40 protein-coding genes are annotated in these 46,224 nt (G+C 58.3%); 17 read left to right on the top strand and 23 right to left on the bottom strand.

Annotated features, from left to right (window positions below; translation table 11 throughout):
- The 8 genes from HZB23_16130 to HZB23_16165 form a co-directional block, all read right to left on the bottom strand.
- On the bottom strand, positions 1 to 350 hold a 350-nt coding region (locus HZB23_16130; GenBank protein ID MBI5846187.1), incomplete at its 3' end, for a tryptophan synthase subunit beta.
- Positions 351 to 361: 11 nt separating this feature from the next.
- On the bottom strand, positions 362 to 1,024 hold the full coding sequence (locus tag HZB23_16135) for a phosphoribosylanthranilate isomerase (GenBank protein ID MBI5846188.1): 663 nt from the start codon (positions 1,022 to 1,024) through the stop codon (positions 362 to 364).
- Entirely contained in the window at positions 1,021 to 1,821 is an 801-nt protein-coding gene (gene trpC / locus HZB23_16140; protein MBI5846189.1) for an indole-3-glycerol phosphate synthase TrpC, read from the bottom strand. Before trpC ends, HZB23_16135 begins: the two co-directional genes overlap by 4 nt.
- Positions 1,822 to 1,878: 57 nt before the next feature.
- A complete protein-coding gene (gene trpD / locus HZB23_16145; GenBank protein ID MBI5846190.1) occupies positions 1,879 to 2,889 on the bottom strand; it encodes an anthranilate phosphoribosyltransferase in 1,011 nt (336 codons plus the stop codon).
- A 61-nt stretch (positions 2,890 to 2,950) separates the two neighbouring features.
- On the bottom strand, positions 2,951 to 3,526 hold the full coding sequence (locus HZB23_16150) for an aminodeoxychorismate/anthranilate synthase component II (GenBank protein MBI5846191.1): 576 nt from the start codon (positions 3,524 to 3,526) through the stop codon (positions 2,951 to 2,953).
- A gap of 4 nt (positions 3,527 to 3,530) precedes the next feature.
- Positions 3,531 to 5,024, bottom strand: coding sequence for a chorismate-binding protein (locus HZB23_16155; GenBank protein MBI5846192.1), 1,494 nt, complete (start codon positions 5,022 to 5,024; stop codon positions 3,531 to 3,533).
- Complete coding sequence (gene aroF / locus HZB23_16160; GenBank protein ID MBI5846193.1) at positions 5,021 to 6,052, bottom strand: 3-deoxy-7-phosphoheptulonate synthase; 1,032 nt, start codon at positions 6,050 to 6,052, stop codon at positions 5,021 to 5,023. The genes HZB23_16155 and aroF overlap by 4 nt, the downstream gene beginning before the upstream one ends.
- Positions 6,053 to 6,409: 357 nt before the next feature.
- Positions 6,410 to 6,763 carry a helix-turn-helix transcriptional regulator gene (locus HZB23_16165; GenBank protein MBI5846194.1) on the bottom strand — a complete coding sequence of 118 codons (354 nt, stop codon included), beginning with the start codon at positions 6,761 to 6,763 and terminating at the stop codon, positions 6,410 to 6,412.
- A 514-nt stretch (positions 6,764 to 7,277) separates the two neighbouring features.
- Here HZB23_16165 and HZB23_16170 point away from each other — a divergent pair.
- The 9 genes from HZB23_16170 (at position 7,278) to HZB23_16210 (ending at position 16,214) form a co-directional block, all read left to right on the top strand.
- Positions 7,278 to 8,354, top strand: a complete 1,077-nt coding sequence (locus HZB23_16170; GenBank protein ID MBI5846195.1) for a 4Fe-4S binding protein — start codon at positions 7,278 to 7,280, stop codon at positions 8,352 to 8,354.
- A 168-nt stretch (positions 8,355 to 8,522) separates the two neighbouring features.
- Positions 8,523 to 9,626, top strand: a complete 1,104-nt coding sequence (locus tag HZB23_16175) for an NAD-dependent epimerase/dehydratase family protein (GenBank protein MBI5846196.1) — start codon at positions 8,523 to 8,525, stop codon at positions 9,624 to 9,626.
- Positions 9,616 to 10,647 carry an acyltransferase family protein gene (locus HZB23_16180; GenBank protein ID MBI5846197.1) on the top strand — a complete coding sequence of 344 codons (1,032 nt, stop codon included), beginning with the start codon at positions 9,616 to 9,618 and terminating at the stop codon, positions 10,645 to 10,647. The genes HZB23_16175 and HZB23_16180 overlap by 11 nt, the downstream gene beginning before the upstream one ends.
- Positions 10,648 to 10,901: 254 nt before the next feature.
- Positions 10,902 to 11,354, top strand: coding sequence for a hypothetical protein (locus HZB23_16185; protein MBI5846198.1), 453 nt, complete (start codon positions 10,902 to 10,904; stop codon positions 11,352 to 11,354).
- A gap of 38 nt (positions 11,355 to 11,392) precedes the next feature.
- Positions 11,393 to 12,106 (top strand): formate dehydrogenase accessory sulfurtransferase FdhD, encoded by a 714-nt coding sequence (locus HZB23_16190; GenBank protein ID MBI5846199.1) that lies wholly within the window; start codon positions 11,393 to 11,395, stop codon positions 12,104 to 12,106.
- 25 nt (positions 12,107 to 12,131) lie between these two features.
- A complete protein-coding gene (locus HZB23_16195) occupies positions 12,132 to 12,818 on the top strand; it encodes a ribulose-phosphate 3-epimerase (GenBank protein MBI5846200.1) in 687 nt (228 codons plus the stop codon).
- Positions 12,802 to 13,266 carry a type II 3-dehydroquinate dehydratase gene (gene aroQ / locus HZB23_16200; protein MBI5846201.1) on the top strand — a complete coding sequence of 155 codons (465 nt, stop codon included), beginning with the start codon at positions 12,802 to 12,804 and terminating at the stop codon, positions 13,264 to 13,266. The genes HZB23_16195 and aroQ overlap by 17 nt, the downstream gene beginning before the upstream one ends.
- A 186-nt stretch (positions 13,267 to 13,452) precedes the next feature.
- Positions 13,453 to 15,267 (top strand): acyl-CoA dehydrogenase, encoded by a 1,815-nt coding sequence (locus HZB23_16205; GenBank protein MBI5846202.1) that lies wholly within the window; start codon positions 13,453 to 13,455, stop codon positions 15,265 to 15,267.
- Positions 15,268 to 15,698: 431 nt separating this feature from the next.
- On the top strand, positions 15,699 to 16,214 hold the full coding sequence (locus HZB23_16210) for a hypothetical protein (GenBank protein MBI5846203.1): 516 nt from the start codon (positions 15,699 to 15,701) through the stop codon (positions 16,212 to 16,214).
- 77 nt (positions 16,215 to 16,291) lie between these two features.
- Here HZB23_16210 and HZB23_16215 read toward each other — a convergent pair whose 3' ends face one another.
- Both HZB23_16215 and HZB23_16220 read right to left on the bottom strand, forming a co-directional pair.
- Entirely contained in the window at positions 16,292 to 18,058 is a 1,767-nt protein-coding gene (locus HZB23_16215) for a protein kinase (GenBank protein ID MBI5846204.1), read from the bottom strand.
- On the bottom strand, positions 18,055 to 18,819 hold the full coding sequence (locus tag HZB23_16220) for a serine/threonine-protein phosphatase (protein ID MBI5846205.1): 765 nt from the start codon (positions 18,817 to 18,819) through the stop codon (positions 18,055 to 18,057). Before HZB23_16220 ends, HZB23_16215 begins: the two co-directional genes overlap by 4 nt.
- Before the next feature lie 205 nt (positions 18,820 to 19,024).
- On the opposite strand from HZB23_16220, the gene mtgA reads away from it, so the two are divergent.
- The gene (gene mtgA, locus HZB23_16225) at positions 19,025 to 19,723 is read left to right on the top strand and encodes a monofunctional biosynthetic peptidoglycan transglycosylase (GenBank protein MBI5846206.1); all 699 of its coding nucleotides are present in this window, start codon (positions 19,025 to 19,027) and stop codon (positions 19,721 to 19,723) included.
- A 33-nt stretch (positions 19,724 to 19,756) separates the two neighbouring features.
- On the opposite strand, the gene HZB23_16230 is transcribed toward mtgA, so the two are convergent.
- The 8 genes from HZB23_16230 to HZB23_16265 form a co-directional block, all read right to left on the bottom strand.
- The gene (locus tag HZB23_16230) at positions 19,757 to 20,992 is read right to left on the bottom strand and encodes a TraB/GumN family protein (GenBank protein ID MBI5846207.1); all 1,236 of its coding nucleotides are present in this window, start codon (positions 20,990 to 20,992) and stop codon (positions 19,757 to 19,759) included.
- 305 nt (positions 20,993 to 21,297) lie between these two features.
- A complete protein-coding gene (locus HZB23_16235; GenBank protein ID MBI5846208.1) occupies positions 21,298 to 22,704 on the bottom strand; it encodes an SGNH/GDSL hydrolase family protein in 1,407 nt (468 codons plus the stop codon).
- A 409-nt stretch (positions 22,705 to 23,113) separates the two neighbouring features.
- A complete protein-coding gene (locus tag HZB23_16240) occupies positions 23,114 to 23,683 on the bottom strand; it encodes a 2-oxoacid:acceptor oxidoreductase family protein (protein ID MBI5846209.1) in 570 nt (189 codons plus the stop codon).
- Positions 23,683 to 24,450 (bottom strand): 2-oxoglutarate oxidoreductase, encoded by a 768-nt coding sequence (locus tag HZB23_16245; GenBank protein ID MBI5846210.1) that lies wholly within the window; start codon positions 24,448 to 24,450, stop codon positions 23,683 to 23,685. Before HZB23_16245 ends, HZB23_16240 begins: the two co-directional genes overlap by 1 nt.
- Positions 24,447 to 25,508 (bottom strand): 3-methyl-2-oxobutanoate dehydrogenase subunit VorB, encoded by a 1,062-nt coding sequence (locus HZB23_16250; GenBank protein ID MBI5846211.1) that lies wholly within the window; start codon positions 25,506 to 25,508, stop codon positions 24,447 to 24,449. Before HZB23_16250 ends, HZB23_16245 begins: the two co-directional genes overlap by 4 nt.
- 71 nt (positions 25,509 to 25,579) lie before the next feature.
- Positions 25,580 to 25,783 (bottom strand): ferredoxin family protein, encoded by a 204-nt coding sequence (locus HZB23_16255; GenBank protein MBI5846212.1) that lies wholly within the window; start codon positions 25,781 to 25,783, stop codon positions 25,580 to 25,582.
- Positions 25,784 to 25,868: 85 nt separating this feature from the next.
- Positions 25,869 to 26,543: a hypothetical protein gene (locus HZB23_16260; protein ID MBI5846213.1), complete on the bottom strand. Its 675-nt coding sequence runs from the start codon at positions 26,541 to 26,543 to the stop codon at positions 25,869 to 25,871.
- A gap of 192 nt (positions 26,544 to 26,735) precedes the next feature.
- Positions 26,736 to 27,341 carry a hypothetical protein gene (locus tag HZB23_16265; protein MBI5846214.1) on the bottom strand — a complete coding sequence of 202 codons (606 nt, stop codon included), beginning with the start codon at positions 27,339 to 27,341 and terminating at the stop codon, positions 26,736 to 26,738.
- A 45-nt stretch (positions 27,342 to 27,386) separates the two neighbouring features.
- Between HZB23_16265 and HZB23_16270 the strand changes: the two genes are divergently transcribed.
- On the top strand, positions 27,387 to 28,073 hold the full coding sequence (locus HZB23_16270) for a hypothetical protein (protein ID MBI5846215.1): 687 nt from the start codon (positions 27,387 to 27,389) through the stop codon (positions 28,071 to 28,073).
- Here the strand turns inward: HZB23_16270 and HZB23_16275 are convergent.
- Positions 27,982 to 29,268 carry a rhodanese-like domain-containing protein gene (locus tag HZB23_16275; protein MBI5846216.1) on the bottom strand — a complete coding sequence of 429 codons (1,287 nt, stop codon included), beginning with the start codon at positions 29,266 to 29,268 and terminating at the stop codon, positions 27,982 to 27,984. The two genes, HZB23_16270 and HZB23_16275, sit on opposite strands and share 92 nt — an antisense overlap.
- A 175-nt stretch (positions 29,269 to 29,443) precedes the next feature.
- Here HZB23_16275 and HZB23_16280 point away from each other — a divergent pair, with 175 nt between their 5' ends.
- Positions 29,444 to 33,718, top strand: a complete 4,275-nt coding sequence (locus HZB23_16280; protein ID MBI5846217.1) for a hypothetical protein — start codon at positions 29,444 to 29,446, stop codon at positions 33,716 to 33,718.
- 32 nt (positions 33,719 to 33,750) lie between these two features.
- Here HZB23_16280 and HZB23_16285 read toward each other — a convergent pair whose 3' ends face one another.
- Positions 33,751 to 34,998, bottom strand: coding sequence for a CinA family nicotinamide mononucleotide deamidase-related protein (locus tag HZB23_16285; protein ID MBI5846218.1), 1,248 nt, complete (start codon positions 34,996 to 34,998; stop codon positions 33,751 to 33,753).
- 86 nt (positions 34,999 to 35,084) lie between these two features.
- Here HZB23_16285 and HZB23_16290 point away from each other — a divergent pair, with 86 nt between their 5' ends.
- From HZB23_16290 to HZB23_16305, 4 genes are all read left to right on the top strand, one after another.
- Positions 35,085 to 35,315: a zinc ribbon domain-containing protein gene (locus tag HZB23_16290; GenBank protein ID MBI5846219.1), complete on the top strand. Its 231-nt coding sequence runs from the start codon at positions 35,085 to 35,087 to the stop codon at positions 35,313 to 35,315.
- A complete protein-coding gene (hemC, locus tag HZB23_16295; GenBank protein ID MBI5846220.1) occupies positions 35,315 to 36,244 on the top strand; it encodes a hydroxymethylbilane synthase in 930 nt (309 codons plus the stop codon). The genes HZB23_16290 and hemC overlap by 1 nt, the downstream gene beginning before the upstream one ends.
- Before the next feature lie 69 nt (positions 36,245 to 36,313).
- The gene (cobA, locus tag HZB23_16300; protein ID MBI5846221.1) at positions 36,314 to 37,840 is read left to right on the top strand and encodes a uroporphyrinogen-III C-methyltransferase; all 1,527 of its coding nucleotides are present in this window, start codon (positions 36,314 to 36,316) and stop codon (positions 37,838 to 37,840) included.
- A gap of 70 nt (positions 37,841 to 37,910) precedes the next feature.
- Positions 37,911 to 38,885: a peptidylprolyl isomerase gene (locus tag HZB23_16305; GenBank protein MBI5846222.1), complete on the top strand. Its 975-nt coding sequence runs from the start codon at positions 37,911 to 37,913 to the stop codon at positions 38,883 to 38,885.
- A 16-nt stretch (positions 38,886 to 38,901) separates the two neighbouring features.
- On the opposite strand, the gene HZB23_16310 is transcribed toward HZB23_16305, so the two are convergent.
- The 3 genes from HZB23_16310 to HZB23_16320 all read right to left on the bottom strand — a co-directional run bounded on the left by HZB23_16310 (position 38,902) and on the right by HZB23_16320 (position 42,006).
- Positions 38,902 to 39,906 (bottom strand): hypothetical protein, encoded by a 1,005-nt coding sequence (locus HZB23_16310; protein MBI5846223.1) that lies wholly within the window; start codon positions 39,904 to 39,906, stop codon positions 38,902 to 38,904.
- A gap of 146 nt (positions 39,907 to 40,052) precedes the next feature.
- Complete coding sequence (locus tag HZB23_16315; GenBank protein ID MBI5846224.1) at positions 40,053 to 40,817, bottom strand: HIRAN domain-containing protein; 765 nt, start codon at positions 40,815 to 40,817, stop codon at positions 40,053 to 40,055.
- 238 nt (positions 40,818 to 41,055) lie between these two features.
- On the bottom strand, positions 41,056 to 42,006 hold the full coding sequence (locus tag HZB23_16320; GenBank protein ID MBI5846225.1) for an NAD-dependent epimerase/dehydratase family protein: 951 nt from the start codon (positions 42,004 to 42,006) through the stop codon (positions 41,056 to 41,058).
- A gap of 303 nt (positions 42,007 to 42,309) precedes the next feature.
- On the opposite strand from HZB23_16320, the gene HZB23_16325 reads away from it, so the two are divergent.
- Positions 42,310 to 46,224 (top strand): acyltransferase domain-containing protein (locus HZB23_16325; protein ID MBI5846226.1); only part of this gene is annotated, 3,915 nt, incomplete at its 3' end.

The following is a 46,224-nucleotide window of genomic DNA, read 5'->3' on the forward strand; positions in this document are numbered from 1 at the left end:
GCCCCGGTTTCCGCTATCACCTTTTTCTTGCCCATCCACCTGGCAAGAAGGGCCTGGCCCAGGGTGTTGTTGATCTTGTGTGCGCCGGTGTGGGCCAAATCCTCGCGCTTCAAGTAGATTTTGGCCCCGCCCAGTTTTTCCGTGAGCCTTTTGGCCAGAAACAGGGGCGTGGGCCGTCCGGTGTAACGGGTCAGGAGTTCAAGAAGCTCGGCGGTGAAACGGGGATCGTCCTTCACCCCGGCGTAGGCTTTTTGAAGCTCCAGAATGGCGGGTATGAGGGTTTCGGCAACGTACCGGCCCCCGAAGCGCCCGAAATAGCCGCGTTCATCGGGAATAGCGGAATTCTGCATTATTTGGCTCATCAAAAAATCCTCCTGGTATTTCGGGGCGGCAAGGCCCTTATGGCGTCCATGAAGGCCCGCACCCTTTTTTCATCCTTTTTTCCATAGGCGCTTTCAAGGGCCGAGCTTGCGTCAAGCGCGTCGGCCTTGGCGCCGGTTGCGGCAAAGGCCGCGTTTTCGGCGGATAAGCCCCCGGCAAGAATCATGGGGACCTCCCCTGTTACCCCCAAAGCTTCGGTCCAGTCCCATGTTTTTGCGTTTCCGCCCGGAAGCGCGCCCTCCGCACATTCCATCAGAAAGGCGTCGGGCCGGTAGAGGGCAGCGTCGATAAAATTAGGTGCGCGGTTGATAAAAAGCACCTTTATTACCCTTATTCCGCTTGCCCGAAGTTCATCCACAGTTTCCGGCGGCTCCTGGCCGTGGAGCTGGGCCCATTCTATGCCCGAAGTTCTGGCGTGGGCAAGCACGCTTTGGGCCGTTTCATTGACGAAAACCCCCACAGCCGCCACCGAAGGCGGCAGGGCGTCCGTCACGGCCCGCGCCTGCCCGTCGGTAACGAATCTTGGACTTTTGGGGTAAAAAACCAGGCCCACTGCGTCGGCCCCGAAACCCGCGCACATCAGGGCATCTTCCGGGGTGGTTATTCCGCAGATTTTGACCTGGACCCTTTCGCTTCCCTTCATGATGCCATGCCTTTAAGATTGCGAAGCATGGCTGTGGGGTCGGGTGATTTCACCAGGGTTTCGCCGATCAGAAAATTGCACACCCCGGAATCCATAATCCTTAAAATGTCCTCACGGCTTTTTATGCCGCTTTCGCACACGGCCTTTTTGTCCTGTGGGAGGAGCTTGCTTAGCCGCTCCGTGGTTCCGATGTCGGTAACAAAGGTCTTTAAGTTGCGGTTGTTGATGCCGACAAGTTCCGCCCCGGCTTTGAGCGCCCTTTCAAGCTCGCATTCCTCGTGCACCTCAACAAGGGCCGTCATCTTAAACTCTTTCGCAAGCTTTATCGCCTCGGCCAGGAAAGCGTCGTCAAGGGCCGCCACGATGAGCAGAATTGCGTCCGCGCCCATCACCACGGTTTCGAAAACCTGATAAGTGGAAACGATGAAGTCCTTGCGCAGAACCGGCAGGGTGGAGCTTTGCCGTGCGCTTCCAAGGTCGCCTTCCAGGGCCTTGAAAAAGGGGGCGTCCGTAAGAACCGAGATGCAGGACGCCCCGCCTTTCTCATAGGCCCTGGCCAGGGCCGCCGGGTCGAGGTCCGGGCAAAGCGGCCCCTTGGAGGGGGAGGCCCGCTTGATCTCGGCAATGATGCAGGCATCCCGCGAGCCGGGCTCGGATAAAGCGCCGAAAAAATCGCGCTTCCTTCCCACGAGCAGGGCCTTTTCCCAGAGAGCCTCCTCGCAGGTCCTCAGGCGGGACTCCTCAACCTGCCTCATCTTTTCAACCAGGATCGTTTCCAGAAAATCCGGCTTGTCCATTATACCGTCCCTTACGGATCGAGGCGCTCTCTTCCCCCCAGAAAAGAGCCGTCTGTTTTAAGATTTCATGAAAGCAACAAGGTCATCCAGCTTTTTTAACGCAGCCCCGGATTCGATGGATTTTCGGGCAAGGGGTACTGCGTCGGAAAAATCCCTGGCAAGGCCCGTGACTATCAGGGCGGCGGCGGCATTGGCCACCACCACGTCGGCACAGGCTCCGGGCTCGCCCGAAAGGACCATGCGGGTGATTTCGGCATTCCGGGCCGGAGTTCCGCCGCGAAGGTCCTCTATCAGCCATCGCCTTCCTATTATCTGCTCAGGGCTTATGTCATAGGTGCGGACATGGCCGTCCCTGAGTTCGGAAATCCTGGTCTTTTCGCACACGGATATTTCATCCAACCCCTCGTGGCCGTGAACCACGAAGGCCCGCTTGGCTTTCAAGAGATTAAGGGCGGACGCGAACATTTCCGTCAGCTTGGGATCGTATACCCCTAAAACCTGATATCCCGCGCCCGCCGGGTTGGTGAGGGGGCCCAGCATATTGAAAATCGAGCGTATGCCCACCTCTTTTCTGGCCCTGGCCGCGTGCTTCATGGCCCCGTGATAAAGGGGGGCGAAGAGAAAACCTATGCCCACAGCGGCTATGGCCTCCTCCACCTTTTCTGGCGGAGCCATTACGTTGACCCCCAGGGCCTCAAGGACGTCGGCTGAACCGCTCTTGCTGGAGGCGGCCCGGTTGCCGTGCTTGGCCACGGTCACCCCCGCGCCCGCCACCACGAAGGCGGACGTGGTGGAGATGTTGAAGGTGTTCTTGCCGTCGCCGCCCGTGCCGCAGGTGTCCACCACAACTCCTCCGGGGGTCTGGACCCTGACGGCCTTCCTTCGCATGGCCCTGGCCGCGCCGGCCAATTCCTCGAAGCTCTCCCCCTTGGCTGCAAGGGCGGCCATGAACGCGCCTATCTGGGCGTCGGTCAGATCCCCGGCCATCAAGAGGTCCATCAGCCGGGTGGCTTCTTCCTCGTAAAGATCGTAACCCGCCACTATTTTCTGCAATGTTTCGGTAAACATGAAAGCCTCCTTTTAAATAGCCGGATGCCGAAACTTTTCTTGGGTAATGCCTTCCCGGTCCCTAAAGCTCTCCGGCGAGAGTCAGGAAATTCCGCAACAGCCTCTTTCCCACAGGGGTCATTATGGATTCGGGATGAAACTGGATTCCCTCCACGGGAAATTCCCTGTGGCGGATCCCCATGATTTCGCCGTCTTCAGACCTGGCCGTGATTTGAAGGCAATCGGGGACGTGCTCCTCAAGAGCCGCAAGGCTGTGGTAGCGCATGGCGGTAAAGGGGTTCGGAAGGCCCGCGTAAACTCCAAGGCCGTCTGCGGTGACCTCGCTGGTCTTGCCGTGCATGAGGCTTTTCGCCTGCCCCACCCTGCCGCCGAAGGCCACGCAGATGGACTGGTGGCCCAGGCACACTCCGAGGATTGGCACGGTGGGCGACAGCGCACGGATAAGGGATACCGAAACCCCGGCGTCTTCCGGTGCCTTGGGTCCGGGGGAGATCACGATGCCCCTTGGGCGGGCTGCGGCGACTTCCTCCACCGTGACCGCGTCGTTGCGGGCCACCTCGACTTCCGCGCCCAGAATTTTGAGGTATTGTACTAAATTGTATGTGAAAGAGTCGTAATTGTCTATCATGAAAATCATTGTGTCACTCCTTCCCGTCCCTGGACGATCCGTTCACGAGCTCAACGGCTCTTTGAATGGACTTGGCCTTGTTGACCGTTTCGACATGTTCGCTTTCCGGGTCGGAATCCGCCACTATGCCGGCCCCGGCCTTCACCGTGAGAACACCGCTTGAAATGGAGGCCGTGCGGATGGTTATGGCGAAATCCATGTTGCCCGTAAACGAGACATAGCCGACAGCACCGCCGTAAGGCCCGCGAGCCTCGTCCTCAAGCTCGGCTATTATCTCCATGGCCCTCACCTTGGGAGCGCCGGAAAGGGTCCCGGCGGGAAATGTCGCCCGGAAAAGGTCCCAGCCGTCATAATCCTTCAGAAGATCGCAGGAGATGTTGGAAACAAGGTGCATCACGTGGGAGTAGCGTTCCACTAACATGAGATCGGTAACCTGCACGGTGCCGGTTTCCGCCACCCGTCCTAGGTCATTTCGTCCCAGGTCCACCAGCATCAGGTGTTCGGCCCTCTCCTTGGGGTCTTTCAAAAGCTCGTCGGCGAGGCTCCGGTCCTCCTGCTGGTTTTTGCCGCGCTTCCTGGTTCCGGCTATGGGCCGCAAGGTGGCGGTTCCGTTTTCCAGGCGCACCATGGTTTCGGGCGATGAGCCCACCAGGGCCAGATCGTCGAATTTGAAGAAAAACATGTAAGGAGAGGGATTTATGTAGCGCTGGGCCCGGTAGAGGCTTTCCGGGTCCACCGCCGGGCTTGCCGTGAAGGGCTGGGCTATCACGGCCTGGATGATGTCCCCCGCCATGATGTAGTCCTTAACCTTTTTCACCTTTTCCTGGTAGGAGCCAACCGGATTTTTGGGCGAAACGCCCCCCACCCTTTCAATGGGGGTAAGGGGTTCTTCGAGCGGGGTCTTGAGGGATTCCTGCATCTCGTCCAGCCGCCTTATTGCATCCTCGTAGGCTTTTTCCGGCCCTGCCCCGTTTCCGGTGAAGGCATGGGCCACAAGGGTTAAGGTATGGCGCTGGTTGTCGAAGACAAAAAGAGCGTCGGTGAGAACGAAGCGCGCAAGAGGTTCGTTTTCCGGGAGCTTGTTTTCAATGCGCTCAAAAAAGGAGACCGTCTCGTATGAAAAATAGCCCACGAGCCCGCCCCAGAACCTGGGAAGCCCGTTTAGGGCCACGGGTTTGAACTCCGCCATGAAGCCCCTTAAAACAGAAAGCGGGTCGCCCCTGTGGGGGATGCTCCTGGTTTCGCCCTTTTCCTTTATTTCCACGCGGTCGCCGAAAACAGAAAGCTCGGCCCTGCAGCCGACTCCCAGGAAGCTGTACCTGGCCCAACGTTCCGCGCCCTCGACGCTCTCCAGCAGAAACACGGGGCCTTGCGCATTTTTGTTCTTCAAAAGCACCGACACCGGGGTTTCAGTGTCCGCGAGAATCTCCACGCACACGGGGATCACGTTGCCCTTTTCGCTGGCTTCAAGAAATTCGGATTTTGAAGGAAACCTTGAAAGAATCATGCTGCCCCCTTGTCGGCCAAATCATCGCGGAAAAGAGCGTTGATTTTTTCGATGTCCCGGCAAAGGTCCGCGAACTGGGCCGGATAAAGGCTCTGGCCGCCGTCCGAAAGGGCCTTTTCCGGCTGGTTGTGAACCTCGATCATGAGCCCGTGCACGCCCACCGCCGCCGCCGCCCTGGCAAGGGGCGTCACCTGGCTTCGGACCCCTGCGGCGTGGCTTGGATCGACGATTATGGGCAGGTGGCTTTCATGCTTCACCACTGGGACGGCGGAGAGATCCAGGGTATTTCTGCTGTGCATGGCGAAGGTTCTGAGGCCGCGCTCGCACAGGATCACGTCCATGTTGCCGCCTTCAAGTATGTATTCGGCGGCCATGAGCCATTCCTCGATGGTGGCCGACATGCCGCGCTTTAACATCACAGGCTTTCTGCTCTTTCCGGCGCGCTTCAGAAGCGTGAAGTTCTGCATGTTGCGGGCTCCTATCTGGACCACGTCGGCGTATTCCTCCACCATGTCGAAGACCTCGTGGTCCATGGCCTCGGTGATTACGGGAAGACCGGTCTCCTCGCGGACCTTCGCAAGAATCTTCAAGCCCTCCAGGCCCAGGCCCTGGAAGGAATATGGCGAGGTTCTGGGCTTGAAGGCCCCTCCCCGGAACATGGTGGCCCCGGCCTGTTTCACGTCGCGGGCTATGGAAAGGCACTGTTCCAGGCTCTCCACCGCGCATGGCCCGGCCATTATGGTGAAGCCGCCGTTTCCGACCTGTGTATTGCCCACCTTGATCACCGTGTCCTCATGCTTGAACTCGCGGCCCACCAGTTTATAAGGTTTGGTGACGGGAATGGCCTCCCTCACCCCCGGCATGGCCAGAAAGAGCGAGGCGTCCACCGGCCTGTCGTTGTGAAGGATTCCTATGGCGGTGCGTTCCCCGCCGGGAATGGGGCGGGCGATGAATCCGCTTGCTTCGACTGCCTCGATTACGGCTTTTATGTCCTCTTCGGTGGCGCTTTTTCTCATTACCAGCAGCATGGTTTCATCCTCCGTTGGGTTGAATCATCGATTGAACCAAAATCAAAAGGGGCCTTGGGTTGTATCAACCCGCAGCCCCGAAAACTGAAAAAGGACCGCAGGCCTTTGCGCCCGTGGTCCTTCCGGAAATTTTGCCTTATGAAACTAACGTGTTACGCGGCGTTTTCTCCGAAGGGGTTTGATTGGGCGCACGAGTACGAAGTGCGCCAGCACCAGACCCAACCGGAAAAACCTTTTGCGAAAACACGATTCATGAAAAAACTCCATTTGGCATCTTATGAACCTCTAATCCAAGGCCAAGCTGCCTGTCAAGGAAAAATAGCATTACCGGCCGCTTCATACACAATATCCAAAGGATTACAGAAACACCTTGTAACTTATTTTCAAAACCTTTCCGAGACGTTTTGCCATGTTGACGCCTATGGGCCTCTTACCGTTTTCCATTTCCGAAATATGGCGCTGGGGGATACCGGTGATTTCGGAAAGGCGCGCCTGGGTTACTCCTTCCTTGCCGCGAGCGCCGCGCAGGGCGATTCCGGCAAGCTTTTTGGCGCCATATTCAGGGAAAGCCTCGCGCCACGGGATGACCTCGGAAGCCTCGGAAAAACCCAGGCCCACCAGAATCCTTACAGCCTCTTCCCTGCAGGACGACGGCCCGACGAACCGGAGGACGACGTTTTCAATAGGGGGCTTTTTCGTGGTTTCCAACATATTTCACCTCCACAAGCCGAGCGGCGTTGTCCACTGATTCCCATATCGCAACGTAGGTGGGACGGCCAATTTTAATGTGGCAATGATGCAGGTTGACGCCAAGCCTTCCATAATTTGGCCAGTTGCCTCGAACAGGTCCTCTCGCCTCAATGTCGAGCATAAGGGCCACCAGACGGGAGCGCACCGATTCCGGCAGCCTGGAAATGGTCTTTGCAGCCTTGTCAGTGATACCGACTGTCCATTTCATTTGCAATATACCAAAAATTAGTATTAAGTTAAAGAGAAAAACACTCTCATCAAACCGTAATGCGTTTACTAATCTTGCCTCAATTTCTTTATCGTGTCAACCGCCGTCTTAAGGAAACCCATGTTTCACTGAAAATGATCCGCAAGCTGAAAACCTCCTTTTAAACCGCCGACAGGTGACCGCTTTCTCTTTGAACTTGACCGGGCCGCCGGTTTTTCGTATTCTGCCTGAACTCCCATCCGTAAAACCCCATAAGGAGTCCCCCCCATGAGCGAAGATATTTACAGGCGGCTGCAAAAGGTGTTGGACACGCTTCCCAACGGTTTTCCCGAAACCCCCTCCGGGGTGGAGATCAAAATCCTCAAAAAGTGCTTCTCTCCTGATGAAGCAGAGCTTTTCTGCGACTTGAAGCTGAAGTTCGAGACGGCGGAGCAGATCGCCGCCCGCACGGGCCGCCCTCTTCCGGGCCTGGAGGAGAAGCTCCACTCCATGTGGAAAAACGGACTGGTTTTCATGGTGGATTTTGGGACCGCAAAGGTTTACAAGATGCTTCCCTGGGCCTTCGGAATCTTCGAGTTCCAGCTTCACCGCATGGACAGGGAACTTGCCGAGCTTCTGGAACAGTACCAGGACTTTTCCAAGCAGTTTTTCAACAACACGCCCCAGCTCATGACGGTTGTTCCGATTGAGGAAAAAATCCCCGCCGAACACGTGGCGCTTCCCTACGAGTCGGTTTCCGCCATCATCGAAAAGGGCCTGTCCTTTGCCGTGGCCCAGTGCATCTGCAAACAGGAAAAAAACCTTCTCGGCAAGGGCTGTGAAAAGCCCCAGGAGATCTGCCTGGCCATAGCTCCCGTTCCGGGGGTTTTCGAGAACCATTTCTGGGGCAGGCCCATTTCAAAGGACGAGGCCAAAAAGGTCCTGGGCCTTGCCGAGGAAAAGGGCCTGGTGCATCTTTCCTGGAACATCCAGGATGGCCAGTATTTCATCTGCAACTGCTGCGGCTGCTGCTGCGGCGTCCTGCGCTCCATGAACGAGCTTGGATGCACGAACGTCGTGAATTCGGCCTTCTACGCCGAAATCGACCCTGAAAAATGCATTGCCTGCGGGCTCTGCGCCGATGAGCGCTGCCAGGTGAAGGCCATAGAGGAAGACGGGGGCGTTTACAGGGTTGTAAAAGACAGGTGCATAGGCTGCGGGCTGTGCGTCACCACCTGCCCCGAGGACGCCATCGCGCTTGTCCGCAAGCCCGCCGAAGAAGTTGTCACGCCGCCCGCCAACGAGGATGCGTGGTTCATCGAGCGCGGCCAAAAGCGCGGCGTGGATTTTTCCAAGTATATGTAACACCACATTAAAAGGCCAAAATTTGAAGGCTGTCAAAAAACGACGAACGCGGAGCGCAAAAAACCAATGAGCAAGCGTACTTCAGTACGTGGCGGAATTGGTTTTGATGCGCGACACGGTAGTATCGCGTTTTTGGGCAGCCAGACCGTAAGTAAGGAAATGTAATAAATGTCCGCCAAAAAAAGAGGCATTCTGATCACGGGGGCAGCTCATCCGTGGGGAAGAAATCTTATTCCGCTTCTGGAGGAAGACCCGGAATTCGACCCGATAATCGGGATCGATTTCAAGAAGCCGGAAACCCCCTTCAAGCGGGTGGAGTTCTTCCAGGTGGACCTCCACAACCCCCTGATCGCCGAGCTTTTGCAGGTTGCCAAAGTTGACACGGTGTGCCACCTTTTGTTTTTGGACACCTACAAGAGCGACGAGGAATATTTCGACCAGAACGTCATGGGGGCCATGGACCTTCTGGCTGCCTGCGCTGCGGGCGAAATAAAGCGGGCCATAATCCTTTCAGACACCAAGGTTTACGGGGCCGAGCCGGGGCATCCCAATTACATCTCCGAATACGGCGATTTCAAGGGCCGCCACAACCACCGCTACATCCAGGACCGGGTGGAGCTTGAAATCATGGTGGACCGCTTCGCCCGCCAGAACGTGACCCCCAGGCTCTGCATCCTTCGTTTCGCCAACATCGTGGGAAAAGCCATCGAAACCCCGGTCACCCGCTACCTGGACAGCCTCATCGTGCCAACGGCCTTAGGGTTCGACCCCATGTTCCAGTTCACCCACGAAAAAGACGTCCTGGCCTGCCTCTACCACACCATTAAAAGCGAGGCCACCGGGGTGTTCAACGTGGCGGGCGACGGGGCCATACCCCTTTCGCTGGCCCTAAGGCTCGGAGGCAAGATGGCGCTCCCGCTTCCGGCCACGGTGATAAAGGCCACGGGCGCGGTGTGGCGCAAGGCGGGCCTGAAGGGGCTCATGGACTCCATCCCCATAGAGGCCAACTACTTAAAGCATAGTTGCCTGGGCGACACCACCCGCATGAAGGACTGGCTCAAGTTCTATCCCCGCTACAGCTCAAAGGATGCGGTGACGGACTTTTTCGACAATATCCGCGTGAGGCATTACCTGCCGAAGCGCACCAAGATACGCTCCGATCCCCTTTCCTCGGAAAAGCTCCAGGAGTGGATCCGCGCCCGCCGAAGGGCCACGGATTACCTGACCGATCTTATCGAGACGTTCAACAAGGAAGGCGAACATGACCAGTGACCCCGACGCCCAGGGCCAGGAAAACCGGCAGGGTGAGCCGGACGCCCGCCGGTGTCACGGAGTGACCGTAAAGGGCGCTCCATGCCGCAACAGGCCGCTTGCCGGGCAAGACTACTGCCTTTTGCACACGCCCAAGACGCAGGGCGAAAGATGGGCCGAAATAGGCGACGAACCGCCTCCGCCCCCCAAGACCGTTGAAAGCTGGAAGGAATTCTTCCAGATGATGGCCCGCCGCCACAGGGGCCGCTACGACGTGGACGATCTCGGCCTCGACATGGAATTTCTGGAGCAGTTCCGACCCCTTGCCCGGTGGATATATCACAAGTACTGGCGGGTTACCGTAACAGGAATCGAAAACGTGCCCGCCGAAGGCCGGGCTCTCCTGGTGGCCAACCATTCTGGCGTTCTGCCCTTTGACGGGGCAATGGTGATAATGGCCGTTCAGGAGGAGCATCCACAGCACCGCATGGTGAGGGCTCTCGTCCTGTCGCTCTTTTTCAAACTGCCCTTCACCGCCCCGCTTCTGGCCAAGACCGGCCAGGTACAGGCCAACCCCGTCAACTCCGAACGGCTTCTGAACAACGACGAGCTGGCCCTGGTCTTTCCCGAAGGAGTGAAAGGCATAGGCAAGGTTTGGCGCAAACGCTACCAGCTGGCCCGCTTCGGCAGGGGCGGATTCGTCCGGGTTGCCCTGAAAACCCGCTCCCCCATCATTCCGGTCTCCATAGTCGGCGCGGAGGAAATCTATCCGCATCTGATGAACTTAAAACCCATAGCCAACCTTTTCGGGCTTCCCTATGTTCCCATAACGCCTTTTTTTCCGTGGTTGGGGCCTTTGGGGCTGATCCCCCTTCCCACAAGGTGGTACATCCATTTCGACGCGCCCATAAACATTCCCGACATGAACTACAGGCGCTCGGAGGAGCCTCTTCTCATGAGCAAAATCTCCAACCAGGTGCGCGACACCATTCAGCGCAACATCCACGAGAGGCTTAAGAGTCGGCGAAGCGTTTTCTGGTAGCAGGCTGTCGAAAAACTTTGGTCCGCTTTGTTGTGCTGCGCCTCCCGGCTCGGTCACGTACAACCATCCTTATTTAGCCCAAGAACTCTGCGATTTCTTGGGCGGGTACGCTCCCTCGCCGCTCGCCTGCACGCCTTGCGGCTCATGGTTTTTGACCGGCCTGCCAAATTTGGTTTTCAACAATGGGCGGGATTTAGCGGCTTTATGCCATGCGGCAACCCAATCGGCAGTGTCGGCGGAAAAGGATCAGATTCATGGGAAAGGTTGAGGAAATTCTTCTTGACGGCCAGATGCGCAGCCAGGTTGCCGATGATTGCGTGGCGCTCATCGACAGCGAGGTGGCTTCCAAAAAGGGAGCCACCGGGCTCGTTATAAAGGCTGGCTACCGGAGCTTTAAAGCCCTGAAACCCGGAATTGTCGAGGCTGCGGTGGAACATCTCCTGCCCCGCTTCGCCCGGATCATGGACCGGTATTTCGAGGATTTCACCTCTCAGAAAGCTTCGGGCGGATTCGCGGACTGGATCGCCGCCAAGGCCGACCTGGTTGCCGAAGACCTCCTGGCCATAACGGACGAGGTTGTGGCCAATAGCGAGTTGAAGTCCATAAAGCCCATATACTCCGGGCTTCGCAAAATGGGAAAAAACAACGTGGCCGCCGCCGTGCCCGCAATGGGGAGGCTGATAACGAAATATGCGGAGCAGAAGTGACCGAAGGACCGCAACCACCGGGCTTCAAGAAATGACTTATGGCTATGTCTAACGATAGTAAAACCGTTTCCATAATCCGGTATCGCGGAAATGATATCACACGGGACACCGCCTGCCTCATCTCCGAGGCGGTTCTCACCGTCAATATAAACGGTAAAACCAGGTTCACCCCGGCGCGCACTCCCGGCGACGAAGCGGCCCAGGCGGCGGGGCTCTGCGTTGGGGCCGGAATTCCCATAGCGCCTGAAAGCATTGTTGTCAGCCCTGATGGCTCAGTTGTTGACATCACCATCCCCGAATTCGACGACCAAAATCCGCGCCCGCCCTGCCCTGTCACCGACCCTTTCAAATTTCCGGTATCCAAAATTATCGATGCCGGACGCATTCTTTCCGATGCCCAGCACCTTAGGCGCAAGACCCATAGCACCCACGCCGCAGTCATCTTCGACGCCGGTTTTTCGGTGATCGCCGCCTCCGAGGACGTGAGCCGCCACTCGGCCATTGACAAGGTGATCGGAATGGCGTTTCTAGGGGGAAAACTTTCCTCGGCCAAGGCCATAATGCTCACCTGCCGCCAGAACTCCGACGTCATGGTGAAAATCGTGAACGCTGGAATCCCGGTGCTTCTCTCGGTGTCGAGGCCCACGGTTTCCGCCCTTCTAACGGCGAAAGAGTACGGCCTCACGGTGGCGCTTCTTGGAAGAAACGACGAGGTGGTCTCGTTCTGCGGAGAACATAGATTAATCCCGTAACCCACACGCTCGAAAAGGAAATCCCGTGAACCTCATCGCGCCTTCAATTCTGTCCGCCGATTTCGCCCGTTTGGGCGAGGAGATCAAGGCCGTGGAAAAGGCCGGAGCCGACTGGATACACGTGGATGTCATGGACGGCCGCTTCGTGCCCCAGATAACCATAGGCCCGGAAATCGTTAGGGCCGCCAAGAGGTCAACCGACCTTCCCCTGGACGTGCATCTCATGATCCTCGAACCCGAACGCTACGTCGAGGACTTCGCAAAAGCCGGGGCCGACATCATCACCATCCACCCGGAATCCACGGTGCACGTCAACCGGGTTCTTGTGCAGATACGCGAGCTTGGCAAAAAGGCCGGGGTCACCATAAACCCCTCCACCCCCCTTGCCGTTTTGGACTGGGTGTGGGAATACTGCGACGTCATCATGCTGATGAGCGTCAACCCCGGTTTCGGCGGCCAGAAGTTCATACCCAACTGCCTGGAAAAGACCCGCGCCCTTGCCCTTATGCGCGATCAAAAAAAGCGCGAGGGAAAGACCAACGCGCTTATCGAAATCGACGGCGGCGTAAAAACCGACAACATCGGCTCCATCGCACAAGCCGGGGCGGATGTCTTAGTGGCGGGCTCGGCGGTTTTCGGAAGCTCCGATTACGCGGCCACAATAAAAAAACTCAAGGAAGAGGCGGGCAAGAGCAATGGCGGATACGCCTGAACCCATACCTGACCGGATATTGGTCATCCACGGCCCGAACCTCAACATGCTTGGGAAACGGGAGCCGGAAATCTACGGATCGACGACGCTGGAGGACATCAACGAAAACCTCTTCATAGTGGGTGAGGAACTGGGCTTCGAGGTCAAATGCTTCCAGTCCAACCACGAAGGGGCGATAGTCGAAAAGCTTCAGTGCGCCATGGGGAATGTAAAGGGCATCATCATAAATCCCGCAGCCTTCACCCATACCTCGGTGGCCATCAGGGACGCCCTTCTGCTCCACAAGGTCCCCATCGTCGAGATTCACCTTTCAAACATATTCAAGCGCGAACCCTTCCGCCATCACTCGTATGTTTCGGATATCGCCAGCGCGGTAATGTGCGGATTCGGCCATAAAGGATACGAAATGGCCCTGAGAGCCATTGTTGATATGATTGCAGACAAATAGCAGCCCGTCTAAAAACGCGAATCGCTGTGTCGCGCATCAAAGCCAATTCCGCCACGTACTTTTAGTACGCTTGCTCAGTGGCTTCTTGCGCTCCTTGCGCTTCATCGTTTTTATCCAGGCTGTGTATCCGGCTTTTTCAACTTGCACTACTTTCTCCCCACCTCACATTTTGGAAAGGTTACGAAAATGGCTCAGGTTATTGCAGACAGGCGGGACATCGATTTCGTGCTCTACGAGCAGCTTGACACCGAAGCTTTGGTGAAGCATCCGCGTTATGCCGAGTTCAACAAAAAGACCTTCGATCTTCTGGTGAACGAGGCCCGGAATTTCGCGGTGAAGGAAATCCTTCCCATGCTGGCGGATTCCGACAAGAACGGAGCGCGCTTTGAAAACGGCAAGGTCATCACCCCGGATGCATACAAGAAGGCATACAAGAACTTCTGCCAGGGCGAGTGGATCGCCATGTCCGAAGACCCCGAAGTAGGCGGCCAGGGGGTTCCCCACACGGTGAGCCAGGCGGCCCTTGACTACCTCATCGGCGCCTCCTTCGCCTTCATCGCCTACGGCATGGCGGGCCACGGAACGGCAAAAATGATCGAGATTTTCGGCACGCCCAAGCAGAAGGAGCTTTACCTCGGCAAGCTCTACTCCGGCGCATGGGGCGGCACGATGGTCCTCACCGAGCCCGAAGCCGGAAGCGACGTCGGAAACCTCACAACCACCGCCCGCAGAAACGATGACGGCACTTTCACCATCACCGGAAACAAAATCTTCATAACCAACGGCGAGCAGGACTTAACGCCCAACATCATCCACCCGGTTCTGGCCCGCATCGAAGGCGCGCCCAAGGGCACCAAGGGCATATCGCTTTTCATCGTCCCCAAAATCTGGGTGAACGAGGACGGCTCCCTTGGCGAGGAAAACGACGTTGTGTGCACTGGCATCGAGGAGAAAATGGGCCTGCACGGAAGCGCCACCACAAGCCTCACCTTCGGCGGCAAGGGCAAATGCCGTGGCGTTTTGCTGGGCGAGGAAAACAAGGGCATGAGGGTGATGTTTTACATGATGAACGAGGCCCGGCTCGCAGTGGGCGCAATCGGAGCCTGCAACGCCTCCACCGCCTACCTCTACGCTCTTAATTACGCACGCGAGCGCAAGCAGGGGCGCGACCTCATGGAGGCCATGAACCCTGCGGCCCCGCCCGTTGCCATCATCAACCACCCGGACGTCAAAAGAATGCTACTTTGGATGAAGGCCCACGCCGAAGGAACCCGAAGCCTGGTTTACTACTGCGCGAACCTCTTCGACAAGATACACACCGCCGCAAACGACGAGGAAAAGGAACTCTGCCAGGGCCTGGTGGAATTTCTCACTCCCATCATAAAAAGCTACTGCACGGATCGCGGCTTCGAGGCCGCAGTTATGGCCATCCAGGTTTACGGCGGCTACGGCTACACCCAGGAATTCCCGGTGGAGCAGCTCGCCCGCGACTCCAAGATCAACTCCATCTACGAGGGCACCAACGGCATACAGGCAATGGACCTTCTGGGCCGCAAGCTCGGCCAGAAGGGCGGCAAGTACTTCCTCTCTTTCCTCAATGAAGTAAAACTGACGGCCCAACGCGCCGACGCCCTTCCGGCCCTGTCCGATCTCGCTGGCCGCGTGGTGAAGGCCGCAGACCGCCTCTCCGAAACAGCCATGGCCCTTGGAGCCACCGCCATGAGCGCCAAGGTCAAGACTGCCTTCGCCTTCTCCTTCCCCTTCCTGGAATGCGCGGGAGACCTCGTAATGGCCTGGATGCTCCTGTGGCGGGCGACGATTGCGGCGGAAAAACTGGCCGGGACCAACGACGCCAAGAATACGGCCTTCTACGAGGGCCAGATCGCCAGCGCCCGGTACTTCATACGCAGCATCCTGCCCGTGACCCTTGGCCGCATGGACGCCATAAACGGCATGGATACGGCGGTCGAAGACATCACCGACGCCATGTTCGGGGCGTAATAAATACGCCTGTCCAAAAACGCGAACTGCTGTGTCAGAGCAAAGCGGGCGGGTCGGAATGTACGAAAAGTACTATTCCGACCCGCCCGCTTCACTCTTCCTTGCATTTCATCGTTTTTGATCAGGCTTCGCATCGAGCCGCTTTGGAGGGGTGACAAAAGATTGAAGGTTTTCCAGGCAGGGCGGGTCCGAGCTTAACGGCGCGTACCCGCACTGCCATTTTCGTTTTTCTTTCCAACCCCAACCCCCCGTCCCTGAACCGGAAAAAAATGAAGGGCCTGCCCGGAATCTGGGAGGCCCGCATAACCCACGGCTGGCGCTTCACCTTCCAGGTGACGGACGATCTCTACATCCTCCGCAATATCGGCACGCATGACGTTTTGGAAAATCCTTGATACCCTGCAGCCAACATCTTTGAGGCATGAATTAAAATGAAAAAAATCATATTGATTATTGTTTTGTTTATGTCAACTTTTGTTTGGGCTGATAGCCCTCCTGATTGGCGAACCAATTATACTATTGAATCCATGAATAAAAAATTTACTGCTGAAATATCTCCTGTGAGAATGGGTGCAAAAGAGAAACCATGGGAATGGAAGTATCAAATTGTTGTTAACGAGACAGGAAAAAAATTACCACAGATTTGGAAAAAAGAGTATTTCCACACTGGTTATAGCGATGGGATGTTATCAAATGATGGAAAATATTTCGTATATATTGAATTTTGGTACTATTCTACAGGAGATTTGATAACCGTATATTCATCTAAATATATTAAAGGCTGGAATGCTTCCGATCTGTCAGTCTCATCATGGTGGCTAACAAAGACAGTTTCTCACAAATTATGGTTGAGTGATGATAATTCGCCGGAATTTATTGAGAAGGATGGAAAAACAATTGGCTTGCGAATATTTACAGTCAAAGGCCAAAGAAAAATCTTCTTCTGATTATATGAAAATGAAAGATATCCCCAAAGTAAGCATTCGTCAAACAGCGCCATCACCGGTAACTGGGGCGGGAAGGCTCACCTCTTCGCCGAACCGGATGAACCGGCCATGCGGGCGCGGGATTTCTGGGCGCTGGCAAGGAGGAAGAAGGTTCCGACAAGGCCTGTGAAGGCTGCGAAAAGCTCGATGAGCCCGATCTGGGCCGCGTCCCGTATGGATTTCTCCAGGGCGGAAATCTCGTTGGCGGACGCGTTGGACGAGGGATTCCAGGTCAGAAAAATAACCTCCCCTGCAACAAAGCCCGCTGTCCACAAAAAAAGCGCGTAAAAAAGATGCCGGCCCGAAAATCCGGGCTGGGCGTTTTTTGCGGCGAGCGCGGTGGAAAAACTTCCCAGCATCCATCCAGCCACCCATAAAAGGATGTCGTACTCACCGGTCTGCCGGGCAAGAAAGGCCCCAAGGCTCCAGCCCAGGGCCACCAGAAGGACGTGGCGGAAGAGGAAGCCGGGGGCTGCGAAGCGAAGGGCGAAGCCGGTGAGAATGCCCGCAGGGATCCAGCCCACGGCAAGGGGTGCTATAAGCTCGCCCTGGGCCATGAAAAATTCCACGCCGCCCGAAAGAATCCATCCCAAAAGGCACAGGCCCACGGTTTTTGCGAAAAGCGCAGCCCGGCTTTCGGCTGAAAGCGGCTTTTCGCAGTAGGCGCAGCGCACCTGCGACAACGAAGCGCCTCGCGCCACGCGCACCTTCTGGCCGCACGAGGGGCAGACCCTGAGCGTAAAGCTCCTCTCCCGCGTGTTGCTGCGCCCGGGACCGTTTGTGGTCCGGCGGGAAGGCCGGGCCGGTATCCTTTCCCTCACGGCTTCTTCTTCCCTGTAATCGGGTACTGGTTCTGCCGCCGCCTCGTTCCGATCCCCAGGTGATTCCCTTTCCAGCTCCGGCCTTGGGACGAATTCCGCCGGACTCTTTTCGGCTTCTCCCTCCAAGGGGGAAAGGGCCTGGGCAACCTCGGCGAAATCGGCGTACCGGTCCTCCGCCTCAAAGGATAGGCAGCGGGAGATAACCGAGCGGATGGATTCCGGCACGTCGGTGCGCGAAAAGGTGACGCCCTGGTCGCGCAGAAGCCTCAAGCGCGCTATGAAGTCCTCCTCCTCGTAGGGAAGAACCCCCTCCCACAAAAAATAGGAAACAAGGCCGAATGAATAGATGATGGCCGGAACCCGGGCGGGCTCGGCTTTCAAAATTGTTTCCGGCGCGGCCCAGTTGGGGGTGAACTGGGCCCTTGCGGTGGAGGAAACCGACGAAAGGCGTTTTAGGCCCCCCAAATCGCCCACCACGAGGTCGCCGGAGCCGGTGAAAAGGAGGTTTGAAGGCTTGAGATCGGTGACCAGGAAGGTTTCCCCGCACTCGGCGGTAAGGCGTTTCAGGACCTGGGCCAAATCCTTCATGAGGCCGATTATCCGGGCCGGGGGCAGGCCCTCGGCTGCGTCCACCACGTAGTCCCGAAGGTTTTTCGGGCAAAGCTCCATCATGATGACCAAGTACCCGCGCGCCTGGGTGGGGGTGACCTCCTTTCCCACCAGGTGGAAGTCATGAATCTTCATGACCCCCATGCCTTCGATTTTTTCGTAGTACTGCTGGACCGCGTGGAAGTCCTGGCTGATCTTGGAATCCATCTCGGTTCCGCTGGGCGCGAGCCGGGAGCGCTCCACCACCAGAGGAACCACCTTCACGGCGCGGGTTTTGAGGCCGTCCTCGATGCGGTAGACCGCGCCGTAGATTCCCTCGCCAAGGGAGCCGGTGACCTTGTAGGTGGGCAGGCACTGTCTTATTATTTCGATCATGGAACCGACTCGATCCGGGCGAGGATCATGCTTGCGTTGTCCTTCATCCCCAAGGCTTTGAGCAGGTTGAAAAGCTTTTCGGCGTTTTTCAGGGGATCGTCCGAGAGCTCCTCGAAAAGGCGGCGATCAGGCAGCATGTCGGAGACGCCGTCCGAGCAGAGCATGTAAACCGCGCCGGGCTCGGCCTTTTCCTCGTAAAAGTAAATAGGCTGGTTTATGTCCCACCTGTCCGCAAAGGTGGGGCCAAGGCCGAAATCCACAAGGTTGCGAAAGGGATGGGCAAATGCCTCGGAGTCGGTTATCAGCTTGTCGTCAACCAGCCTTTGCACGAAGGAATGATCATGGGAAAGCCTGACAAGTCCGTCCGGCCCGAACCTGTAAGCCCTGGAATCCCCGGCGTTCACCACCACCACCCGCGAGCCGTCGCAGGCCAGGGCGCACATTGTTGTGCCGGAATCCGGGTCCACCTGGCCGCTTGCCATGTCCGCCTGAACCGCCCCGAAGGCGTTGCCTATGCCAGGTTGGTCCAGGCCGTCGGCGGCGAACACGCCTTCCAGCTTCTCGCAAACGAAACGGCTGGCGGTCTCGCCCGCCGCGTGCCCGCCCAGGCCGTCGCAGACGCCCAGAACCAGAAGGGGGCCGGAAAAAACATCTCGCATGACTATGTTTTCAGCCTGGAAAACCCGGCCAGCCGCGTAAATGGCGTCCTGCTGGTTGGGCCTTGGGCCGATGTTCATGGAGCAGCAAAGCGAAGCCTTCATACCGGTTCCTTGAGTGGTGAAAATAATGTGGAATCCGAAGGGATTAACAGTCTTATCCCAAACGGGATTTTGGTGAAAGAAAAAAATCGCACAAGGCGCTTTCCATCATGGGCCTTGACCCGGATCATAGGTGCTGATAAGGCATCCTTCGCGCATTTTGCGCCCGGAAGCACCTTCCTTCGGTTTTCAAGGAAAGAGATACTGCATGTTCCGCATTACGAGATTTTTCCTTTTTCGCGTCCTTCCGGTGCTTATAGTAATTCTGACCGCTTACCAGCTATATATTTTCGCGCACATAATCTGGTGGCGGAACCATAATCCCAAGATGACCTCCTTCATGGAAAGCCGCCTGGAAATCCTGCAGAAAAAGGACACGGATTTCGAACTCAGGCACAAGTGGGTGCCTTACAAAGACATTTCCATAAATCTCAAGCGGGCCGTGGTGGCCAGCGAGGACGCCAAGTTCCTGGATCACGAGGGCTTTGACTGGGAGGGGATGCAGGACGCTTTCGAGAGGAACATCAAGAAGGGCCGCATCGTGGCCGGAGGCTCCACCATAAGCCAGCAGCTTTCCAAAAACCTTTTTCTCACAGCCGGAAAGACCCCCTGGCGCAAGCTGGAGGAGGCCGCGATAACGCTGATGCTGGAAGCGGCCCTGCCCAAGCGGAGGATTTTCGAGATTTACCTAAACGTCATCGAATGGGGAAACGGCATTTACGGGGCCGAGGCCGCAGCGAGGCGCTATTACGGCGTAAGCGCCAAAAGGCTGACTGTCTCCCAGGCCGCCCTTTTGGCCTCGATGGTGCCCAACCCCCGCTACTTCGAGAAACACCGCAAGGCGAAAAAACTCCTTCGCAAGGCCAGGATCATTCAGAGGAGGATGCGCTACGCCGACGTACCTTAAAGCCTTTTCAACAGTCTGTTAAAGCCCGCCCCGTCACTTGCCGAACATGCGGGCCAGAAGCGGTATCGCTATCAGGGTTCCCAGCATGGCCCCGGCGTTGGTGAAGGCCACAACCAGAAGGATTCTTGTGACCTTGTTGCGCCAGAAGCCGGAAAAGCTCATTATGTCGTCGGATATGCTTTCCAGGTCCTTCACCTGGGGCTTTCTGACCCAGGCCTCCACGAGCCCTGCAGCCCAGCCCGTGGCCACCGCCGGGTGAATGGTGGCCACCGGGGCCGCCACCACGGCGGTAAGAATGCTTAAAGGGTGCGCCCAGGCCGCAATGGCCCCGATGCCCGCCAATACGCCGGTTACAAGAGCCCAGGCCATGGCCATGTTGAGGCCCGTGTCTTTTCCCATGAAGAAGAACCCGCCCACTATCAGGGCCACTATGGCCCCGGGTATTCCCCAGCCGAGAATCGCCCCCAGCCTTCCCTTGGGCGGCATGACATCCAGCGCCGCAAGGTCGATGGGCTCCTCCCAGTTCTTCGTTATTCCGGGCACGTGGCCCGCCCCCACCACCGCCACTATCTTTTCACCGGGGGCTGTGCGGATTTTTTCTGCGAGGTAAAGATCGCGCTCGTCAATGAGCACCCGCCTAAGGTCCGGCATGATGTCGCCCATCTCCTTCAAGAGAAGCTCCAGGGCGTCCTTTTCCTTCAGGGCCTCGATGTCCTCTGCGGTTATGTCGTCGGCCTCGGAAAGCCCGCCTATGAGCTGAAGCAGGAGCTTGAACTTCGACTTATAGCCTAAAAGCCTCCATGCGCGGGACAGGGTGGTGCGGATTTCCCTGTCAGCAGGAACCACCAGCGCGCCCTGGTTTTCTGCGGTGATCACGGCCCGGAGCATTTCCTCGCCCGCCTTCACGTCCAGGTTTTTCGCTATGCGCTTTTGAAAGGCGGCAAGCAAAAGGTGGCTTAAAAGCAGGAAGACCTTCTTTTCCCGGATCACCTTCACGATGTCCATCTCGCGCCAGGAATCGGGCTTTCTTATGGCGATCATGCGGCTGTCGCAAAGCTCAACGCACACGGTGTCGGGCTTTTCATTAAGGATCACCCTTTCGACGGTTTCTGCGCTTTTCCTGGACACGTGGGCCGTGCCGATGAGGATGATGTCTTTCCCATTGAAAGAAAGGCGATGGATGTCGGCGTCGCCTTTGTCGATGGTATCGATTTCAACGGTGGGTTCGTCTGAGGGTGCGAGTGCTATCTCGGCTTTTTCTTCGGGCATTTCGTTCCGGCCTTTGACGGGTGCGTGTTGGAAGGTCAAGGGGTTTTGGCGGCTTTGGTTTCCCGGCTCAAGTTTTGGCCGGAAAACGATAATGCACGTTACAGGGGGCCTTGGTCAAGGTCAATATGGAGTAATGCCAGGGGCTCATTTCAAAAATTTTTTGCATCCGGCTGCGCCTTCATCCTGGCCGACAACAAGAGCGGGCTTCGACATCCGCGAAAAAAAGGGAGCCTCCCGGTTCCGAACTGTTCAAGGTTCAGGAAGCGGAAGACTCCCCAGTTAACCCAGGACTCTATCCCATCCGCCTATCCGAAAAGGGAACTGATGAAGCAGACGCCGTCACCGCCGTCGTCGTAGGAGGTGTCCAGCCCGGCCGCCAGGGGATCGCTAACTTGGCCGACAGCCAGGTTCGAGTCGAAGGGGCCGTTGTCCTTTATGACGATGGTAACGCTCTTTCTGTCCTTGGATATCTGGGCGCCTTCCTGCCCGGCGGTACTCTTGTATATCATCGCGAAATCCAGCCACTTGCCGTTGTTGAGCTTGAACCAGGAGTAACCCCTTGGCAGGGCCTCGGGCAGGACCACCTTGAATACTGCGGTTCCGAACACGGACGTCAGGTCCACGTCCATAAGCCCGTAGATCATGTTGGAGGGCCTGTCGGTTTGGGGGGTCGCGTAAGGATCGGCGAAATCAAGGTCAGACACGATGCCCTGCATGGAAACGATGCCAAGGGGCTTGCCGGTGTCGGTCATGATGTAGGAAGCATTGGGCTCGTTTATGAAGAGGTCGCCGTAAACCGTGGCGGCAAGCATCCGGTGTGTCTGGGCCGTGGGATGGATGGTGTCCCAGAAGATGTAGCCGCCGGCGTTGTCGAAGGTCTTGCCGGAAAGGAGCGCGGAGTCGTCGGTGTTGGTGAAGCCGTACAGGCCGGGATAGGCCAGGGCCTTGTCAAAGAGCTCGAAGGAGCTTATGGGGTAGATGTTGACCCCCGGATGGGTTGCTGCAAACCCGCCGAGGGCCTGGGCGAGCGCGTCGTTGAAGGCCTGGGACACTGCGCGGCCCTGGGCGGCGCCCTCCGGCGTGCCGTTGTTCCTTGGCGTTGCGCCCAAATCCGGCAGGTCGAAAACGGCAATGTCCGTTGCGCCCATGTTGTCCACAAGCCGGGTCAAACCGGTATAGATGTTGTTGATGGCGTTTCCGATAACTGCGGCGACCTGCTCCTGGGTGGAAAGGTCGGCGCTTAGGAAGTCATTGGCTCCGATCCAGACGGCAACAAGGGTGTTTTGGGGAATCGTGACCTGGGCGGCCATGGCCTGGTTCACCTGGTCCAAAAAGTCCACCACGGGCATCTGTGCCCCTGCGCCGGTCTTCGCTCCGCCGAACGCGTTGTTGAAGAACAGGGAGCCGAAAACCGGCGGCGGGGCCTGCTGAGTAATGAGCTGGGACAGGATGAGATTGTCGGAAAGGCCCATGAGGCCGGCCAGGTCCTCGGACCAGACAGGGCCGTTGGACCACCTGCCCTGCCAGTAGTTCGCGGGATCAGGAGCCTGGCCTTGGGCCAGAAGGAACACGTTGCCGGAGTCCGAAAGACTGTCGCCGTAGACAACGAGGTTGTCGAACCTGGTCGCCGCATCGGCCTGCCCGCCGACAGGGACGAAGCCGGAAATAAGCAGCAGGCCGCAAAGGGCCAAAACCATCAGGAAGCGTTTCATGCTCTCTCCTTTCATGGGGGAAAAGTGCTTTGCGATGGATTAAGGGCTTTGCCGGGAGAACCGTTAGCCTGGCAGAACCCAAGGCATGGCGGTTGAACGGAACGCCTTCAGCATTTGCCGGTCAGGTGATTTGGGCCAAATTCCGTTAAATTATAACGGATTCGGCGGGGGCATGGCAAGTTCCAAACATTGCCGAATCCAAGTATTGTCCACTCAAGACAATTGGCTGCCCATCTTCACCCAAAGCCTGAACCAAATTCCTTCCACAGGTGAAAAATCTTCCGCCGTTAATTTATCATTCGATTTCATTCAGAGGGCTCATCCTGTATTATGGAATAAAAAAGACCTGTTTTAAGGCCGATAAACCGGCGAGGAGCGCTTCGGGCGAAACATTCCACGCCGGTTTATTTTAAGCCCTCAGGGCCGCGCCTTTTTTTATGGCGGCCATGTAGTCGGCTCCGCGCGAAATGGCGGAGAGATTGAGCTCCAGAAGCCAGGGGTTCTTCTTTTCCAGCATCTGGTGCAGGTGCTCTTCAACGGTCTTGCGTTCCACGCAGCGGGTCATCTCGATAAGAGCGCCCAGGCCCACCATGTTGGAGACCTTGGTGTCGCCCACTTCCTCGGCTATGCGGGTGAAGGGGGCGTTTACAAGGGTGACGCCCTCAGGCACCGGAATTTCCGTGCAGAGACTGGAATTGGAAAGGATGTTCGAGCCTGATATGCACTGGGGCGCGAATTTTTCCAGGGACGGCTGATTGAGGGCCACCAGGGCGTCTATGCGGGTGAAGATGGGGCTTCCGATGGGCTTGTCGGAGACGATCACCATGACGTTTGCGGTGCCGCCGCGCATTTCCGGGCCGTAGGAGGGAAGCCAGGTAACGTGATTTCCCTCGGCCATTGCAGCCTCGGCCACGAGCTTTCCTATCAGAAGCGCCCCCTGGCCGCCGAAACCGGCGCATAATATTCTGATTCTCATGATCACTTCTTCTCCGGCGTGGGTGTGTCCTCGACTCCCCGGTCCCTGTAAACGCCAAGCGGGAACACGGGAAGCATGCTTTCCCTGGCCCAGACCCTGCTTTTGAGCGGGTCCATGCCCCAGTTGGTGGGGCAGGTGGAAATCATTTCAACCAGGGTGAAGCCGCGCCCCTCGGCGTTGTACTTGAGAGCCTTCTTCACGGCCTTCTTGGCCTTTATGATTTCCTTGGGCGACAGAAGGCTTACGCGCTCTATGTAATAGGTCATCTTGAGGCTTGAAAGAAGCTCGCACACCCTTATGGGATAGCCGGTGTCCTCCACGTCGCGCCCGTAGGGGGCCGTGGTGGCCTTCATGCCCGGAAGGGTGGTGGGGGCCATCTGGCCGCCGGTCATGCCGTAAATTGCGTTGTTGACGAAAAAGACCGCGATTTTCTCGTTGCGGTTGGCGGCGTGGACGATTTCCGCCATGCCGATGGCCGCAAGGTCGCCGTCGCCCTGGTAGGTGAAGACCACGCAGTCGGGCCGGGCGCGCTTGATGCCGGTGGCCATGGCGGGCGCGCGACCGTGGGGCGACTGGATCATGTCGCAGGAGAAAAAGTTGTACGCGAAAACCGCGCAGCCAACCGGCGCTATGCCTATGGTGCGGTCGGTTATGCCAAGCTCGTCCATGGATTCGGCGATGATGCGGTGGGCCACGCCGTGCAGGCAGCCGGGGCAGTACGTCAGCCGGGTTTTTGTGAGCCCTTCCGGGCGTTTGGCTATAACTCTCATTGGAAGCGCTCCCGCAGGATTTTTATGGTCTCGACCGGGGTGAAGACAACGCCACCGGCCTTTCCGACGTGTTCGACCGGGCAGGCCCCGTTCACGGCCAGGCGGACGTCCTCCACCATCTGGCCCATGTTGAGCTCCACGGTGACGACCTTTTTGACGCCCCTTGCCGCCGCCGCGATGGCGTCGTAGGGAAAGGGCCACAAGGAGATGGGCCGCACGAGGCCGATTTCGATGCCCTGGTCCTTCAACTCGTCAATGGCGCTTTTGACCACCCTGGCCGCAGTGCCCGTGGCCACCGCCAGCATGGTGGGATTGGCGTCCACGTTGTACATCTCGTAGCGGACCTCGTTTTGCTTTATCACGTCATAGACCTCGAAGAGCTTCTCGGTTTTTTCCTTCAGCTCGTAGGGGTCTATGAAAAGGGAGTTAATGATGTGATTCGGGCGGCTGTTGCCGGTCCGGCAGCCAAGGGCCCACTCGGAGCTGTCCGCCGCGATTCCGGGCTCGTCCTCGAAAACAACCGGCTCCATCATCTGACCCAGCATTCCGTCCGCGAAGATGAGAACCGGGGTGCGATATTTTTCGGCGATGCGGAAGGCTTCGCTTGCCATGTCCGCGAATTCCTGCACGGATGACGGCGCAAGAACAGGCGTGTAGTAATCGCCGTGGCCGCCGCCCCGTGTGGACTGGAAGTAGTCGCTCTGCATGGGGGCGATGTTCCCCAGGCCGGGGCCCCCGCGCTGGACGTTCACAATAACGGCCGGAAGGCGGCTGGCCGCCATGTAGGAAATGCCCTCCTGCTTGAGGCTGATTCCGGGGGACGAGGAGCTGGTCATTACCCGTACTCCGCAGGCTGCGGCGCCGAACACCATGTTGATGGCCGCCACTTCGCTTTCGGCCTGGAGGAAACAGCCGCCCACCTGGGGCATCCTTTTCGCCATGTACTCGATAAGCTCGCTCTGGGGCGTGATGGGATACGCGAAATAATGGCGGCATCCTGCGCGTATGGCCGCCTCGGCCACCGCCTCGTTGCCCTTCATCAGGATTTTTTCGCCCATGAAATTTCTCCTTGCGCTCTTTCCATCCGGTTTATCGCCCTGGAGTGAGTCCCGAAGGCGGTTACCGGAGATCATTTTTCTATGGTGATGGCCCCGTCCGGGCAGGTCACGTAGCAAAGGGTGCAGGCGTTGCACTCCTCCGGGCTCTTGCAAAACACCGGATGGTAGCCCTGCTCGTTCAGATGCGGGGCATACTCCAGTATCTTCATGGGGCAGGCGTCTATGCACAGCCCGCATCCCTTGCAGTAGTATTCGTCAACAGTCATCTTGGCCATAATATTCTCCTGTCAGCTTTCCCGGCCTTACACGGCCTTTTTAAACCGGGTTTTCACCCGCATGTAACTTTTTTTATAGCCCCGGTTAAAAAATCTCCCAGGGCTTTTTCATGAATTTTTTGAGGATGAAAATCTCCCTGCCCACGGCCTTGGCGTCAACGCGGTTTTCATGGCCCTCCAGAATGCAGACCCGGTTGAACAGGAGGTCTCTGGCCAGGGCGATTTCCTGGGCCGCCGCCACGCCTTCCATGATGATGTTCTGATCGGTCTCGTCCATGAGATGGCTGTTGGACACGATTTCGGTGAAGGCGAGCTGGGAAAGGTGCTGGATGTCATCCATCTGCGCCATTGCGCCTTCGGCGTCCCGGCTTCCGGGCCTGCGGGTGTTGTTGACCAGAATCATTGAATACTGGCGGACGGAGATTTCACCGCAGTAGCGCCCAAGCACCCGCGCTCCCATCTTGTCGCCTCCCACGTCCAGAATGACCGTGCGGTCCCTCATTGTGAGAGCGCCGCCGATCTTTGGGGAAAGCATGGGAACATCGGCCTTTGCGAACTGGCCTTCGGGGGCGATGACGGATATTCCGCGCCGGGCGAAAAGGTCCCGCACGTCCCTTGTGCGAAAGTAAGGGTTCACGACGTCCATGTCCACCAGGACGCAGTCTTCCCCTGCCTCCCTGGTGCGGGCGGCGAGATTGATGGCGAACTCGGTTTTCCCCGACCCGTAGGCTCCCGACACTATTATGAGCGGAGCATCCAACTTTATACCCTTCCAAGGACGTCCAAAAACCGAGCGCACGCTCGTTTTTTACGCCGCTCATTTGGCCAGCGTAAATTTTTACAATAGTTTCACCGCAAATTTTGTCAAGAATTTTGTGGATCGGATGGGGTGCGATGATTTTCTCGCGTCACCAACACTTCGGTTCCCTATAAGGGTGGCGGACGGGGCCTTTTAGTCCGCCGCGCCCCGTGATTTCGCAAGAAGGGTCTTCAAGTTGTCCATGGTGTGAAAAACGAAGCCGGAGAAGGCCTTGTTGGCCAGGGAGGGCGGAATGGAGCCTTCGGGCATGATCCTCGATTCGTAAACTGCCCTGGTTTTTTTCGCCCCCGCCCTTTCCAGTATCCATAGCTGCCTTGAATCGGTTATGCGCAGATGTCGCCTGGGACAAGGCACTTCCGGGGCATTTGCCGCAACCGCTTCAATGACCGCGCGGTCGCCCGAAAGCCTTGCTGAGACGTCGTAGACCGCGTCACGGTTCCAGAAAGGCCAGGGGATGCGAAACCTGTAATACACCCGTCGCCGGGCCTTTCCTTCCCGGCTCAATGTGCGGGCCTCCAGGCAGCTTGCGAACCAGCCCGTGGCCTTGGGTACATCCTCGAAAACCGCGAGAATGCTTTCGAGGGTTGCGTCGATTTCACATTCCCCCCTGAAACTTTCGATTTCGCTTCCGGGAATTTTTTTCGCATGAACTTGAACGCCCCGGCCTTGTCTGGTAAGAATCCAGGCCTCGTCGGCAAAAATCGGGGCAGAGGAGGCCGCAAAAACAAGGGTGGCCAAAAAAAGCCATATCGCAGCAACCGTTCCGCGCCAAAGGGGGCTTCCATGAAGAGAATCGAAAAATCCCGGAAATCCCTTTTCGCCTCCTGCTGGCTTTTTCTGGCAGGGCTTTGCATGACCGGGCATTTTTGTTACGTTGCCTGGCGAACCTTTGCCGCAGGCACTTTCGGCGAAATTTTGTGGATCACCCACATCTTCACCGCAATCGGCGGAATCGGGGCCTTGGCCAAAAACCGGAAACTCGTGTCTGCGGCCCTGGTTGCGCTTTTTCTGAACCACGCCTTCTGGACAGCCGACGCCGTGGCCTGGGCCTTTACGGGAAATTTCCCCTTCGGCTTCGCCTCCTACCTTTTGGGCCAGGACGCGTGGGCCTTTCTCCAGTCCGCCAACCATCTTTTCGACCTTCCGCTTCTTTTTGTTTCGGCGCTTTTGCTAAAAGGCGTGGAAAGGCGCTCGTGGATTTGGTCCGGCTCGATTTCGGCGATCTTAGTAATCGCAAGCCGAATTCTGGTTTCCCGTGAACTCAACGTCAACTGCGCCTATGCCCCCTGGCCGGGCATGGACAGGCTTTATCCCGCCTTCGTGCTCGGTTTTGAAGGCGCGGCCCACGTGGCCGTGGTCATAATCGTCACCGTTTTTTTCAATCACCTGCCGGTGAATTTTTGCCTTTTTCGCCTTTTCGAGGCCATAAACCGGAAAAAAGCCGCAGATAAACCACAAGTGCCCCGATAAAAACAGCCTCGGTCAGCTCCTCCCACACCTCGAACCAGACAGGGGTTTCCCTGAAAACTCCGAAAAGCATGAACCTGAAAAAGGAAAAGCCCATGGCTCCAGTACCCGCCGCAAACAGGGCCTGGGCCAGTTCCATATCCCTGTTTTTCCATATAACAACGGATGCCGCGATGAAAAATCCGAAGGCCAGAACCGGGCAGTATCTGATTTCAAAAAGCTGGTATAGGGCCGGATGAGAGTAATTGTAGAAAACGCCCCAGATTTCGGAATTCAGGGAAACCATCCAAAGCCTGCCGAAAAGCGGTATCAGGGAGCACAGGGCAAGGGCGAATCCAAGGAAGATAAAGGCGTTCAAAAGGCCGCACCCGGGGTTTCCGGCGCCGCTGCACGAGCCGCACAGGGGGCGCAGGGCGCATGGGCTTCCGGGCCGTTCGTAGCGCAGAAGGTGCAATTTTACTCCCTTCGACGCGGCGTAAGCGAAAAATCCGAAGCAGAAAAGCATTCCCGTTATGTGGATGTATTCCAGAAAGTGGGAGTCGTGATCGGCGAAAAAGGTGTAGTTGGCGGCGCAGCCGTTTTCCCCCACGAAAAAGGCAGCCATGGCCCATCCCAGGAGCCGGTGGGTTTCATTCTTCGTCCGAAAAAAAATAATGCCCAGGATGAGGGCAAAGAGCGTGTACAGAGGCTTTACCCCGTAGCCGGTGAACACCTGCATGTTCTGGGGAAAGGCTCCGAGCGGAAGGCTCGGCGGAGAAGCGGGTTTTCCGCATGGGCCGAGAAAACCAAGCGGCTGGGAAAGGCCCTTTCTGCCTGCCGCCGGGATCACGGCCGCCATGCCGTCCCTCACGTTATGGGCGTCGAAGCCCTTCCGAATCAGAATCCGCACGGCGGGCGCGCTCAAAAGCCCGGACTCGCACAGAACCAGGATTTTCTTTCCACGAAACCCGGAAAAATCCTTTTCCGCGAATTTTTCATCATAGGGCATGTTGACGGAAGGAATCAGGCGGAAGGAATCGTAATCAGCGCAGCTCCTTATATCCAGAAGCGCCACCCGGTCAGCCGCCCCTGCAAGAAGTTCCAGGGCGGTTTTGGCTTTAACCACGGGAACCCGGAAGAAAAAAAAGTTCCAGACAAGGGGAATCGCGGCCAGCACGCAAAAAATCGCCCACAGGATTTTCATCCGCCTTTTTGACATGGCTTTCCCCCGGAGAATTTCGAGCGGAAATCTTTGGCCAGTTAAGGAAGAAAACCCTTTAAGCGCCGCTGGCCGACGCCCGCCGAATCATGCCCATTGCATCGTTGACAAGTATCCCGCTTGACCTTACTCTGCACCTTAAGAGGTTCCGTTGCAACATTTTCCGGGCGGTGTCATGAAAAAGCGCACAAAGCGAATCCTTTTCGGCCTTTCCTTGTTCCTGCTCATGGCCGCAGGAGGTTCAGCCGCCTTCCTGGCTTACCTTTACAACAATCCCTCAGGCATTCTGCCCCTCGTGCTCGAAAGGTTTCAGGATGAAACCGGGCTTTTGCTTTCAGCCGACACCTTTCTTCTGGACAAGCCCGGCCCTCACCGGTTCCGGCTTACCGGCCACAGGGTGCGGGTGGCTGACCGCCTTGGCATGTCCACGGTGCTTTCAGCGGAAAACCTTTCGGTGATCTGCGACCTCTCACGCCTTCTCCGGGGCGTGGTGGTGGTGGAAACCGTGCGCCTTTCCGGGCTTTCCGCACAGGTGACCGTAAAGGAAGACGGAAGGATGAGCCTTGGCGGATGGGTCCTTCCAAAAAAGAAAGCCGGACGAAGGGAAAAGCCCTCCATAAGGGTGGCCGATCTGGACATAGCCCAAAGCTCCCTTAATTTTGACCTGCCCAAAAAGTGGGGCGCGGGCCGGGTGTCGGTGGCGAATTTCTTCGCGCGAGCAACGCCGGAGCCCGGTGGAGGCGCGTTTAAGGCGGGCGGGCTGGTGGGCCGGGCCGGTAAAACCGGAAAAATAGCCGCATCGGGAAAAAAGAAGGCGGGAGCCTGGAGCTTTCACGTGACCGGGGAAAATCTTCCCGCCGACGGATTCACAATTCCCGCCGCCGGAAAAAGCGTTCCGGCCATGCCTGTTTTCGCGTCGCTAAACCTTGACGGAAACCTTGTGCTGACTGACAAGGGCGCGGTTTCGGCAAAGGCCCTCGTTCGGATCAGGGACGCCTTTGCGAAAAATCACAAGGTTCCGGGCGGGCGCATCGTGATGTCCGACTTGTCGGGTATAGCAAGCCTTGCATCGAACCCTGACTCCGGCCTGGTAGCCAATTTCACGGTAAAAAACCTGGCCCTTGCCTTTTCGCGGTTCACCGGGCTTCTTTCCTATAAAAAGGGCGGGCATGACCCGGCCCTTTTCTCGATGAATATAAATGCCGGGGATTTTTTGTGGGACGATTTCAAGCCCTGGCTGGCGGGTTTTCTGGTTCCGAGCACGGGCCTGTTTCTGAAAACCAACATCACAGACGCCCTGTGCCGGAACGTCAAACTCAGGCTCGACTGGAACGAAAAACCGCCCAAGGGCGAGGATCACGTGAAGCTTTCGGTGACCACATCCGCCGAAAACCTTTCCATGACCTTCGACAACCAAAAGATCACCAAGGCCACCGATGTTTCAGCCAACGTCAGCCTGGATACCATGGGGCTTACGGCCGACATCCTTTCCGCCGCAGGAATCGGCTGCAAGGTTTCAAAAGGTACGGTTGACATAGTTTACGGGCTGCCGAAAAAAACACCTCTTTCCTTTTCGTTAAAGGGCCGGGTGGACACGGGGGCGGGCTGGCCCTGGATGAGGGACGCCATCGGCGGAGAAGGCTTCGTCAGCCGCCTCGGCCTATCGGGAATCGCGGACGCGGAAGTCTTCTGGAGCTGGTCCGACATAGCGACCTCAGGAACCGACACCTTTCTTATAAAGGCCCTTACCGGAAACATGTCGGCCAGATTCAATCAGCCAGGGCATCCGCTCGATTTCAAAAGGGTGCGCGGCCATCTTACGGTAAGCCCGGAATCCGTGGTTTTCGACGGTCTTACGGCCTTTTACGGCCCGGTTTCGGTAAGGCTTGCAGGCGACGTGGCCATAACCGACCAGGGGGCTTTTTCCCTTACAGCAAACCTTGGCCGCCTGGAGAGCCTGCTTCCGGCCTTTGACCAGCCCGGCCACCCCTTGGCCGGATGGCGGCCCAGGTCGCTTTCGGGGCTGTGCACGGTGGAGAGAAAAAAATCCGAAACATCTCCCGCCGATATTTCGGCCAGCCTCTCCACCCGCGACGAGGCGGGGAGGGTTTTTTCTGCAAGGGCCCGGTTCTCGCAAAAGTCCTGGGAGATAAGCCAGCTATCCGGCAGGGTCGGAGGATTTTCCATATCCGGGAGCGCCGGGATACCGAAGGGCGACCTTCTTATAAAAAGCGCGCCGAAAGCCGGGCGGATTCCCTACAGCTTAAGCCTTTCCTGGAAGAACGGCAGGGCGAGGTCCGAGCTTTCAGGCCCTGAAATTCTGCTGGATGACTTCATCACCCCCCTGCTTCCAAGGGCCACGAGCGAGGTCCTGGCTTGGATAGCGGCCCAGCCCTCAAGCAAAAAAACGCTTGGGCCGCCCTTTAGACAGGTGGATTTTTCCGCGTTCACGCCCAAGCTCAGGCTCACCCGCGACATGATCGGTCCTGCAAGGGCCACCGGAAGCATTGATCTGGGTGAAACTGGCGGGGTGATCGTCAACAGGCTCAACTTAAACGGACGCACCGCAAGGCTCAGCTATCTTGATCATCCCGACAGAAGCTCCCTTTCCATCAACCTGGATAAGGAAAACTGGGCCGACCTTCTGGCAGTGGCCCGGCAGGCCCTTTCCCCCGCCGAGACCAGGAGGCCGTCATCCCGTCCCAGGCCCTTCGACCTTTCCATAAAGGTGGCAAGCCTCGCCATTCCCGGCCAAAAAGCCGAACCCCTTTCGGCCAGGATCGTCATCACAAGGCCCCTGGGGCGAATGAACGCCAGCGGGCATGTCATTTTGGGGGACCGCACCATTTCGGCCACCGCAGCAGAAACCCCCGAGGGCCTCTCCTCCACGGTTTCCGCCGACCGCATGGAGGCGGCCCTGGCAGGCGCCATGCTGGATGCCGTAAAATCGGACGGTAAGGGCCTTACGGCCAGGGCGGCCCCCCTGCCCTTTTCGCGAGTGGAGCTTTCGGTGGAAGCGGGCAGATTCATATTTTCCGACAGCCTCGCCTCCGCTCTTTCCGCGACTTTTTCCGCCGGATTTTCAAGGGTTCGGGGCGGAACAAAAACTGAAATCGCGGTGAAAAGACTCTCAATTTTCGACATGGAGGCCAAAGGGGCGCTCAGCCTTGGACCGGGGATGAGGCGGGTCAACGCGGCTTTTTCCCGCCTGGACCTGGGAAGGGCGAAGTCGGTGGCCACGGCCATTGCGGGGCTCTTTCCCGCAGGAAGCCCCGGCGCCGAAGCGCCGCCTTTGGAGTTTTCCATAAGCGCGCCAAGGGCCACGGTTCCCGGAAAGGGCTCAATGCCGCTTGTTCTTGCCGGAAAGCTATCGTCCGGTCGGGATTCAACAGACCTGGACCTAATGAAGGCCGGGCTTGGGCCGTCCCGGGGGGCGGGCAGGCTTACCTGGGGAAAGGCCGGGTGGAAGGTTGACGCTTTTTTCGGGTTCCTGGACATGGAGGTCTTGAAGGCGGCCTTTGGCCTGTCCGCGAAAAAGGCCCAGGCCAGGCCAACTCAACCGGTGAAAAAAAAGACCCAGGCTAAACCTGCCGGAACCCGCATCGCCTTTCCCCTGCCCATACCGGACAAGGCAGTGGAAGCCTCGGTTAAGGTGGGCCGACTGGACCTCGGCAGGCGGGGCGTGATTTCCTCGGTGACGGTCAATGGTTCCAGCACCCCGGAAAAGGTGATGCTTTCCGAAATTTCCTGGAAAAAAAAGGGGGAGGAGGCTTTCCGCCTGGCCGGGGTCCTGACAAGGCGTTCCGAGAAGCTATGGCAGGGTGAGATATCGGTGAATTTTTCCGACATGGGCGCAACCGCCGGGGTTTTCTTTCCGCTCAAAGACCCGAAGGACGAAAAATTCCCGGTGGAGGGAGGCCGGACCCACGGGACCGTGAAGGCCGATCTGGTTCCGGCCCCGGACGGCCTGTGGATTCCCAGGGGCCGCCTGTCCTTCGTGTCCAGGGAAGGCCGCATCAACAAGGGCGGCCCCCTGGTTTTCGTGATGGGCGCGCTCTCCCCCTTCAATTACGCAAGGGCCCTGGCGGGAAAAAAATCCGAGCTTTCGGGCGGCGTGGTGTTCGATAAGATGGAAGCTGCGGCGGATTTCAACGGGGGGACGGTGACCCTTTCCAAATTCAGCTTCGAAAGCCCCTCGCTGCGCTACGTGGCCACCGGGGATTTGAACATCGAGACCAACCGCCAGAACCTTTCCGTGTGCGTGCAGCCTTTCAGCATCGTGAACCGGATCATAGCCTTCACCCCCGGCTTGAACTTTCTGCTCCAGAACAAGGATGGGGCCATAATCCAGAGCTGCTTCACCGTTACCGGCGACATGGCCGACCCCAAGGTTACCCCGGTTCCCCAGAGCATGATTCCCACCCGCCTGGGTGACCTCTTCAACCGCTGAACAGGGGTAACGGGCCTTTCCGTCGACGGCCCTCAGGAAACGCCGAGAAGGCTTAAGCGCAGAATGTTGATGGCGCTGGCCGCAAACACGGCCTTGTTGCGGTCCCTGTCCCCAAAGGGAAAATATAGCCGGGTGGCGGTGGCTCCCTCAGGCGTCGCAAGGCCTATGCACACGGTGCCCACGGGTTTTTCGGCGCTGCCTCCGGCAGGCCCGGCGATTCCGGTTGTGGATATCCCGTAGTCGGCCCCGGCTGCCCTTCGCACGCCCTCGGCCATTTCGGAGGCGGTTTCCTCCGAGACGGCCCCGTGCTCCGCAAGGGTTTTCGGACTTACATCCAAGAGGCCGGTTTTCGCCTGGTTGGCGTAGGTGACGGCCCCAAGGAGGAAATAATCGGACGAGCCCGAAACCTGCGTAAGGAGGTGACTTACAAGCCCCCCGGTGCAGCTTTCCGCCACAGCCAGAGTGGCCTTTCGGCTGCGGAGAAGCTCCCCGGCGGCCTCTTCAAGGCTCTTTCCCGAAAGCGACACCACGTGCCGGAAAAGCCTTTCGGAAACGATGCCGCCAGCCCGGTCCAACAGGCTTGCGGTTTCATCAGGCGATTCGCCCCGCGCGTAGATTTTGACCCTTATGACCGGAAAGCTCGCCTGGAGCCCCACGGTGACGCCCGGAACCAGGCCTTCCAGGTCAGCGGTCTGCTCCCCTATGGACGCCTCGGTGGTCCCGAAAAAGCTTATGACCCTTGTTCCGAAATGACCGGCGTCGCCCAGAAGGCCGCGAAGTCGGGGAATCACCTGGTCTGCGAGCATGAGCCGCATCTCGCGGGGCACGCCCGGAAGGAAGAAGAACCTGCATTCACCTATGTTTACTGCAAAACCCGGAGCCGTGCCGATGGGATTGGCGAGGATTTCCGCCCCTTCCGGAAACATGGCCTGCCTTCGGTTGGATTCGGGCATGGGCCTGCCCCAGGCCGCGAAAATGGCCTCTATCCATAAGAGGGCGTCCCGGTTCAAGACCTGTTTCACGCCACAGGCCAGGGCCGCCGCCTCGCTTGACCGGTCGTCGAAGGTGGGCCCAAGGCCCCCGGTCACCACGCAGACGTCCGCCCTTTTCGAGATGTCCCCCATGACCCTGACCAGCCCGGAAAGCTCGTCCCCCACGCAGGTGTGGCGGCTTACGGGCATTGAAAGCCCGGCAAGGACGCTTGCGATGTGGGCGGAGTTGGTGTCCGCCACGGCTCCCAGAAGGACCTCGTCGCCGGTGGAAAGAATTTCAGCCGATATCTTTTTCATTTCGCCTCCGAAGTTGACGCGCCTCGTTTACGGCCTTATATAGAAAGCGGAAAACATTTGCCAGAAAGGATATTGCCATGCCCATTTACGAGTTTCACTGTAACGTTTGCAACAAAGACTTCGAGTGCCTGTTGATAGGCAGCGACAAGCCCAAGTGCCCCAAGTGCCAGGGCGACGACGTCAACCGGCTCATGTCGGCCTGCGGCTTCGTGAGCAAGGGCCAGGGCGGCGGAGTCACCCGCACGGCTGCAGCGGATTCCTCCTGCTCCGGCTGCTCATCGGGCTCCTGTTCGAGCTGCGGCCACTGATGGCCGCCCGTCTGGTTCGCATAGGCACCAGGGGAAGCCCGCTGGCCCTGTGGCAGGCCCGGCACGTGGCGGGCCTTCTGGCCGGGCTCGATCCGGGAATCGAAACCGAACTTGTCGTCATAAAGACCCAGGGCGACAGGATTCTGGACGTTCCTCTCGCCAAGGTTGGCGGCAAGGGCCTGTTCATAAAGGAGATCGAGGACGCCCTCCTTGAAAGGCGTGTCGATCTGGCGGTTCACAGCATGAAGGACGTGCCAGCCGAGCTTCCGGAAGGGCTGATGATCGCGGCAATTCCCCCGCGTGAGGACCCCCGCGACGCCCTGGTTGCGGCGGGCGGCGCAATCGACATCGCACATCTGCCCAAAGGCGGCAGGGTGGGAACATCGAGCCTTCGCCGGGCCGCCCAGATTCTCGCAGCAAGGCCGGATATCGTCATCGAGCCCCTTAGGGGAAACGTGGAGACCAGGCTTTCAAAACTCACGTCCATGAATCTTTCCGCCGTGGTGCTGGCTGCTGCGGGCTTAAAGCGCCTGGGTTTCGAAAACCGCATAACGGCGTTCGTCCCGGCCACGGAGATGCTTCCGGCGGTGGGCCAGGGAGCCCTGGCCCTTGAAACGAGGGCTGACGACGAGTTCACGTCGGGCCTCGCCCGAAGGCTCGATGACCCGGAAACACGGGCCGCCGTAACAGCCGAGCGGGCCTTTTTAAGCCGGGTGGAGGGCGGATGCCAGGTTCCGGTGGCGGCCCACGCCAAGGTGGAAAACGGGTTTATTTCACTTGATGCCCTAATAGCGGACGTCAGCGGCTCCCCATGTTTCAGGGACTCTGTTTCAGGCCCAGTCGCCGAGGCCGCCAGTCTGGGCGTTACGCTGGCAGACTGGCTTCTCGATCGCGGGGGCAGGGAAATCATGGCCAGGCTTCTGGCCTAGGACGTCCGGACGGTTCGCCGTTTATCCGCAGGATATCCGGCCTGATTCGATTTCATTTAGGATGACATAATGGGAAAAGTCTATCTGGTGGGAGCCGGGCCGGGCGATCCGGGCCTTCTCACGGTGAGGGGTCGCGAGCTTCTCGAACGCGCGGACGTGGTGATCTACGATTTTCTTGCGGCCCCGGCCCTTCTGCGCCACGCGAGGCCGGACGCCCAAATCATCTATGTGGGCAAGAAGGGCGGCGACCACACCCTGCCCCAGGAGGGCATAAACGAGCTTCTGGTGCGGAAGGCCAGGGAAGCCGATACGGTGGTTCGCCTGAAGGGCGGGGACCCCTACGTTTTCGGCAGGGGGGCCGAGGAGGCCGAGGTCCTGGTGGAAGCGGGAATTCCCTTCGAGGCAGTTCCGGGCGTAACCGCAGGCGTGGCGGCCCCGGCCTACGCGGGCATCCCGGTCACCCATCGCCGTTTCGCTTCATCGGTGGCCTTCATAACAGGCCACGAGGACCCGGAAAAGGCCGGGTCGGACCTGGACTGGCCCGGAATCGCAAGGGGGGCCAACACCCTGGTCTTTTTCATGGGCATGAAGAACCTGCCGGAAATCTCCGCAAGGCTCATTGAAAACGGCAGGGCCGCCGACACCCCATGCGCCCTGGTCAGATGGGGCACCACTTCGGAGCAGACGAGCCTTTTCGGCGACCTTTGCAACATAGCCCAAAAGGCCAGGGACGCCGGAATGAAGCCGCCCGCTGTCCTGGTAGTGGGCTGGGTGGTGTCGTTAAGGGAAAAGCTCGACTGGTTCACGATTAGGCCCCTTTTCGGAAAAACAGTGGTGGTCACCCGCGCGCGGGCCCAGGCCAGCGACCTTGTGAAAAGGCTCGAGGAAATGGGCGCGCGGGTTCTTGAAACCCCCACCATAAGGGTCGTTCCGCCGGAAAATTCCGCCCCCCTGGACGAGGCCATCGCTCGCATTACGGATTTCGACTGGGTGAGCTTCACCAGCGTAAACGCCGTTGAATATTTTTTCGACAGGCTCTTTAAATCAGGACGCGACGCAAGGGCCCTTGGAGGCGCGAAAATAGCTGCCATAGGCCCAGCCACGGCGGCCCGCCTGAAAAATTACGGCCTTGTCACCGACATCCTTCCCGAAACCTATCGCGCAGAATCCGTTGTCGACGCCTTTTCGGCGCTCGACATGAAGGCCAGGCGCGTGCTCCTGCCAAGGGCGGCGGAAGCCAGGCCAGTGCTTCCGGCGGAGCTTTCCCGGATGGGCGCACTCGTCACCGAAGTGGCCGCCTACCGCACCATCGCAGCAAATGAAGGCAAAAAGGAGCTTTTGGACGAGCTTCAGTCGGGCTCGGTGGACATGGTAACCTTCACCAGTTCATCCACGGTTTCCAACTTCGCGTCCCTTTTCGGGCCGGGCGAAATGGCCGGGCTCATGAAGGGCGTGGCCGTGGCCTGCATAGGCCCGGTGACCGCCGACACGGCCAGGAGCCTTGGGCTTTCGGTAAGCCTGGTTGCCGACGAGTTCACCATAGACGGGCTTTGCAGGGCCATCGGCGGTCATTGCGCAGCAAAATCCATCGGCTGAGCCGCTCAGGCGTGTTCGGAACACGCAGGGGATTTCCCGGCTCATCTTCGCAACGTGAAGGAGACAAGGCATGAGACGTTCTTTTTTGATGGCGATTCCGCTTCTCGTCCTTTTTCTTGCGGCAGGCCCGATCAGCGTGGCCTTTGCCAAGGAGGAAGCGGTTGCCACGGTCAACGGGGTTATCATTCCCCAATCCGACCTGTTGCGCATGATGGTGAACATCCAGATGACGGCCCAGCAGGAAGGCCGCAGGCTGAGCCAGGCCGAGGTGGTTTCCTGGCGCAAGAAGGTCCTGGATCAGCTCATAGGCTATGAGCTCTTGTACCAGGAGGCGAAAAAAGCCAAACTGTCCGTTGATCCCAAATTGATCGATCAATACATAGCCAAGGCCAGAAGCGGCTTTCCGTCGGACGTGGAGTTCAAAAGGGCCTTATCCAGAAAACAGCTTTCCGAGGAGATTTTAAGAAGGGAAATCGAGCGGGACAAGCTGGTGGAGAAGTATCTTGCAGAAAAATTCCTTAAAACCGCCACGCCCACCGAGGAGACCATAAAAAAATATTACGACGCGCACCCCGAAAGGTGGAGCGAAATGCGCGCAAGGCACATCCTGGTGGCCTTTGACGCAAAGGCTCCCGCCACCAAGGCGGCGGCCCGGAAAAAAATCGACGAGATACTGGCCAAGCTGAAAAAGGGCGCCGATTTCGCAAGCATGGCGCGCCAGAATTCCTCCTGCCCTTCCAGGGAAAGGGGCGGAGACCTGGATTTTTTTGCAAGGGGGCAGATGGTGCCGGAGTTTTCCCAGGCCGCCTTCGCCCTGGCTCCCGGACAGTTGAGCCCCGTGGTTGAAACCAAGTTCGGCTTTCACGTGATCAAAGCTGAAGAAAAACGCACCATCAGCTACAACCAGGCGAAAGATCAGATCCGTGGGGAACTGCTGGGGCAAAGCATGGAGGAATTGGCCGACCGCCACGTGGCCGACCTGCGCAGGAAGGCGCGAATAACCATTCTTCTGGATGATTCGGGAAAGCCCTCCGCGAAGAAATAGGGAGGACGGGCGTTTTTCAGGAAGCCGGAAGCGGCGGGTATTGAGCGGGCAGCGGCAGGTCGGCTTTTTGGGATTTCTGCATCCTAAGGACAACCGCCCCGTCCAGTATGGCGATATCAGCCTCCTTTTCCAGGGAGGTAATACCGTTTATGCGGAAAAAGCCGACGGCGCTTCTTTTGAGCTTCAATTCCCGGCTCCTGAGGGTTCCGGCGCTCATTGGGACGAACCTTACGAAATCATGGCGAACCGGCTGGCTTGCAGGCATACGCGGAGGCCTTGCCGCCCTGGTGGCCGGGGTTGCCTCGGAGGGCGCAGTTAAGGATGCAGGCGGTTGCTGCGCCTTCCTGGGCAGTTCTGCCGCGTTTCCAGGCTTTGGCCGGGCCGAGCGCGTGGACGGGTCGTGAATGATGAGAATTTCAGGGTTGGCCTGCCCCTTGCGGTCCACCCCGTAGCCCACCAGCGTCACCCAGTGGCCGCCCACGCGTTCGTATATTTCGGTCATGGGATCATAGGCGTACCAGCCAACGTTGAGCCACACCGCCGAATCGCCCACAAGGCCGTCCTTTATCCAGTCGATTTCAGGCGTTTCGCTCTTGCCCGACATGGCCGCCGGATGCTCCCGCCAGCCCTGGTAGGCCAGATACTCGTAAACGTATCCCCTCTCGCCCAAAAACCTGCTTACCCCCGTCAGAAGGTCCGTGGGGCTGGTGCCCAGATCGCCCGATGTATCCATGTATCCCGGTTTTCCGAGAAGGGCCGCCAGTTGGGGCTGGGTCATGCGGCGGTTGGCGTTCTTGGGCAAAAGATCGGGATACCCGTTACGGGCCAGCCAGACCAGCGAGTTGGAAACCGCCACCGGGGCGCAGAAGCCCTTTCCTCCCCTTGGCAGCCGGGCCGCCTTGTCAGCCTGGCAGAGATCGGGGGTCCCCCTCAGTTTTCCGGTATAAACCGGAGGATATGCGGCGGAAACGCCGCAGAACATGAGAAGGCAGGCTGTGGTTGCGGAAAGAACGCGTTTCATCATTATAACCGGATAAGTCCAAAGGGTTCTTGTTTCACTTGCCCAACCTATCATCAAAAGCACAATAAAGGCAAGAAAACTTGGAACAAAACCTGGAAGTGGACAGTTATCGGACATGGATGCGGAGAACAGGAAGCGGATTCGGCTCAGTAACCCGCCTGCGGGTTTACGGGCATGTAGCGGAAGGACGAAAATGGCTTGAAACCGGGCATGGCTCTTGCCCGCATAACGCACATCAGCCTCTGGTGGCGCGGGGCCGGGCTTGGGTTCACCCTTTCCACCAGGACGCGAAGGGCGGCCCCCGCCTCGCGCAGCCGGGCCACCTCCTCCCCAAGGTAATGGGGCATGAAACCCGCCATCTGGTGGGGAGTCGTGGTGCGGAGAACCACGGCGCCGGGGTCGTTGGGATTTTGCCAGTCCGAAAGGCAATAAAGCTCGTGACCGGGGGAAAGGCCCAAGGCAGCCTCCTCTCCGAAGGCCACGTGTCGGATTCCCCGCACCAGGAATCGATAAAGGAGGTCATTGGTGTCGGGGTCGGTGGCGGGCAGGCCGAAAAGCTCCAGTTTTTCGGTTCTCTCTCGCCTGCTGTCCCTTGCCAGAACCAGGAAGGGGTCGCCTCCTGCAGGCACCAAGTCTAGAACCGAGGCGTTCGCGGGATCGCCAGTGCGGGAGCTTATGACAAGGCGGTTGGCGAACATGGGGAAGAGCCCGTCCGATTCGTAAATCCCGTCCAATTCGTCGAACCCCGCAAAGGGCGTGAAGCCCTGGGCCAGGGCCGTTCTTGCGCCCTCGATGTAGGCGAAGCTGTAACGGGGCGAGAGCCTTCGTTCCAGAAGCCTCGCCACAGGGCAGATAAAGGAGTTTTCCGGATTGAACCAGGATACGTAGAGAATGTTTTCATCACGAATCATGGCCCGTTCCACTTCCCGCCCCCTGACCGACGCGAAAACCCAAGGACTATCAGGAAACCATCATTTGTCAGTTGCCCGAAAGAGCCTTATCGGAATGCTTCGCTATTAAGCGGAGCATGGTTCTTTTCCATTTTTTAAGGAATCCGGCAAAGGGAGGAAATGCCCCGGCCTTCCTCCCCCCCTCCTTTTTCGGGAAAACGAAAAATGGAAATAAATTGCGCTCCCGGAAATATATTGTTTACCTTAAAACCCCCTTTGACCGCAACATTATCTCCATGGTCTCCCTGGTGGAGTAACGGAACCTGAAACCCAGGTCCAGGAGTTTTTTCGGGTTCATGGCCCAGGGATAGCGCACGTAGTCCACAAAGGACGGCGGGGCCTTGAGGATTGGAAGGCCCAATTTCCAGGCAAGGCCGAAGGCCGCCTTCAGCATGAGGTCGGTCATTGGCACGGCGGGCCTTTTGGTCAGGGCGTTGACCTCGGAAACGGTCATGAAGTCCGGCGGAGCCAGGTTGTAGGGGCCGGTTGCCTCTTTTTCCAGAAGAAAGAGCATGGCGCTAACCACGTCGTCCTCGTGCACGAACTGGAAGGGCGGGGCCGAACCCACCGGCGCAAGGGCCACGGGCAGGGTGAACAGGGCCGAGATGTAGTTGTTCACGGACGGGCCGTAGATGACCGAGGGCCGCACCCAGCAGAGCTTTATTTCGGGATGTTTCGCCTGAAATTCCGAAAGATAAGCCTCCACCTCCGCTTTGTCCCTGGCGTAGGGGAAATCCGGATGCCTTCTTATGGGGTCGGTTTCGTTAAGGGGCACGGGGTTGTCGGGAAAAGCCCCGTAAGCGGTGCCGGAAGAGGTCACCATTATCTGTTTCACCCCGGCGGCGAGGGCTGCCTCCATCACGTTTTTGGTGCCGGTAACGTTCACCCTGTGCATGAGGTTCTCATCGTGAACAGGCGTCACCACAAAGGCCATGTGGATCAAAACGTCCGGCCTGATTTCCCTTATCCAGGCCGCCGCGCTTTTTCCGGTCACGTCCAAGCGGCGTGCCTCGCCCCTTTCGTATTTCGACAAGGGGGGCTTGACGTCTATGCCGTAAAACCGGTCGCAAAAAGCGCCCCTGTCCAGTTCCCGGCCAAGGCACTCCCCCAGATAACCGGCCAAACCCGTAACGAACACGGTTTTTCCCATGCGGAAATCACCCTTTCATCGTGGTCCAATGCGGATAACTCGTCCTCTTTTTTGCCGGGCCAGGCCCGGAGAGCCGTGTATCTTTTTGATGTGGGTAATCGATTTTTATGTTTCTTTGCCGAAGCTGTCAAGGCGGTTTTGGAAGGCGGTTTTGGAAAGCCGCATTCCTGTAAGGTCTGACCGAAGTTGGCCCCTCAAAATGCCCTTGACAAATCCCTGCCAAATAAGTTAACCAACCAGTTAGTTAAACCAACCGGAAAGTAAACTTCCCCCGACCGACGCATCACTGAAGGAGCATCCGCCATGGACGCCACTTCCATTGCTTCCCGCCCCAGGGCCGCCCGGCTCTCTGAAACCCCCATCGCCATAATCGGCATGTCGGCCATTCTGCCCGAATCGGAAAACCTTTCCCGGTACTGGCAGAATATTGTGGACGAACTCGACTGCATAAGGGACGTCCCGCCCGACCGCTGGAAAATCGCCGATCTGTATGACCCTGACTCCAAGGCCCCGGACAAGACCTACTCCAAACGGGGCGGCTTCATACCGGAAATCGCCTTCGACCCCATGGAGTTCGGACTTCCGCCGAACATCCTTGAAGTCACGGACGTAAGCCAGCTTTTGGCCCTGGTGGCCGCGCGGGAGGTTCTGAAGGACGCGGGATACGCCGACGAGAAGAGCTTCGACCGCGACCGCATGGGGGTAACCCTTGGCGTGGGCGGTGGCCAGAAGCTCTACACCCCTCTGACTTCACGCCTCCAGTACCCCATCTGGAAAGAGGTGCTGGTAAAGAGCGGGGTCTCCGAGGCCGACGCGGAAGCGATCATATCCAAGATCAAAAAGGCCCACATACCCTGGGAGGAGAACTCCTTTCCGGGAATGCTTGGGAACGTGATAGCAGGGCGGGTGGCCAACCGCTTCAATCTTGGCGGAACCAACTGCGTGCTGGACGCCGCCTGCGGCGGGGCCCTGGCTGCGGTGAAGATGGCCGTAAGCGAGCTTGTGGAGCATCGCGCCGACATCATGATTACGGGCGGGGTGGACACCGACAACTCGCCCTTCATGTACCTGTGCTTTTCCAAGACCCCCGCCATGACCCCGGACGAGTACTGCTCGCCCTTTGACGAGGGAAGCAGGGGCATCCTGATTTCCGAAGGTATCGGGATGCTGGCCTTAAAACGCCTCGCCGACGCCGAACGCGACGGGGACCGGGTCTACGCGGTGATAAGGGGGCTTGGAACAAGCTCTGACGGAAAATTCAAGAGCATCTACGCCCCAAGGCCCGAAGGGCAGGCCAAGGCCCTTCGCCGGGCCTACCAGGACGCGGACATCTCCCCCAATACACTGGGGCTCATAGAGGCCCACGCCACCGGAACCCCTGCCGGGGACCTGTCCGAGTTCACGGCCCTGAAGCAGGTATTCGGGGAATGCGGCGCGGAGATGCAATCCATCGCAGTGGGAAGCGTCAAGAGCCAGATCGGCCACACCAAGACGGCGGCTGGCGCGGCGGGTCTCATCAAGGCGGCCCTGGCCCTTCACCACAAGGTGCTTCCGGCGACTCTCCACGTGTCCCGCCCCAACCCCAAGCTGGACGTCCCTAACTCCCCTTTTTACGTCAACACCGAAACAAGGCCCTGGGTGCGCTCAAACGGAACCCCTCGCCGCGCCGGAGTCTCGGCCTTCGGTTTCGGCGGAACCAACTTTCATTTTGTTCTGGAAGAATATGAAAAGGCAGCCGAAAAGCCTTTCCGCATTCACGGAAAAAACCGGGCCGCGCTCATCTGCGCCGATACGCCGCAAATCCTATTGAACAGGATGAATGACCTCGTTGCCCGTCTGTCCTCCCCCGAAGGCGAAAGGGCCTTTTCCGATCTCTGGCAGGCCTCCCGCTCTCTTTCCATTCCGCCGGATAGCGCCCGCGTGGGTTTAGTGGCGGATTCGGCGAAAAAGGCGGCGGAGCTTCTATGCGCCGCCGTGAAGGCCTTATCGGAAAGCCCGGAAAAGGAGGCTTTCAGCCTTCCCCAGGGCGTCCACTACAGGGTGCGCGCTCTTTCCGGCAAGGTCTGCGCCCTTTTTTCCGGCCAGGGCTCCCAGTACGTGAACATGGGCCGGGGGGCGGCGCTCAGTTTCCCGCCCGTTCACGAGATGTTCGGAAAGGCCGATCACCTTTTTTCGGAGCACGGCCTTGCCCCCCTTTCCGAGGCCGTATATCCCAGGCCGGTTTTTTCAAACGATGAAAAATCCGCCCTGGAAAGGGCGCTATCAGGCACCCGCCTTGCCCAGCCCGCCATAGGCGCGCTTTCAGCCGGGTTTTTCGAGGTTTTCCGCAAATCCGGTTTTTCGCCGGACTTTTTTGCAGGCCACAGTTTCGGTGAACTTTCCGCCCTTTGGGCCGCCGGGGCAATCAGCCTGGACGATTTTTTGAATCTTGCCAGAATCCGGGGAGAGGCAATGGCCCTTGCCCCCAAGCCAGGACACGATCCGGGAAAAATGGCTGCGATTCTTGCCTCCGCTTCCGACATCGCCGAAATTTGCGCCCTGTTCCCCAATGTGGTTACGGCCAATTATAACGGCCCAAGGCAGACGGTGATAGCCGGGCCGACGCCTGATCTTGACGCCTGCTGTGAAATGCTTTCCGGGCGCGGTTTCAAGGCCGTTCCCCTTCCGGTGTCGGCGGCCTTTCACAGCCCCTGCGTGGCACACGCGAAGGAGCCCTTCGCCCAGGCGGTTTCGGCGGTTTCCTTCAACGAAAACTGCGCCAGGGTCTTTTCAAACACCCTGGCCGGGCCGTATCCGAAAAACCCGGAAGAGGCCAAACGCCTTCTTTGCAACCATATTTTGAACCCGGTGCGCTTCACGGACGAAGTGGAAGCCATGTACGCAGCCGGAGCAAGAATCTTCGTGGAATTCGGCCCCAGGGACATTTTAAAGCGCATGGTTTCGGACATTTTGGGCGCTCGCCCGCATCTTGCACTGGCCGTTGACGCCAGGGGCAGGGACGGGGACGCGGCCTTGCGCGAAGCCTGGGCCGCCATGAAGGTTGCTGGCCTTCCCCTGGCCGACGCAGACCCGTGGGCAGCGCCGCCGGATCAGCAGGAAGCAAAACCGGGCCGGGCGGCGGTTAGGCTCACCGGCGCAAATTACGTGAGCGAAAAGACGAGAAAAGCCTATCAGGACTCAGTGAATGACGGTTTCACGGTGGGCGCCGCGAAAAAGGCAGGGGAAGGAAAGGACAGGAAAATGGAAGCATACGCCGATACGGTAACGTCAAAAGCCCTCAACAACGCCGTTTTCACCACCTTGCCGCCGCACGGAACGCAGCCGCCCTGCCCCGCCGCCTCGCCTCCGGTCCGCGATACCGCAGCTCAACAGGTTTTTCAGGCGTCAGCCGCGCCCGTTGGGGTAAATCCTGCTGTGGAGCGCATTCCGGGCGTAAACAGCGCAATGCCCCTTTCCCGGCTGGAAAACGTGCTGGACCAGTTCATTTCCCACCAGCGCCAGACAACCGGGGCGCATGAGAAGTTCCTGGACAACAATTCCGAATACATCAAGGCCGTTTTCGGCCTTTTAAGCGATCAGGCCGCCCTTTTATCCAAAAACGGAAACGGGTCAAATGTGCCCGACGTTCTTTCACGGGGCATGGACGCCTTTCACGGGGTTTGGGCCGACACCGTCAGGGTTCACGGAAGATTTTTGGAGGAGGAGTCCAATAACGGCAGGCTCTGGCTTTACGCCGCATCCGGCCAGGATGCGCGGACGGCTCCCGTTGCCCGCGCCCTTCCGACGCAGCCGATTCCCGCCATCAGCGCAAGGGCGGGAAGCCTTCCGGCTCCATCCCCCTCTCCTGTCCCGGTTTATGAGGCCCCTGCCCAAGCCGTGATCAAGCCTGCTGCTCCCGCGCCTTCCTCTGCGCCCGAAGTCCTCTTTCCGGTATCGCCCAAGCTCAAGGCCGCACAGCCTGAGCCGCCCAAGGCTCCTACCCCGTCAACACCCGCGCCGGTTGCCGACCTTTCGGGCGCGTTCCTGGAAGTTGTCTCCGAAAAAACCGGCTACCCCGTCTCCATGCTGGAGCTTTCAATGGACATGGAGGCCGACCTTGGAATCGACTCGATAAAGCGCGTGGAAATCCTGGGAGCCATGCGGGAGCGCTTCCCCCACCTTCCGGAGTTGGAAGCGGCCGAGCTTGCCGAGTTGAAGACTTTGGGGCAGGTTGCGTCA

The sequence above is a fragment of the Deltaproteobacteria bacterium genome (assembly GCA_016235345.1).
Classification (GTDB): Bacteria; Desulfobacterota; Desulfobacteria; order Desulfobacterales; family Desulfatibacillaceae; genus JACRLG01.

Coding starts and splice junctions, on each gene's coding strand:
- HZB23_16135 (MBI5846188.1), bottom strand. CDS start 1,024: ATGAAGGGAAGCGAAAGGGTCCAGGTCAAAATCTGCGGAATAACCACC.
- trpC (MBI5846189.1), bottom strand. CDS start 1,821: ATGGACAAGCCGGATTTTCTGGAAACGATCCTGGTTGAAAAGATGAGG.
- trpD (MBI5846190.1), bottom strand. CDS start 2,889: ATGTTTACCGAAACATTGCAGAAAATAGTGGCGGGTTACGATCTTTAC.
- HZB23_16150 (MBI5846191.1), bottom strand. CDS start 3,526: ATGATTTTCATGATAGACAATTACGACTCTTTCACATACAATTTAGTA.
- HZB23_16155 (MBI5846192.1), bottom strand. CDS start 5,024: ATGATTCTTTCAAGGTTTCCTTCAAAATCCGAATTTCTTGAAGCCAGC.
- aroF (MBI5846193.1), bottom strand. CDS start 6,052: ATGCTGCTGGTAATGAGAAAAAGCGCCACCGAAGAGGACATAAAAGCC.
- HZB23_16165 (MBI5846194.1), bottom strand. CDS start 6,763: ATGTTGGAAACCACGAAAAAGCCCCCTATTGAAAACGTCGTCCTCCGG.
- HZB23_16170 (MBI5846195.1), top strand. CDS start 7,278: ATGAGCGAAGATATTTACAGGCGGCTGCAAAAGGTGTTGGACACGCTT.
- HZB23_16175 (MBI5846196.1), top strand. CDS start 8,523: ATGTCCGCCAAAAAAAGAGGCATTCTGATCACGGGGGCAGCTCATCCG.
- HZB23_16180 (MBI5846197.1), top strand. CDS start 9,616: ATGACCAGTGACCCCGACGCCCAGGGCCAGGAAAACCGGCAGGGTGAG.
- HZB23_16185 (MBI5846198.1), top strand. CDS start 10,902: ATGGGAAAGGTTGAGGAAATTCTTCTTGACGGCCAGATGCGCAGCCAG.
- HZB23_16190 (MBI5846199.1), top strand. CDS start 11,393: ATGGCTATGTCTAACGATAGTAAAACCGTTTCCATAATCCGGTATCGC.
- aroQ (MBI5846201.1), top strand. CDS start 12,802: ATGGCGGATACGCCTGAACCCATACCTGACCGGATATTGGTCATCCAC.
- HZB23_16205 (MBI5846202.1), top strand. CDS start 13,453: ATGGCTCAGGTTATTGCAGACAGGCGGGACATCGATTTCGTGCTCTAC.
- HZB23_16210 (MBI5846203.1), top strand. CDS start 15,699: ATGAAAAAAATCATATTGATTATTGTTTTGTTTATGTCAACTTTTGTT.
- HZB23_16215 (MBI5846204.1), bottom strand. CDS start 18,058: ATGATCGAAATAATAAGACAGTGCCTGCCCACCTACAAGGTCACCGGC.
- HZB23_16220 (MBI5846205.1), bottom strand. CDS start 18,819: ATGAAGGCTTCGCTTTGCTGCTCCATGAACATCGGCCCAAGGCCCAAC.
- mtgA (MBI5846206.1), top strand. CDS start 19,025: ATGTTCCGCATTACGAGATTTTTCCTTTTTCGCGTCCTTCCGGTGCTT.
- HZB23_16230 (MBI5846207.1), bottom strand. CDS start 20,992: ATGCCCGAAGAAAAAGCCGAGATAGCACTCGCACCCTCAGACGAACCC.
- HZB23_16235 (MBI5846208.1), bottom strand. CDS start 22,704: ATGAAACGCTTCCTGATGGTTTTGGCCCTTTGCGGCCTGCTGCTTATT.
- HZB23_16245 (MBI5846210.1), bottom strand. CDS start 24,450: ATGAGAGTTATAGCCAAACGCCCGGAAGGGCTCACAAAAACCCGGCTG.
- HZB23_16250 (MBI5846211.1), bottom strand. CDS start 25,508: ATGGGCGAAAAAATCCTGATGAAGGGCAACGAGGCGGTGGCCGAGGCG.
- HZB23_16255 (MBI5846212.1), bottom strand. CDS start 25,783: ATGGCCAAGATGACTGTTGACGAATACTACTGCAAGGGATGCGGGCTG.
- HZB23_16270 (MBI5846215.1), top strand. CDS start 27,387: ATGAAGAGAATCGAAAAATCCCGGAAATCCCTTTTCGCCTCCTGCTGG.
- HZB23_16275 (MBI5846216.1), bottom strand. CDS start 29,268: ATGTCAAAAAGGCGGATGAAAATCCTGTGGGCGATTTTTTGCGTGCTG.
- HZB23_16280 (MBI5846217.1), top strand. CDS start 29,444: ATGAAAAAGCGCACAAAGCGAATCCTTTTCGGCCTTTCCTTGTTCCTG.
- HZB23_16290 (MBI5846219.1), top strand. CDS start 35,085: ATGCCCATTTACGAGTTTCACTGTAACGTTTGCAACAAAGACTTCGAG.
- hemC (MBI5846220.1), top strand. CDS start 35,315: ATGGCCGCCCGTCTGGTTCGCATAGGCACCAGGGGAAGCCCGCTGGCC.
- cobA (MBI5846221.1), top strand. CDS start 36,314: ATGGGAAAAGTCTATCTGGTGGGAGCCGGGCCGGGCGATCCGGGCCTT.
- HZB23_16305 (MBI5846222.1), top strand. CDS start 37,911: ATGAGACGTTCTTTTTTGATGGCGATTCCGCTTCTCGTCCTTTTTCTT.
- HZB23_16310 (MBI5846223.1), bottom strand. CDS start 39,906: ATGAAACGCGTTCTTTCCGCAACCACAGCCTGCCTTCTCATGTTCTGC.
- HZB23_16315 (MBI5846224.1), bottom strand. CDS start 40,817: ATGATTCGTGATGAAAACATTCTCTACGTATCCTGGTTCAATCCGGAA.
- HZB23_16320 (MBI5846225.1), bottom strand. CDS start 42,006: ATGGGAAAAACCGTGTTCGTTACGGGTTTGGCCGGTTATCTGGGGGAG.